We start from the raw sequence: 55,749 nt of genomic DNA, 5'->3' as shown, positions 1-55,749 counted from the left end.
CACGCGAGGCGTCGGCATCTTGCCCAGAACGGGGCCGTAGCATTCGAGCCACGTCAGAAATGCTACGATCTTGTAAAGCTTTGCCAGCCCCAGTCCTGAAAGCCAGCCGAATGCGAAAAGAAAAGCAATCGGAGCTGAATACCTCTGCATCTCCGACAGGAGCGTGGCGATCACGGCGAGCAGGACCGCGGCCGCCAAGGAAACGAAGGCAAGGGTGGCCATGCGAGCGTTCAATTCGATTGTTCGACGCTTGCGCGCACGATAGACGTGCAGAATATCCCGACCGTAGAACGCCATGGCACCCAGGCCCAGGGCACCGGCTGCGAGTAGCACCAGATCGCGACTCCCGCCAAGCCAGACCGCAACGACGGCTCCAGGCACGACAATCAGGAGGGCGCATGTCCCGAGAAAAAACGCCGCGCGGCTGCCGCGCCTGTCGAGCTCGGGCGCCAGCATGAACATGGCCAGCAACTTGTAGCTCACACCCATCGCGCAGAATCCAAGCCAGCCTCCAAGTCCTGCTATGGCGTGGATGGGAATGCCCTCCGAAGCGAGTTCGACAAGATGCTCCTCGTCCGCAATGCCTCCCCGCACGAGGGCGAACGTAACGCCTAAGGCCGCAGTCAGGGCGAGGCTTGCCAGGCCGACAACCACGAAGCGTGCTGGGATGGGCAATGGGCGGCCTTTCAACAGCGTGACAAGCAGGTTCCCTAGCACCAGCGCAAATCCCACCGACAGAAGCGGGCTCGCAGCAGCGAGGAACGACGGCGTCGCTGCGATTCTCCCCTCCAGCGCCAGGAAACCGAGCAGGAGAGCCACCAAGCCTGACACCAAACAAACGAGAGCCGGCAAGGGCGCAGCGTCGCTGTAAAGGGGACGAGCTATCAGCACAGGCACGAACTGAAATAGCGCCCCGCACATCAGAAGGCTCAACCACCCGAGCACCGCCAGATGCACGACCACAAGCGTCTGCGGCGATTCTACTGGAACGTGGGGGAAGCCGTAACCGACAGCCATCAGCGCCTGCGCCAGGAGTAATGCCAACAGGGCGGCGGCGAAATACGACATTGTCCACCGCGACAGGGATGCGCCGATCATTGAGCTCCTCTCAGGCTCGGGCCGCTGCCCGACGCGGCCACGTCATAAGCGTCCTCACGAGCCCCGAAGGGCTTTCCGCGCGACCTCCACAACAGCGGTTAACCTCCCGCGATGTCGCCGCAAGCTCTGATACGCATCTCGGGCACTGGGCGAGCCCGTTCTCAAACACCCTCTCCGTCATGTTTGCATCACCAGTTCCGGACCGCCGATTGGCGCAATGCGCACGTCCATCCTTCCAACTTTCTTAGCAACGGCAGCGATGGAGGCTGAGTCCATCAGGCTGAAAGCCGTTGATAGGGCATCTGCGTCGCCGGCTTCCGCGGCGACCACCGTCAGGCTCCTGTAGCGATGAGCCGGCAGGCCAGTGCGCGGGTCCAGGAGATGGTTGAAGCGGCCACTGCTGTCGAAATGGAACCCAGAGGCACTCGTCGTCGCTACCGCTCGGTCGACGATATCCAAGACCGTGAGTTGGCGGCCCGCGTCATCCGGGTCGGCGATCGCAACCCGCCAGCCGTTGCCGTCCGGGCGCATGCCGACGGCACGGCACTCGCCCATGTCCACGAGGCAGGAACCTATGCCTCCAGCCCGAAGTAGCGCCACTACGCGGTCTGTGATGTAGCCTTGGGCAATGCCATTGAGGGTTAGCGCCATGCCCGCGGGGAGCTCAACGCGGTCGCGGCTAAAAACGACGCGGTCAAATCCGATCTTGCTGCGCGCATCCCCGAGAACGCGGGCCGATGGCCCCGCCGCATCGGCATCGGGCGAAGAGAAGTGTCTTTGGTAGGCTGACCAGAGCGGCTGGATCGTAGGATCGAAAGCGCCGTCGCTCAACGTCCAATGGCTGCGGCATTTGGCAAGCAGGTCGACCATTTCCGCAGGCGGAGCTACCAGCGAGTGATGCCGATTCAGCGAAACCAGGATCGAATCCTCACGATAGAGGCTGAAGATGCGTTCGAGGCGCCGGACTTCTGCCGCGACCTGTTCCACCAACGCCTGCGCATGCGCCAGGTCGTGGTGGTGAATTCTCAATTCAGCTGGCGCACCCAGCGCCTGTCCGCGCCAGTCCACGGCGCTGGCGGGGGGTGTGACAGCGGAACCGAACGGCAGCAGGCTCAAGCCGGAAGCGGCGGCCAGTATCCCGATTGCGCGACGGCGGTTCATGAACGTCGCCATGTCATCCCCCCGCCTGGCTTTTGCCTAGCACGTATTCAGGTGGAATCCTGGCGAAATCCACGACCTCTCCGCCGTGCATCGACACGAAGACCCGGGCTGCAGTTTCAGACGAAAAAGGAATTGTTTCTTCGGCACCCATGCCGCCCTGTTTGGAGCTGCGGATGACGAAGAATGCCTTTCTGGCGTCGATCCAGTTCTCAGGGCCCGGCTCTTCCCATGTCGGAGCTGCAGCCATGTCGGAGACGAAGACGGCAGCGACGTTCTTGGGCTCTTCTGGCAGCATGGTGAATGCCACGGCATCGCGTGCAGACGAGAACCAGATCGGTTCAGGTATACTTCCCAGCAGGATCTGTCCCTTGGGTCCTGGGTGCTCCAACACGTTCATGCCGCAATAGTGGCCGATCGCGCTTTCCGTCAGCGCGAAAGGCTGCGGCGTGCCCGCCTCTTCTTCGGCACGGCAGCCTGTCAGAAACAGGACTGCCGCAAACATGCTGACAATAGCGGCGAGTCTCATAGCTCTCTCCTTGAAAACACGACCGTGGCCATCGCCAACGGGATGATCGTCCACCCGGCCAGGGCCGCGACCAAAAGGGCGGGCGTGAGAGCGCTGCTCTGTGCAATGCCACCCATCCCTGACAGCAATCCTGCGCTGCCGGATCCGAGATTCAGCAGGCGGTAGACATCGGTTGGATTGAGCAGGAGCAGCGTATCCAACAGACCGCCACTCAAGTTGCGGCCTTGATCCACAACCAGCACCCCCAGCAGCCCCATGTCGTAGATGAGGACAAAAAGCAGCCAGGCGCCGATCGCTATTCCCCCGGCTGTCCCGCGCTCCCGCACCAGCGCGCTCACCAGGTAGCCGATCGCGATGAACCCAGCGCCAAGCATTACCGAGGCGCCTATCATGGACAGGAACGCCCACCAGCTTGCTGCGTCGATGGCCGCGCCAGTTGCCGCCAGCGCCGCGGCGGCCGCGCCATAGCCGAGAAGGGTAGCGAACGACAGTATCGCCACATGCCCGAGAAACTTTCCGAAAATCACCTGCCAGCGGCCAACCGGATAGCTCAACAGCAGCAGCATGGTGCCCCGTTCCATCTCGCCGACGATGGCATCATGGGAAATCAAGAGCGCGATTAGCGGTACGAGGAAGATGGTCAGGCTGGACAGGCTGACGATGACCACGTCAAGTGCGCCGACGGCGACAATGCCAGTCGGCGCGCTGCCGAGGAACGTCAATGTCAGCGCGAGCGCGGCCAACAACAGCGTTGTCGCCAGGACCCATCGGTTGCGAAGGGCCTCCTGCACCTCTTTCCGGGCAAGGATCAGGATGTTTTTCATGGCAATGCGTCCTGCGTGCTCAAGAAATGCGCGTAGAGCTCGTCAAGCGTCGGCGGGATCACGTCGAGATCGGCAACGGGCGCGCCTTCTGCGGCAGCTCTGCGCAGGAGCTGAATCTTGTCTTCCGGGGCCGCGTCGATTTCCAGCATGTGGCCGTTGACCCGTTGCCACCTGCCCGTGTCGCTGATCCAGCGCTCGACCGTCGCGGGTTCGCTGTCCGCAAGCTTCAAACGGATACGCGTGGGCAGCCGCGCGATATGGCGCAGTTCTTCTATCGTGCCGTCCGCGATCTTGATGCCGCGGTTGACGATGATTACGCGGTCTGCCTTTCCTTCCAGTTCCGTGAGGGCGTGCGACGACAACAGGACGGTGGTTCCTTTGGATTTCAGCTCATCGATGATTGCGTAGAAACTGCGCCGCAGCGACGGATCGAGCCCCGTCGTCGGCTCGTCGAGCAGCAGGACTTGCGGACTCCCGAGGAGCGCCTGCGCCAACCCCAGCCGCTGGCGCATGCCCTTGGAGTAGGTCCCCACCCTTCGGTCCATCGCCGCACTCAGCCCCACCCGATCCAGCAGTTCCGGGACCTGGCAGAGCGCCGCGCGCTTGAGCCGAGCGTAAAACGCCAGCGTCTCGCGCCCTGTTAGCGCCATGTTGAAGGAAACGTTCTCCGGCAGGTAACCCAAGCTCTTGCGCGCGGCAAATTCGCCAGCCGCCGGGTTTTCCCCCAAGACGCGGACGTTGCCGGCGCTCGGCCGGATCAGGCCCAGCATAAGCTTGATGAGGGTCGTTTTGCCGGCGCCGTTGTGCCCCACCAGCGCTATGGTCTCGCCTGCGTTCAACGAGAGCGACACAGATTTCACGGCCTCGTGGCGGCCATAGGACTTCGCTACGCGTTCAACACTCACGGTTCCGCTGTTCATCGCGCTGCTCCCTGCAGTTCTGGAGGCGCCATCAGCGGTCGGCTATCCACCACGCCGCCCGGAAGCAGCGCCGGAAACTGCGCCTGAGCCCATCGGATGACTTGAACCGCCGGGCTGTTGACGAGAACTTTGGCCTGGGGAGCCGTCCACAGGACCTTGTCGATCAAATCGTTGGGACGATAGAGAGCGTCGCCGACACCGTCGGAGTCGAGGTCGAAGGCCGGATTGTCGCTCCAGTAGTTGCCGCGTCCGTCAACCTGCCAGTCGAGATCCCGGGTTCCGACATATTTCACCTGGTTGCGGTTCCTGACGAAGGCATTGCCGGACATGGTGTTGCCTTCGGACCCGGCCGTGAAATGGATGCCGATCTCGCAGCCCTCGAACCAGTTCTCGCGGAAGACGTTCTTGTTGGCGTTGTAGATGAAGACGCATTTCTCCGGGCCGATGCGCATGGCGGAAGGCAACGACGCTGCGGCGGCAGCGGCCGGCAGGCCATGCTCGCTGGTCTGTTGTCCAGCCGTCCTCCATCGTTCCTCCGATTGGGGACGTCCACGCACGACGTTGCTCGATATCTGCGAGCCGTTGGCGTAGTTGAGCAGCAGGCCTCGGTCTCGATCGCCGTCCGACAGATTGTTGGTGACCTTGAGCCTGCTGGAATACATGATCGCGTAGCCGACGGCGTTATCGAGCGAGACGTTCCCGCTGATCTCGCTGTCGTTGGTGTACATGTAGTGGATCGCGAAACGCACGCTACGGAAACGGTTGCCGCTGAAGACGTTTCGCTTGCTTGTCACCGAGAATATGCCGTCGCGGCCAAAGCTGATGTCATTGTCGATGACCTTGGCCCCGGGCGCGTTCCATACCGACACCCCATTCCCGGCCTCGTTCGTGCGGCCATCGCGCATCCCGACGATACGGTTGCCCTTGGCGACCGCGTCTGGGGAACCGTGGAGATAGATTCCGTAGAGATTGCCTACGATCGTGTTGCGCTCGACGATGGCCGCCCTCGCCGTCTTGGTGACGAACACTCCGGCATCCATCGCTTCCATGTCCGTGCCCGAACCTCTTATCTCGAGATCGCGCACCGCCGAATTCGGCGCCCGCAAGGTCACGACGCTGCCGTGTCCGCTTCCCATCAAGACAGCCCCGGGAGCGCCCTCCAGCGTCACCGCCTTCCGGATCTCGATCGGTCCCTTGTGCTGGCCACTCAAGAGCGTCACGACGTCGCCCGGCGACGCCGCATCGACAATGGCCTGCACCTTTCCGTTCCCCGCCGGGACAACGATTCTGGCCGACCAGGCAGGGCCAGAGAGGACGGCGACAATCGCCGCCGCCCCCATCGCTGTGAATGCTCCCGAACGGGTCATGGCCGTCAAGCGCCCTGCGGCTCGACGAACATGCGGCCCTTCATCTCCATGTGCATGGCATGGCAGAACCACGAACAGTAATACCAGTACACGCCTGGTTGGCTCGCGGTGAAGGTGACCGACGCGGTCGCCTGCGGCGCGACCTCCATATTGATGCCGTAGTTGATGATGCTGAACCCGTGGGTCAGATCCTCCACTTCGTCGATGTTGGTTACGTAGACCGTGACCTCGTCGCCCTGCTTTACCGAGAAGGTCTCGAGGCTGAACGCCGGCGCCGCCGACGTCATGTAGACGCGGACCTTGTTGCCGTCGCGAATGACTTCCGCGGCCGACATCAGGTCGATGCCGTCGGCCTTCGCCTGTTTGACCGCGTCGGCGAAGAATGGATCTTCCCGGTTCCAGACATGGACGGGATTGACCTTGGAGCGGTGCACCAGGGTTGCGTCGTGCGGTTCCGCGAAGGTCGGGTTGTCATGCACCAGGACCATCTGGTCGCCGGAGATGTCGATGAGCTGGTCGTTCTCCGGCTTCAGCGGCCCGACGTTGAGGTAGCGGTCCTTTGAGAACTTGTTCAGCGAAATCAGCCACTTGCCATCAGCTTCTTTGGTCTGCCCCATCGAAGTATGGTTGTGGCCAGGCTGGTAGTGGACGTCGAGCTTCTGGCGGATGGGGTCGACCGCCTCCCCCTTGAAGGCCCGCTTGGCATCGTCGAGGTTCCACTTGCAGATCTGACTGTCGATGAAGAGCGTCGTGTAGGCGTTGCCCTTGCCGTCGTAGGCAGTGTGCAACGGCCCGAGTCCGAGTTCTGGCTCGGCAACGACGGTGTCACGGGGCTGAATCTTGTCGTCGAACAGCTCATCGAACTTGCGCACGTCGAAGACCGTCACGGTCGGCGACAGCTTTCCGTTGGCCACGACATGGATTCCGTCGGGCGCGGTATTGATGCCATGTGGGCTGTTCGGGACAGGAACATAGCGCGTGTAGGGCGAGCCCTTGCGGCCGTCGATCACCGGAACGCCGTTGATCTCTTTATAGTCGCCCTTGGCGACGGCATCCTCGATGCGCTTGAGATTGAAGATGACGACCCAGTCCTGCTCCTTCTCCATCATCTCGGCGAGGTTCACGCCCTCTTCCGAGTTGTAGCAGGTGGCGAAGCAGTACTTGCCCTGATAGTCCGCGTCGACGTTGTCGAGGTTGCCGTCGACCATCACCTGCCAGGCAACCTTCATCGTCTCGCCGTCAACGGCGGTGAAGATCGCGTGATACTGCTTGTGGTCGTCCAGCACCTTGCCGTCATTGGGGATCGGCACCCGGTCCTCGCCGTTGCAGAAGACGTATCCGGTCTTCGGATATTTCTGCACGCGAAGGCCATGCACGGTGTGCTGGTTCGGCAGCTGGATGATCTTGTCGCATTTCATCACGTCGAGACGAATGCGGCAGACGCGGGTGTTGGCCTTGTCGTTGGCGAAAAGATAACGCCCGTCGTAGGTCCCGTCCGTGAAGGAGGGGTGAGGATGGTGTAGGTCGCCATTGAGGTAGATCCCGCCCTTGTCCTTCAGGAACTCCTTCGTGTTGGGAAGCAGTCCTTCAGTCAGCACCTTGCGGCTCTCGTTCGTCTGGCCCCACCCGGTGGCGCTGCAGCGGTTGAAGACCGGAATGCGCATCATTTCGCGCATCGAGGGCGCGCCAACGATACGGACCTCGCCCGACTGGCCACTGGAAAAGAAGACGTAATATTCGTCGAGTTCCCCGGGCTTCACCTCATAACTTCCGCCTTCGCCGCTCGGCGCGGCAGAAGAGGACTGAGCGGCGGCGGGCGATACGGCTCCGCCTGCCAGCGTCAGAGCCCCGCTCACGGCGGTCGCGCCCGCAGCCACGCTAGTGCCCAGCAGCTGTCGCCTATTCAGTCTGTTGATTCGCTCGTCTGACATTTGAGCCTCCTTTTTTCGCTCATGGCTGTTTCGTCGGCTCGGCTTTCCCCGGCGCTGGGGGAATTGGAGCGCCGCGATGGGTGATTACAGGCTTTGCAGGTCCGCGATCGTTGTCGCCGCGCAAGGAAGGCGACGAAAGCGCCTGGAACTTTTCGCGCTTCAGCCGCACCTGGATCATGTGCGGGCAGCGATGGTCGTCGTGGTAGAGTTCCTGGCAATGCATGCAGTAAATGCATTCGTTGACGTTGATCTGGCCTTCCGGATGAATCGCCTGCACCGGGCATTCCTTGGCACAGCGCTGGCACGGCGAGCCGCAATCCGGGTAGCGTTTGAGCCATTCGAACATCCTGATCCGGCCAGGGATGGCGAGCGCTGCGCCCAGCGGGCAGAGGTAACGGCAGTAGAACCGCTCAACAAAAAGACCGAGCGACAGGATCGTGAGCGCAAAGATCACGAACGGCCATTCCCGCGCGAATTTGAGGATGATGGCGGTCTTGAACGGTTCGACCTCCGCGAACATTTCTGCCAGCGCGACGGAGTAGAAAGAGAGCCCGAACAGCCCGAGGAAGATGATGTATTTGATAGGCCAGAGCCGCTCGTGCAGCCCGAAAGGCACCTTCACTTGAGGCACTTTCAGCCATTGGGCAAGATTGTTGGTTAGCTCCTGCAGGGCGCCGAAGGGACAAAGCCAGCCGCAGAACGGCCCCCGCCCCCAAAACAGCAGGCCTGCCGCGACCGACGCCCACAGGACGAAAACGAGGGGGGCGGAAAGAAAGAACTCCCAATTGAAGTCGGTGATCAGCGAGTTCGTGAAAGTCAGCACATTGACCACGGACAGCTGCGCATTGGCGTACCAGCCGAGCCAGACGAGCGTGAATAACAGAAAGCCGCGACGCACCCAGCCAAAAAGCTTCGGCCGCCGGACGAGCCAGTCCTGGAAAAAGAAAATGGCGGTAAGGACTAGAAGCCCGAACACCGTGATGCCGATAGACACCGTGTTCATCTTCCACATCCTGACCCAGAGCGGCTCTTCGTCCTGAAAAGTTCCGGCGCTGGCATCGGGCTCGGCCGCGGGCGCTGCGGCGGTTGAAGGCTGCGGCTGAACCAGCGGCGACGATGCCGGCAGCTCGTTCAGCGTCAGGTATTGGTCCGGCAGCGTGTAGCCGAGGTTGAAGGGCAACGTCGCCTTCTCGCGTGCGCCAAAGCTGCGCTGCACCAGCAACTGCAGTTCCCAAGGCTCGGTCAGGTCCAGCGAAAACTCCGGCGGCACGGCAAACAATGCGATCTCTCGCAGCCGCGGCGCGCCGGCCGCGGCCAGATCGCCGAGGCGGGAGTGATTGCGGTCGCGGAAGCGCACTCCTTGTCCATCCTGGAGGAGCTCGATCCTGTCAAAAATGCCTCCCCGCACGTAGCCGGATCCCTTGAAGGAATAGAGCCCGTCCCCGGCAACGACGATCGCCTGCTGGCCGGGCTTTAGCATCGACTGGATCCGCTCGAACCCGCTCTGGCCGAGCAGGCTGAGGCCTATCGACGGCACGCTGACCGGGGCGACGTAAAGTTCGATGAAACGCTCGCCTGGAGTGTTCGATTCAGGCCTTGCGGCCGCCTGCGCCAAACCAGCCTGCTTGAAGGCGTCGGTAACTTCGCCCACCGACAGCTGGAGTTTTCGGACTGAGCCGTCCCCGACAAGCGTCTGCCAATCGTGGACTTCGCTTTTGGACAGGTCGAGCTTCGTCGTGGCGGCGTGAGCGGGAGCGGAAGCCAGTCCTGTTTCCCCCAATCGGTTGCTCCGGATCAGCTTAACCGCGGACCGCACAATGCTGTCGCCCATCACGAGCACGGTAACCGTTGCGCCGCTGACGATGTCCACTTGAGGTGGGCGTTCAGCGCCCGCCGCTACGCGCCCCATGTCCTTGCCTATGAGCGCGTTCAGCGCGGCGACCACCTTTTTCTCGGGGATGCCGATGAGGACGATGGGTTCCTTGTGGTCAACGAGCTTGAACCCGCGGACAACGCCCTGCTTGTCTATGCCGACCAGGATGTGGATCGGTTTGCCGGAGTAGCCGACCGCGCTGGTGAAATCCGAATTGAGGTAGACGTACCCCAGGATGTCGTTGCCCCGGTAGACGGGGGCGAGCGGCGGCTCTCCCGCAAGTTCGCCAAATCGTTCGGCGCCCTGGAAAAACTCGCCGGGCTGCGCCTTGGGCAGGAATTCGGCGACCCGACTCGCGGCTGAAGCGTCAGCCAAGTGTCCAAAAAGGACGCAGGCGATTGAAACAAATGCCAAGGCGGCCAGTAAGATTCTGGAGGCCGTTTTTTTGGCTTCGAAGAGAAATGCGCTTGTCACGATCGAGTTCCGGTTCGGCCTCGCGATATCGCCAAGGCGCGTCTTTTGCCCGCCGGGTGGTTGCCCACGCGACGAGGCTGCAACCGCATGCAGGTCGCTGGCCCTGGAGCGATAAAGACGGCTTAAGCCCGCGCGTCTTTGATCCAGCGCAAACTGAAGGTCAGCATCCCGTTCTAGGGTGCTCCGACATTCGCACTGGGAGGAAGTCTATGTCGGTCCTGAAATGGGAGCCCTATGTGTCCGTCAATACGATGGACGAGCTGCTCGCCCTCGCCTACGCGATGGAGCAGGAGGCCGCCTCGGGCTATTCGGAACTGTCTTCCAGGATGCGGAAGGAAGGCCGGCCTGATCTTGCCGGCGTATTTGACAGACTGGCCACGGAGGAAAGGCAACACGTCGACAACGTCACGAACTGGTCTCATCAGGTCAGCGGAAAGCAGCCAGACCAATCACAGATCAGCTGGCAGGTATCCGACGTTTTCGACGATGAGGGGGCGGGAACCATCGCACCCGAACTGCTGAACGGCTACCGGGCGTTCTCGATGGCGGTGCGCAACGAAGAACGCGCCTTTGTCTTCTGGACCTACATGGCCGCACGGGCACCGACAAATGAGTTGCGGGAGGCAGCGGAAACGATGGCGAGGGAGGAACTGGGGCACGTGGCCACGTTGCGCCGGGAGCGAAGGCTGGCGTTTCACAAGCAGCGGACCGCTTCCAGAAGGACGGATTTCGCATGGGACGAGATGGAGCTTCGGCTTTCCGAACAGCTTGAAGTCGCGGCTGCCCGCGGAACTGACGTCGAGGGGGCGCGGCTGCGGGAACTGGCGCGCCAAGCGCGGATGCGCGCGGATAGCCTGGCGAGATCGCCGCTTGGCCGTTCCCCCCTGCTGCAAAACACGCCAAGCGGCAGGCCGCTGGGGATGGCGGCACTTTGCGAGCTGCTCCTGGACTGCTATCTCGACTTCGGAGAGCGGCTTCCGACTGAATTGGAGCGCAATCGCGCCCAGAAGTTCGCCGCTGCTGCGGTTCACTGCCTGACCGCAATTCGCTGACAGGACCAAAAATGGACAAATGTGAGAAAGAGACCCTCGATGCGGTCGACCGTTATCTCGACCTCATCTGTCCACCGAATGTGATTTCTGTCGTTGCGGCCGTTGCTGACATAACGGCCCAACTCCCGGCCAGCGGGATAGATGAATCCCAACTGCGACGGCTGATTGTTGCCCGCGCCGGATGTCGGAACTTGGCGACAAATGAATAGCATTTGGTTGGACGCGTCTCCTCAGAGAGGCGCTTGCTATCGTTCGGCGCTCCGTGCAATGGCAGACCGCGCTGACGCTTGGCGTCGGCGCGGTACGGGCACGCTTGGGTAGCACGGCTCTACCGTACGACAAGCACCGGAATCTTGGAGAGGTGGACAACTTCCGCGGTCTGGCTTCCGAGCAAAAGCCTGCTCACACCGCGTCGTCCGTGCGACGCCATGACGATGAGGTTGCATCCTCGATCTTGTGCCGTTTTGACGATCGCTTCCGCAGGCGATGCATGTGACGCCAGCACTACTTCGATGGTCACGCCCATCTTTGCGGCCGCTTCTTTTGCCAAATTCAAGGCGGCATCAGCATGATGTTGCTGTGCTTCAGTCCATGATCCGATCGTAGCGGGGCTGTGTAGTGGGTAGGGCTCTGCCACCGTTATCACTGTCGCTTTGCTGCCAAGGCTCTTCGCTAACGTCAGGCCGTGGTCGACACCTTTCTGTGCAAGGTCCGAGCCATCCGTGGTTATGAGAATGTTCGTGTACAAAACTACCTCCACTGCTCTGGTTTCGTGGCTAACGTGCCTACTGCACTGTGTACCCCAAGAAGAAAAAATAGATTGATCTGTGTCAATCGCTTTGCGGAAGTCTAGCTTGTTACGCTCTGGGAGAAAGACGGATTGTGCCGCGCAAACCACCCTCAGCGAATCCCTTTCGCGAATTCCCCTCCGAGGCAGCCAAACCTCCCACAAACATCGAACTTCAAGCCGTCTTCGGACAGGTTAGCCCTTCCCGAGCTCGCGCCACGTCCGAGTTTTCTTGCCGAATTTGCGCAATCGCAAATTCCCTCGACGGCAATGGGAGTAGTGAGAGGCAACTGCTGACGCAGCCATAAATCGCTAGAAAGGCATATGATGAAATTCCTCCTCCACCTCACCACTGCCGTTTCGCTCCTCGTGTTCGCCGGCGGCGCCAATGCCGCAGAACACGTGGTCCAAATGCTCAACAAGGGCGAAAAGGGCGCAATGGTCTTTCAGCCGAACTTCGTCCAGGCAGCGCCCGGCGACACCGTCAAGTTCGTTCCGACCGACAAGTCGCACAACGCCGAGTCCATCAAGGGCATGATTCCCGAAGGCGCCGCCGATTTCAAAGGCAAGATGAACGAGGAGATCACGGTGACCCTCGACAAGGAAGGCGTCTACGGGGTCAAGTGCACTCCCCACTACGGGATGGGCATGGTCGCCCTCGTGGTTGTCGGCCAGCCAGTCAACGCCGAGGCCGCCAAGGCCGTCAAGCAGACCGGGAAAGCCAAGGCAGCGTTTGCCGAACTCTTCGGCCAGGCGATAGCCGCCAAGTAGTTCACGCTCTCCTCCTGGCCTCGAATGCCCTCGCTGAGGCCGACCGGGCGGACATTTCTTGACCGCCCGGTTCTTTTTTGAAAGTCGCAAGAATGGGAATTCCAAGACTACGGTCCTACAAAGGACCAGCAATACTGTCGTACGGGTTCAGGCCATTCTTTCTGCTCGGGTCGTTGTACGCGGGACTCTCGATTCTGTTCTGGCTCCCGCTTTATGCTGGCCACCTCGAGACCTACAGCCTTCTGGCGCCACTGGATTGGCATGTGCATGAGATGCTGTTCGGCTATCTGGCAGCCATCGTCACTGGCTTTTTGCTCACCGCCATCCCGAATTGGACAGGCCGTCTGCCCGTTCAGGGCTATCCCCTCCTGGGCCTTGTATTGATCTGGATTGCAGGTCGTTTCGCGGTGTTCTTTTCGTCTGTCTTCGGCTGGCAACTGGCGGCGACGGTTGACGCGGCGTTCCTAGGCGCAGTGGCTCTGGCGGCCACCATTGAAATCGTTGCGGGCCGAAACTGGCGCAATCTGAAAGTGCTGCTGCCGCTTGCTATGCTTCTGGCAGCAAACGTGTGCTTCCACCTTGAAGCTCACTATTTCGGACTTTCCGACATGAGCCGAAGGCTTGGCATGAGCGCCGCCGTGCTGCTCGTCATGATCATAGGCGGCAGGATCATACCGAGCTTCACGCGCAACTGGCTTGTCCGGCAGAATCCAGGACGCCTTCCCGTGCCTTTCAATCGTTTCGACGTGGTCTCCCTTGGAGGTGGCGCGCTTGCGCTCGCAGCGTGGTGCTTCTTTCCGATCAGCGTCGGTACGGCAGTCGCGCTAGGCATTGCGGCCGCTTTGCAGTCGGTGCGCCTGACGCGATGGGCTGGTGACCGAACCATCAAAGATCCACTCGTTCTGGTCCTCCACTTCGCCTATGGCTTCATTCCCTTGGGATTCGCTTTGGTGGCGGCTTCCATCGTGTTTCCCCAGAGCCTGCCTATTGCAGCGGGCATGCACGCCCTTGGCGGCGGAGCGATCGGCGCCATGACACTTTCCGTCATGGTACGGGCCACGCTGGGACACACTGGGCGGCCACTGAAGGCCGGGCACGGAGCAGCGTTCCTGTTTTTCGCCATCATCGCGGCTGCAGGTTTGCGTATTGCGGCTGTCTTTCTCCCGGAACTCCATCTGATCGAGATGGCAGGAGCGGCATGGTCGGCTGCGTTCCTGGGATTTGCCGCGCTCTTCGGGAAAGCTTTGTTGCAACCCAAACTGACCTAGCAGGTACGGCTTCGGCTGAAGCTTACCGCCTTCGCTCCGGGTCATTCTGACATCGTAGGCCAAGATTGACTGATGTCGCGACGCGTGGCCCCGGAGGCGAGGCGACGTTCCTGAAAGGCATCGCCTACATTGCCGAGCGCATCCATCGACATGCGAAAGAACGTCGGAGAAGTGAGGATATTGCGCGAACGCCTCGCCGATTTCCCCACCATCGGCACTCGAGGCGATTCACGGAATCCCGCGAATGGTGATAAAGGGCAATTTGATGCCAACCAAAAGACCTAAGCAGCCACAGCCAGTGGAAGACGTTGATGCAATGCACCACACCATGGCCTGCAGTAATGGCCACGACATCCAGAAATCCGGGCGGTGGTTCAGGCAGAACCTGACGTTCCCTTGCCCAACGTGCGGTGTGCTGGTCGTCCATAGCGAGGAGCAACTTCAACGGCGCTTCGCGGACACAGTGGCTCATTTGCGGCGGCTACATGCTGAAGGCCTTATCAGCATCATGAAGCCCGATGGCAGCCGTTAACGTCCATGCTCGCGGACGCGGTAACTCCAAGGAACCACACCGCTCTCTAGGCTTCCACTCGTCGGTTCGTAACCAAGCGCCGTTGACCCTACCCTAGCGATCCAGGCCGTGGATTCATGAAACGTGCGGTGATGGTGCACACCAGACCTCAGGAAACCGCAAGCACGATGCCCGTGTCATACTGGCGGACGAAGTCCACGCGCGCGCCGCTCCAATGGTAGCAGTAGTGCCTTCCCTGCTTCGGGATACTCACGACATCCGGCCAGAAGGCTCCTACACAGCTCCCTCCAGGCATCCGAACGCTGTTCCAGGTTATGCCATCGCTACCAGCCGCCCTGAGTCCTCGCCCTTCAGCCTGGGAAGAAAAATAGTCGTCAGGGTCCAGGACTGCGGGAACGGCGTTCACGTCGTCGAGGTCGCGATCCACACTCCCAATGAGGACCCTGAAGTCCGAGGTCCAGCCGGCATCCTCACTGGTGGCAGCCATGAATCTCTCGTGATGATGGATGGTCTCAGCGAGCGCCACCTCCTCCCTGTTGCCGGCGTAGTAGATGCCGTAGGTCCCGTCCGTGAACCTCCCGGGCCGGAGCGGCGAACAGTGAACGAAAGGAGCCATGACGTAGCTTGCGCCGGCGCCTGCGACACGCCGATCAGCCGGAACCTTGCCGAGGTCGCCGACTTCGAGCCTGACGCGCGGATTGGTCTTTGCCTCGACGGACACCAGCGCCTCCCAGTCCTTGGGATCGGCGATGTCTTCGAAAAGGTCGATCGGAGGGTGGATGGATCGGATAATGCGGTAGGTTTGCGGCCATTGGACCCGGCGGCGCACCGCCAGTCCGCTCACCATGCTCCGCGCTCCGCGTCGAGCCAATCGCGGAGCGCCGCGAGGTCCGAGATCTCGCCTCGCAGCATCAGCTGCAGCGCTGACTGGTCCCCAAACGCCGAATTTGGTTTCCTGATCCAGGCATATCCGCGGGCCGGCTCCTTGAAGAGGTAGCGCAGGCCCTTATGGATGCCCATCAGGTGGGCCATCCTCGTCCGGAGGTCGCGGTCGATCCTCCCGTGCGCGCCATCCTTCCAGCGTGCCCATGTACGAGCGGACATGCCGCCGAGCAGACTGCATGCGTCCGCGTCAGTCAGGCTCCACGCTTTGAATAGGTTCACGGTGGTGCGCGCCAGCGCATCGGCCTCGTCATCGGAGATGGCGGGATTTGCGGTGTTGGCAGGGGTGACGACAATGGGCTGCAATTGCATAGCTGGCCTCCATTTGGCATACATATACATTGTTGTTGCCATTTGGCAAGGAAAGCGACGCAGACTCGAGACTGATACCTCTTTCGCGCTCGTTGCAATCAGGCCACCCTTCCGCACGTGGATGCATAGCGGGTGACGGCAATTTACACCCTCGACCGCTGCCGACGGCTGGCCGCCCTTGTCTCTGTTGCGGCAGCCATAAGCGTCGCCAATACAGGCTTGGCCCTTCTCTTTTGGATCTGGTAGCACGCGTCCAACAGGCGCCGCAGAACTTTGCGGACGGACTATTCCGCGCTTACTCTCCAGCGGCTTTCAAGCTGATGACCCATTGTCCACGAGGTAAGCCCGGCAGCCGATCCGGCGCATTCGAATTCGACCCCGTCACGATAGACGTCGAACTCCTCGTCGGCCAGGACGCCAAAAACAAAACAAGCCTGCCGATGTTCCCCGCGTTCCGAACTCACCAGGTCGACCCTGGCTTCCACCGCAATTGCTTCGAGGCCGCGGCCTTTCCAGTTGGCGATGCCGTAATCGACGATTTCCGTCTTGACCTCCGTCGGCTTCCAGAAGTCGGAGGCCAGTTCTGAATTCCATCCATGGAACTTCGGATAAAGGCCCCTGCTTGCCTCGGCGAATGCGTGTCCTGCATTGCCCTTGATGGTCGGTGCCGTGCCCAGCACCGTAAGGCGAAGGCCTTCCGAGACCGCTGTTTGAAGCGCCCTCGCCTCGGCGCCGTACTTGGCCTGAAGTTCGCGCTCGCGGACCGCGCTGTCGGCCTTGCGCCGCATGTCCTGCTCTTCGGCCAGCCGCCGCTCCTCTTCGGCCGCAAGTCGGCGAGATTCAAGCTCCTCCTGCTGCCGTTTTACTCCCTGCTCATGCTCCTTGCGCGCTACGGAAAGAGCATTTGCTTCAAACCAGAGCGGCAGGAACTCCAGCTTGCGGCCATCCTGAACAAGGGCAGCCGACAGTTTCTTGAGATCGGGCTGGCTGGCGTAGAGGCCGCTGCATTCTTGTCGCTGAAGCGCCCGGTAACTGCCCTCCGCACTCGCCGCTATCACGCTTGGCCGTACCCTGCCTTCGCTGGCAATGAATTCGGTCACCTGGGCGAGAATTGGCTCATGGACCGCGGTATCTCCGTCGACGACAACGCAGATTTTTTGCGTCGCCTGCTCCATCAGAAAGGCCCCGAAGCCATTCCGCGCCGCGCTATCCACCTCTCGTGCGATTGTTACCCGGAGATCCTGTTCGGCCTTCTGCCGCGATCTGAGGCGCGCATCCGACACGCCGTCGAACCGCCGGATTTCGCCGCTTTTCAACCGCTCCATGACTGCGAGCACGAAAGACGGCTCGCCCTTCAGGAAATCCCGCCTCTTCAAGAGCAGAACGTCCTGCTTCAGGACGGCCTCGGCGGCGCAGCCGCTTTCATTGAAACGGACAGTCTTGACCTCGTACGCCGCGAGTTCGCTCTGAATTGAGCGCCTCACCAACGGTTCGGCTATGGGCGGGTAGGCGCAGACAGTTGCCTCGCCAGTTTCAAACACGAAGCTGCCGACGAGGTTCTTGATGATCGAAGGAGCGGTCGGTGACGCGTTGTAGAGGGCGACCATGGCATCGCCGTCGCCGTCGAGCAGGAACTCGTTGGTTGGAGTCCTGCTGACGACGTACTCCGACTTCGCACCTGCCGCCGGCGATTGGCCGCCGTACTGAACGTACCTGTCGATCTCGGGCTTTATCGCCCAGCGCTCGAGCAAGGCGACCAGATTGTCCCGCGATGTTTCGAGCGACCGTGGGTCCCCCGCATGCAGTGCAGCCTCCACGGCGATCAGTTCGTCTGCGAGGTCCGCGCTGGCCTTGTGCATCAGGTTCTGAGCCATCCATTGCTGGATTGCGGTTCTTCTCGCTTCGAGGTCCGAAACGATCTTGGCGGTAGCTGCTTGTTCGCTGGCCTGACGCTCCGCAGCACGGGCAGTCGCGAAGGCCTGGAATCCTTGCAGTTTAGAAAGCGATTGAGTCAGGTCGTGAGACTTGGCCTCGATCGCGGGCAAGTCTCTGCCATTTGACGCTTCCCTGAGGGCCGAAGCCTTGGTAGCCAGTTCGACAATGCCGCTCGACGGTGGGTTGAGGCGGAGGAACGCCTCGGCGTCAGCCAGCAACTCGCTCGCCTGCTTCTTGGAAACCTCCATCAGCTTGGATTGATGCGTGTCGAAAGCAGTTTTGGTCGAGAAACCTGCCCTCGTGGCCGTCTCGAACTGGTCCTTGCTGTAGAAGCCGGATTGCCTGAAGGCTTGATACTCAACTCTGCTCCTGAAACCCGCGCTGTTGGCGCTCGCGTATTCAGGATAGTCCTCAAACCCACCAGATCGTGCAGCGGCAAATGTTGCCGCGTCCGTGAAGCCCTTCTGCCTGGCAACGACACGTTCGGACTCTGACTTGAACCCGTCGGCGGCTGTCTGCTCCATTGAGGCGAGCACGAACTCGTCAAGCGTGCCCGAGAGGGGCCCAAACTTTGCGCTGTAGGCCATGAAGGCCGCACTTGTGGCCGGCCCTACCGCTCCATCGACCTCCCCGGCATACAGCCCGAGTTGGCTGAGCGCCGCCTGCAATCTGGAGACCGTCTGGCGCAGGGTCGGATTGTGGACGATTTGAACTGTCCCGCCGCCATGGCCTGACTCCCACACTACGCCCCGAAACCGCTCTGCTGCCGTCAGGAACGCGTCCTGCGGAATAAGCCTGATGCTCTTCAGCGCTTCAGCGTTTTCCTTGGCTTTGGCTGTATCCAGAAATCCGGCAACGACAGCAAAACTGCCGTTCTGGCTTTGCGCAACCATGGTCGGACCCAGCAACATCGAAAACGACTGTGCGATCCTGACCGCTTCGGATGCTTCGGGTCGGCTGGATATGACGAGCCAGCGGATCTGCTGCTCGTTCACTCTCTGGGCTTTTCTCCTGTCAGTGCGCTGGACTTCCCGGGCGAACGCGTCAATGACATCGCCCAACGTCTGGGTGCTCGCAGGCTGAGAGACCAACGAACACAGGCTCACGGCAAGCACCTTGCCAATCGTGGAAATACGCACAGCACGCCCCCAACGCCAAAAACCCCAAATCCCGCCGGAGTATAGAAAAACTCAGTGGCGGCATTGTCAATGAACCATCCCACGCGCGCTGGATCACTTGTTTGGTATGGGAAGTCAGGAGCCGACTATTTCGCGCCCTAGCCTACGGATCTGCTCCAGGAAAGCGGCAATGGGGATGGCAGCAGGCCGTTCCCGAACAAGCCGGAAGCCCAGATTGTCGGGCGGCAAGCCAACAGCACATCCACCGCTCTTTCCATCTCGGATGAAGTTCGACATGTAGGTTCGATGGAACCCTTCGACGACGTGAACGCCGCAGTTTTCGACTGAGGTTTCGGCAGTCTTGCCGTCATCGGCCATGGTAACGCGCGCATAACATGTCGACGTCCATTCCCAGACGTTGCCCGCGATGTCCGCCACGCCCTTGGAGTTCATGCCAAAAGAACCGCGGCTCCTCGGGGCTGGATCGGCCTTTCGCGCCAAGTCGACCTCTCGCTTGTAGCTAGACAGCCAAGCGCGGGCTGGATTCTGGGGGTCTTCTTCCAGCGGCTCCATGTCGCTCCTGAACCGTTCGCTGGCGGCATGCGCCCATTCCTCGTCGGTTGGCAGCCGCCATGTCTCTCCAGTCGCCTCGGAATACCAGCGGGCGTATGCCTCCGCGTCGAGATAGCTCACGCCAGTGACCGGAACGTTGCCGCTTCCTTCCGCATCGGCGGCCTTGCAGGCTCCGAAGCTAACACAGCGCGCGTAGTCCTCCAGGCTCACCTGATACTTCATGATCTCAAGAGGCTGGCTGATGGCAACCCGTCTTCGCGGTGCTGGAACAGGGCGCTCATTCATCAGAAATTCGCCAGGCTCAGCGTGCGAAAAGGATCCAGGCGCGGCCGCGACGGTGATCGCTGCCGGAGGGCGGGTGTGTCTGTTTTCCGAAGCCTCAGTCCAATTCAGCAGGGCAACGGCTCCGACCGTCATGACGGCAGCAGTGCTGCCGACTAAGCTTAGCGTATTGACTGGCATGGTGGTGGCCTTCAACGAAACGCGACCCGCCGGGGGCAATCCGACGGGTCGCGCTCGCTTCCATTGTTCAGGTCCTGCTGTCAGTTCATCGGGATCGGTCTAGGCGCGTCGACCTGTTTCATCAGGTCGTCGTTCCACTCGCCTTCGACAGTGAAGTGAGCAGTCGCACCCAGTTCGACAGCTTCGATCAGATTGTGGTTCACGTATGCGTAGACGCCAGGCTGAAGGAAAGTATACAGCGCTGCGCCTGCAGATCCGCCACGGATGAACCAGGTCTCAAGGTCCTTCGCCGGCGGGTTGGCAAACTTGCCTTCTTCCCAGACATAGTCCCCATGCCCGCCGATCAAGTGCGGCCGGGTATCGCGATTGGCCTGCGAATGGACGATCATGACGGTTTCGCCGACCTTCGCCGTCATGGCGTTCTTTCCCGTGAGGGATCCAACCTTCCCGTTGAAGACCACGTGGGTCGGGATCAGGCCGCGCATGACCTTGAGCGTGTCGTCATAGCTTTCGCCGAGGGATTCATACTTCTTGTATTTGCCGTTCTCGTCCCGCGGAATGTAGAACTCGTTCTCTCCGACGTAGTAGATCTTGTCGTAGCGAACGGGCTCGTCCTTTTCGTTCTTCAGTCCTTCACGCGGCAGGACCATCACGGTCCCGCTCATGCCCGAAACCACGTGCCACGGGATCATGCCTTCCGGCGCGCAGTGGTAGACGAACGTCCCGGTGCGCGTGGCCTTGAACCGCAGCGTCACCTGCTCGCCGGGATTGACGTGCGTAAGCGCCCCGCCGCCAAGCGCGCCCGTGGCGGCGTGGAAGTCGATGTTGTGGGGCATTTCGTTCGTCTCCGGATTGACCAGAGTGAGTTCCAGGTAGTCGCCCTCGTGCACGACCATCATGGGTCCGGGGATAGAGCCGTTGAACGTCATGCCCCTAAGCGTGGTGCCTTCGTCATCGATCACGATCGGCTTTTCTTCGATCTTCATCGTGAATTCGACCACCTTCGGGCCGCCTTTTGCCACCTGGTCGTGTTCATGGACGAAGGGCGGTGCAACGAGCGATACCTTCTGGCGAGGAAGGGCCGCGATGTCCGCGGTCTGTGCCTGGGCTGCAAAGGCAGGTATCGCGGCCGCCGCGGCAGCCGCTACGACTGCTCCGATGAGGGCTTCGCGTCGCGTGAACATTTCAATCTCCTTGTGAATGTCGTTTCGACAAGGAGAACGATATGACTGGTTCCCGTCCTGCTCTTTGTTCTGGCGCAACAATCGCCGCCGCAACCATAGGGTGCGACAATTTCGACCGCGTTACGCCAGGGTCTGGCCGTCACTTCGCGAAGCTATGCGATGCCGGATGATAGCTCGTCATCAAGCGCTCAAGTTCATCGATCGCCGTGGACTGCGGCAGTTTCTCGCCCTGCAGCTCGGGCGGCACCTTCCAGCCCGGGTCGATGCCTTCCATGTTCGGAAGCTCATGAGCGATGCCTTTGTGGCAGTCGATGCACGTCGCTTCGCCCGATAGGAGATAACGGGTGTGGATTTCGGCGGCGCGCGTGGTCTGCTTGGACAGGTCCATTGCCACGGAAGAATGGCAGTTGCGGCATTCAAGACTGTCGTTGGCCTTCAGCCGCGCCCACTCATGCTGGGCGAGCTCGAGGCGCATGTCCAGGAACTTGCGCCTGGTGTCGATGGTCCCGAATATCTTGCCCCAGACTTCTTTGGAGGCCTGCATCTTGCGCGCGATCTTGTCGGTCCATTTGTGAGGCACATGGCAGTCTGGACAGGACGCGCGCACGCCGGAACGGTTGGAGAAGTGCACCGTCCGCGTCAGCTCTTCGTACACATTGTTCTTCATCTCGTGGCACGACGTGCAGAACTGCTCGGTGTTGGTTACCTCCAGCGCCGTGTTGAAGGCACCCCAAAAAATGACGCCGCCAACGAAGCCCCCGAGGGTCAGAAAGCCCAGCCCCAGCGTCGCCGCGGGAGTGGTGAGAATGCCCCACGCCCAGACAACGAGTTTCTTGATCCATTGCATCGTTCACTCGCTCCCGGCGGGTTCGACGCCCATCTCGCTCATGTCCTTGAACAGGTTTTCCACCAGTGGCTTCACGTCCGCCTGCGGCACGTGGCACGCCGTGCAGAAGTACCGCCTCGGCGACACGTCGGCGATCATCTGGCCTTCGCGCGTCAGGTAATGGGTGACGCTGATCATTGGCGCGCCCGACCCTTGGGTGAACTCGCGCTTGTGGCACGACAGGCAGCGGTTGGTGTTGACCGAGAGCTGGTAGCCTTCGATCGAATGCGGGATGACCGGAGGTTGGTCAGGATAGGCTCGCATCTTCCGGATGTCGTCAACGATCCACTTGGGTAGGGGATCGGCGGGCGGCGACTCCATCGGCGGAGTCGCGCCCGTCAGCTCCGAGGCCATCTGGGCAATCGCCGCAGTTCCTGTGAGGAGAACGATGGCAGCGAGAGCCGCCGCCAGCTTGTGCCGCTTGATCAAGCGGCCGATACGATCTTGACCGCGCATTTCTTGAAATCCGTCTGTTTGGAGATGGGATCGGTAGCGTCGAGCGTAACCTTGTTGATCAGCTGGCTGGCGTCGAACCACGGCACGAAGATCACTCCGCTGGGCATGCGGTTGCGGCCGCGCGTTTCAAGCCGCGACCGGATTTCCCCCCGGCGCGAGATGATGCGAATCTCGGCGCCCTGGTTGAGACCGCGCTTGCGCGCATCGTCGGCGTTCATGAAACACCGCGCCCCTGGGAACGCCTTGTAGAGCTCTGGCACGCGCATGGTCATCGAGCCCGAATGCCAGTGCTCGAGCACGCGGCCCGTCACCAGCCATAGGTCGAATTCATCGTCGGGCGATTCCGCCGGCGGCTCGTACGGCACGGCCAGGATGACCGCCTTGCCGTCCGGTCGGCCGTAGAACCGGACCCCCTCGCCCGGCTTGACATAAGGGTCATAGCCCTCCCGGTACCGCCACTTCGTTTCCTTGCCGTCCACCACGGGCCAGCGCAGGCCTCGCTCTTCGTGGTAGCGGTCGTAAGGCGCCAGGTCATGGCCGTGGCCCCTGCCGAACGCGGCGTATTCCTCAAACAGGCCCTTCTGCAGGTAGAAGCCGAAGTCTTTGGCCTCGGCGTTTTCGTATTCGGGGTTGATTTCCGCTGCCGGGAACTTGTCGACATTGCCGTTGCGGAAGAGGACATCGAACAGCGTTTTGCCGCGATATTCCGGGTTGGCGTCGAGGATGTCCGCAGTCCAGACCTCGTCCGTCGTGAAACGCTTCGAGAACTCCACAAGCTGCCACAGATCGGACCGTGCTTCGCCCTTTGCCTGCACCAATTGGTGCCAGACATGGGTCCGGCGCTCGGCATTGCCGTAAGCGCCTTCCTTTTCAACCCACATGGCAGCGGGCAGGATCAAATCGGCGCTCATCGCAGTCACGGTCGGATAGACATCGGAGACGACAATGAAGTTGTCTGGATTGCGGTAGCCGGGATATGTCTCCTGGCTGTTGTTCGGCCCGGCTTGGACGTTGTTATTGACCTGCACCCAGTAGAAATTGAGCTTGCCGTCCTTGAGCATCCGGTCCTGCTGCACCGCGTGGTATCCGGGTTTGTCGGGCAGCAGGCCGTGCGGCAGCTTCCATATTTCCTCGGCATGCGCCCGATGCTCGGGATTGGTAACCACCATGTCGGCGGGCAGGCGATGCGCGAAGGTCCCGACCTCGCGGGCGGTTCCGCACGCCGACGGCTGGCCAGTCAGCGAAAACGGGCTGTTGCCGGGCTCCGAGATTTTGCCCGTCAACAGGTGGATGTTGTAGACCATCTGGTTGGCCCACACGCCGCGGACGTGCTGATTGAACCCCATCGTCCACAGCGACATGACCTTGCGGGCCGGATCGGCGTACAGCTCGGCAAGCTCCTCCAGGAACTCGGGTTCAACCCCGGTGAGTTCGACAGTCTTTTCCAGCGTGTACTCCGCCACGAAGGCTTTGAACTCGTCGAAGCCGATGGGATCCATCTTGCCCGTGTCGGCCGCGCCCGTTGCCGCGACCTCCAGCGGGTGCTCGGGCCTGAGTCCGTACCCGATGTCCGTGGCACCCTTCATGAAGGTCGTATGGTCGCGTACGAAAGCCTCGTTGACGCGGCCCGTCGTAATGATGTGGTTTGCGATGTAGTTCAGGATCGCCAGGTCGGTTCCCGGCTTGAAGATGACCGGAATGTCGGCCAGATCCATGCTGCGGTGTGTGAAGGTCGACAGAACCGCGACTTTGACATGTGGATGTCCAAGCCTGCGGTCCGCAAGGCGCGTCCACAGGATCGGATGCATCTCCGCCATGTTCGAACCCCACAGTATGAAAGCGTCGGCGGCCTCGAAGTCGTCGTAGCAGCCCATCGGCTCGTCCATGCCGAATGTCCGCATGAACCCGTAGGCAGCGGACGCCATGCAGTGCCGCGCATTGGGGTCGAGGTTGTTGGAGCGGAACCCTGCCCGCATCAGCTTGGTTGCTGCGTATCCTTCGAAAATCGTCCACTGGCCGGATCCGAACATCCCGACCGCGGTAGGTCCCTTCTCCTTCAGCACCTGCTTGCACTTCTCGGCCATCACGTCGAAGGCTTCATCCCAGGAGACTGGCTCGAATTCCCCCTCCTTGTCGAAGACCCCGTTCCGCTTGCGAAGCAGCGGCGTGGTCAGCCTGTCGGCCCCGTACATGATCTTGGAAAGGAAGTATCCTTTCACGCAGTTCAGGCCACGGTTGACCTCCGCCTGCATGTCGCCATGCGTGGCAACGACCTGGCCTTCCTTGACCCCGACCATGACCCCGCACCCGGTGCCGCAGAAACGGCATGGCGCTTTCGACCATTTGATTTCGAGAGCACTTACTCCGCCGGGGACCGGCTGCGCGGCAGCCGGCAAGGAGATTCCGGCTGCGGCAGCCGCGATGCCAGCCGCATGGGCCTTCAGAACCTCGCGCCGTGTCAGTTCGGTCGTCATTGTCCCGTGACCTCCGCTTCTTCAATGTGTTCAAAAACCATGTTCGCCGCGACCACCCCGTCAAGCAACGCCATCCGCGTCAGGGAGTCGCCCATTGCTCCGGTATTGTCGCCTTCGATCACGACGACAATTTTTCCTTGGTGCCTGGCCCTGACCTCGACCCCTTCCATTGACGCGAGCTGGAGAGCAACGCTGTCCGCCTTGTGGGGCAGTGCGGAGACCACGGCGCTCGAGATATGGCGAGTGCGGACGTTGTCAGGCATGTTCTACTTCCTTGCTGCGTTCCGCGACGGTGATCGCGCCCGCCGGGCAGACGCTGATGCATCCCCCACATCCGCTGCAGACAGCTGCATCCAGTTCAGGAAGAAACGGGCCACCAACGCGCGGCCGGAATCGGATGGCTTCTTCTGGGCACGCGTCCCGGCACGACTGGCACGCGATGCCATTTTGGGCGAAACACGACGGGCCGATGGAGACGGCAGAAAGAAGTCGGCGCGGTATTTCGCTGGTGAACACAGGTTCGGGACAGGCGGCGGCACACTTGCCGCAGAAGGTGCATTCGCCGCCGGCGAAATCCAGATACGGCAAGCCTTTCTGGAGCGACACGATCGCGGCAGGACAGGCCTCGACGCAGGCGTTGCACCCCGTGCACGAATGAAGGTCCACTGCCCCTGGCGGACGTGCCAGAAATTCGGGCGGCAAGGACGTGCGTGCGACGAGGAATGAACGTCTGGTTATCTCAGCGGTGCTCATGTGCGCGCCTCAGCCGCCGTGCGGACCGGGTGGACCATAGATAATCTGAAGCATCCAGACGAGAAATCCGTAGCCGCCAACCACTCCGACAGCCACAACGGGCCATATCCCAAAGGCCAGAACAAGGAAGGCGAAAAGCTCGTTGCGTCGCTTGCGCCGCAAATCGGGCACTAACGCTTCATCGGGTGTGTTGTGAGCCATGAAACCTCTCCCTAGATGTCGAGCGTGTCCGACATCCTCGGTACCTCTCCGAAGTTCTTTAGATCGTCTTTGTGTCTGGAACGTAACTGCCGATCACGACTGCGTGCTCCCACACGGCCCATTCTTGTCATCGCACCAGACTAGCCATAAAAGTGGTATTCGCAATACCGTTATGAGAGCTTTAGAAGGCACTGCATTAGGATGCACTCAACCGCCCTCGACCAAGTCCAGCCCGTCGCGGAACAACCGTAGCTGCGGAGGCGCGTCTGCGGCGCGGTGAGGTGCGACCATACTGCTGCCGGAAGGCAGGCCTACGGGACTTCCTGCCAACTCCAGATGGAGCAGCGGACGAAAGAGCGACCACACCATGCGCATGACACTTCATACCGACTACGCGCTGCGGATGCTGATCTACCTAGCCGTTCATGCCGACCGGACCAGCACGGTAAACGACATCGCTGAAAGCTACGGCATATCGCGAAACCACTTGCTTAAAGTGACCCTGAACCTCCGACGATTGGGGCTGGTGTCGACCGCGCGCGGCCGATCCGGCGGCGTTCGTCTGGCGCTCGCGCCCGCCGACATCAATGTAGGCACTGTGGTTCGCGCCATGGGAGACGGATTCCCTGTGGTCGCGTGCATGGCGGACGGCGAAGGCTGCGTGCTGACACCCGAGTGCAGGTTGCGAAACGTCGTTAGCGCGGCGATTGGAGCCTATCTTTCTGTCTTCGACAGCTACTCTCTTGCCGATCTAGTTCACAACAGGGACGTTCTTAGGACAATTCTCGATCTTTCCGCTGTCAGCAATGCTCAAGGCACCGTCGCCGCTTGATCATTGGTGCGCTTTGTGGGGACAGGCAATACTTAGGGGGCAATCATGAACTATCGCGAGGCCCAGGAACACCTTCGCGGCAGGGGGATTCTGATGAGCAAGCGGGATGGACGAATCCGCCTCAACTATTCCGGGGGAGGCGAAGAAACAGCCTACTATGCCCTGGATCTCGACGATGCGATCGAAGCAGGCGTTCGAATGGGACGCTCGCGGCAACCGATGCCGAACTGGTTCACGGTCAAGCCCCCCAAGAGTTCCACGGGAACTTGACGAGGCAGCGTCTAGCGGTCCGGTTGGCATCCGCAGACGAGCAATGGCTGATGAAACGCTGCGATAAACAGCAGAAACGCAACCAGCCAAAGCCCGCCTGACCACCCCAACCACATTGAAGTGTTGCTGGGGAGAAGTTCACCTCCAACGCGAACGACCGCAGCGCACGTCATTGCGGCATAGGCTGCCGTGGCGCGAATTGACCGGGCAAAAGCGAGTCCGCTGTGCTTCCGGATCATGCTCCCCATGATGGCCAGCGACATCGTTCCGAACGCCCCTACGGTCCAGGCATGCACAGGGGCCGCTGTGCTGACATGCGACGGCACCAATATGTGCAGAGCCAGCAGGGCGAAGCCCAGTCCGATCCAACAGTATCCGACATGAAGCGCCGCGACCGCTGCGGGCAGACGAATCTGCCAGCCTCGCCATTGCGTCGCCCGCGCCAGCTGGAGCAAGGCACCTACCGCGCAGGCGACGGCGGTGACTTGCCCGTCGGGCATTGCGATCCAGAAAATGAGCGCCAACGTCGCAGCTGCCGCCGATGCCTTCTCCACAACGGCCACGGGAGCGGAGACTGGCTGAGCACCGGAATTGCAAAGATACGCGGCGGTTAAGGCAGGGATGACCCGACCGCCCACGACCATCAGAAGACCTGTCATCGCCGCGAGCGACAAACGAGACGTAAGACCAACTTGATATGATGCCGCAGTCATAGCGGCACTGGCAGAGAAGCCGAATAGCAGCAGGACTATCTTGTAGTTCCGACGGTCCCTCGAGGAGATAACATACCCGGCCGTCGTCAGGGTGAGCGCGAACAGGAAAACTGCAGCGATAGCTGGCCCGCTGCCGTGCGGGCCCAAGACATACGATCCGCGCGCGGCGACCCACAGCGCCAGAAGGAGTTTCGACACCGCCTTCCGCGGCCCTGCCTGCCCTGTCCAACGCGGAAGGGCAGTCAAGAGGAAGCCCGCGAGCATGGCAGGAAACGTGCCGTACAGCAGAACTTGGCGGTGCCAGTCGCCGGCCGACGGGCCCGTAAGCCAAGGCTGTGCCCATGACAATGCCGGGGTCCAAATCGCGGCTCCAAAAATTGCGTCCAGCGCCGCGACAGCGAAAAAGGAGCGGAACGGCTGCTTGCCGTACGACGGCCGCGTCAACCGGGTTGCGGCTCGGCTGCCCGCTTGCCGATCTCGATGCGCCAGAAAGGCGGCCCCTCCTGTAGACAGATCCAGCTATGCTCTTTGTCAAAGAATGCATCGAACTGACGCGCCAGCCTGGCAGGATCGAAGTCACAAACGACCTCACATGCCTCGCCGGGATTGAGACCGTCGAAAATTGACAGCATCGCGGCCCGCTTCTTTGCAGCTGGCAGATTCCTGACGTCGAAAGTCGAGTTCATAGCCGCACTCCGTTTGGTGGCAGCGACTTCAGCAGGATTCGACATGCGCTTCCTTGCGCAGCGACAAAGAACTTAGGCCCGGCCTCCCCTATGTGCCGAAGACCTGACATGCCCAGGTGCTGCAGGCCCAGTCATCTGACGGACAATACGAGGCGAGATGATGCAAACTTCACTGGCGGATTTTCGGCCCCGAACGACGGGGCGGCGCTGCAACAGGTTGCGTTTCCGGGTGGCGCGTTGGTGGCTGCGAGAGGTGTGGCATTGGACCAGATAGGCGATGGCTCCTTGCCTGCTGCACCACAGACTGGCGGGGATCGGGGATCATGAGTCTTTGTTCCAGCGCAACGAAATGACGTTCGCGACGCGCTAGCAACGGCCAATCGATTTGATCCTAGGAGGAGAAGGCTCCCATGACTGTTCCCGTTCTTAAGGCATATACGATCTGGAGTTCGGCACTCGTCGCTTATCAGGATTGGCGGGAGCGTCAGAGAGCACTCCGCGAAGTCGCGAGACTCGATGCACGCGACCGCAGCCGAGTGCTCGGCGACATCGGCATGACTTCCCCCGATTTCGCCACCGCAATGCGGTTTGCCTTCGCGTCTCGCATCCTGCTGCCGGAAGCGTTCAGGTCAGTGGGTGTGGATTACGACAAGTTCGAGGCCCGGCACCCGGAATGGAACCAGGACATGCGCCGGACTTGCATGCTCTGTCCGGAGCGGCGGCGCTGCAGTGACCGCCTGAAGGACTCGTCGTTCGAGACGACCTATGCTGAGTTTTGTCCCAATGCCCGTAGCTTGGAAGAACTCGGCTCGGTTCAGTAACCAGCGGAGCGGTGCGGGGCCAATTGCGCGTCCGCACCGCAAACTGTCAGTCGTCGCCGCAGCAGCATCCGCAGCCTGACTGAGCGCGTCGTCCGATTTGGACTCGCCAGGTCTCAGGGCCTTGCTCCAGATATTCCCAGTCAAAAAGTCCGGGATATCTCACCTCCAGCTGATAGTGCAGCGGACGTGGGTCATGATCGTTCATGAGCACGAAAGAGCCGCCTTCGGCCAAGGATTCAATCTTTCCAAAAATCCGGGGATGACGCTCGGGGCGCGGGATGGCCCGAACGTCGATGACGGGGATGGAATCGTTGTCTGCAACTGCCATGTAGCTTGTCCTGCGGCCTCCAACTATACCCAGCCGAGAGGGGCCAGCTCCATCCTCGACAGGCGCGGGCAACTTAATGCGGCATGCGCTGCAGCAGATTGTCCAAGCGCAAACAACCGGAAGAAACAGCCCTCCCAGACGACGGTTGTTGCGTTGGAACAACGATGGCAGATCGACGAGGCGGCTAAGATAATCGAAAACAGAGGTGCTCGATGTCCCAGTCTATCCTACAGAAGTACGGTGAGGCCCGCCTCCCCCGCTACACCAGCTATCCGACCGCGCCCCGCTTTTCGCCAACGATCGGCGTAGGCTCCTATGGCGACTGGCTCGAACAGCTTCCCGGCAAGGACCCCGTCTCGCTCTACCTGCACATCCCGTTCTGCCGATCGATGTGCTGGTATTGCGGGTGTCACACGACGATCACCCGCCAGGACCGCCCTATCCTCGACTACCTCGCCGTGCTGCGTGACGAGATCCGAATGGTCTCCGAGCGCATCCCGCATCGACTGCCAGTCGGCGAGGTGCATTTCGGCGGTGGTACCCCCACAATCATCTCGCCTGCGGAATTCCTCGCCCTCATCGGGCTCCTGAAGGAGCGTTATGCCTTCTCCGATACGACCGGGATCGCTGTCGAAATCGATCCGCGTCGGCTGATGCCCGAAATGGCACAGACGCTGGGGCACGCAGGCGTCACCCGCGCCAGTCTCGGCGTACAAAGCTTCGATCCGGTGGTGCAGAAGGCAATCAACCGAATCCAGACCCGGAAGGAAACGGCGGACTCCACTGACAATCTCCGGCGCGCCGGGGTTGAGGGGATCAATTTCGACCTGATCTACGGGCTTCCGCATCAAACGGTGCAGTCCTGCATCGATACGGCCAATGCAGCCATTGAAATGGTGCCGGACCGCTTCGCCGTTTTCGGCTACGCGCATATCCCCTCCTTCAAGAAACATCAGCGCATGATCGACAAAAATGCCCTGCCGGACGGGGCCGCGCGCAACGAACAGGCCGAAGCGATTGCCGCGACGCTGGTCGCCGCAGGCTATCGGCAAATCGGCCTCGACCATTTCGCCCTGCCCGGAGACGGCCTGGTGCGGGCGCAGGAGTCAGGCCAACTGAGGCGCAATTTCCAAGGCTACACCACGGACAATTGCGAGACCCTCATCGGCTTCGGCGCTTCTGCCATTGGCCGCATGAAGCGCGGCTATGTTCAGAACGAGGTGGCGCCAGGACTGTATGCCCAGCGGATTGCTGACGGGGAGTTGGCTACGGCCAAGGGCTATCGGCTGACCGACGAGGACAAAGTGAGAGCCGACATCATAGAGCGGCTGATGTGCGACTTCGAGGTCGACATTTCAGCGGTCGGCCGTACCCACGGTTTCGATACATCGGCGATGCTTGCCGGCAACGAGAGGCTGGCGGATCTGGCTGGCGATGCGGTGGTCCGCTATGCAGGCAGCGTGATTCGTGTCAGCCAGGAACATCGCTTTGTCATCCGTGCAGTCGCCGCGGCCTTCGACGCATACATCGATGAGTCGACGCGGACGCACAGCCAGGCAGCCTGAAGCTGCTACCGATCAGAACGGACAGAGCCGAGAGAGATGCCAGTACCGCAGAACAAGGATGAGCTTCTCAAGGCCATTGAGACCAATTATCGCATCTTGATCCGTGATTTAAGAGAGATTCCGGAAGACTCGGTTGACCAGCGATCACTCGACGGTCACGTGACACGTTCGCAAATGAGCGTGACCAACCTCGTTGCGTATCTAGTCGGCTGGAACGAGCTTGTGCTCAAATGGCTAGCCAAAGACGCGGCAGGACAACCGATCGATTTCCCCGATACGGGCTACAAGTGGAACGAACTTGGGAAGCTCGCGCAAAGATTCTATCGCGACTATAACGACGTTCCATATCGACAGCTCCTTGACCGTCTGGATTCTGCCAAGCGCGAGATAATTGCCATTGTCGAAAAGAGCAGCGACGAACGGCTTTACGGAAGCGCTTGGCACGAAAAATGGCCCATGGGGCGCATGATCCAGTTCAACGCCTCGTCTCCCTATGACAATGCCCGCAAGCGGCTCCGGAAATGGATCAAGGCGCAGGCGATTCTGCGCAATTCCCAGGCTTTCTGACCAAGCGACTGTGCCGGGACAGCTGGCTCCGCGGGGCATGCCATCGCGATCCAGTTGGCTGACGACCGCTGTCATCCAACTGGAGAACCCAACAAAAAGGCCCGGCGTGGGAGCGCCGGGCCTTTCAGTATCGCGGCCTTGTCCCCCCTAGCCTGCAAGGCTGCGATAAATGGCGGGAAGCGCTGCCGGCAGCCGCCCGATGTTAGAGACCAGCGCATAGCCGTTCTGGCCGAACATCGCTGGAACGTAGGATTTTGCCTCGCGGTCTACGGTCACGCCGAACACGCCGAACCCCATGCGTCGCGCCTCCATCACCGCGCGGCGGCTGTCCTCAAGTGCGAACCGCCCCTCATAGTGATCGATGTCGTTGGGCTTGCCATCGGTCAGCACCAGAAGCAGCTTCTTCCGGTTGGGCTGCTTGCCGAGTTCGGCGCTCGCGTGCCTGATTGCCGCGCCGATGCGTGTGTAATAGCCCGGCTTCAAGGCCGCGATGCGGGCCTCGACCGTCGCTCCCATCGGCTCGTCGAAACCCTTCACCGCCTCGATCCGGACCCAGTCTCGGCGGCGCGACGTGAAGGTCAGGATCGAGTGACTGTCGCCACAGGCGGCGAGCCCGTTGGCCAGGATCAACAAGGCTTCCTTCTCGACGTCGAGCACCCGGCGGTTGTCGAACCAGGCATCTGTCGAGAGCGACACATCGACAAGAATGGTAACGGCAAGGTCATGCACTTGCGGCCGGCTCATCAGGTGGATGCGGTCGCTGCCCTGCCCGCCGGCGGCCAGGTCAGTGCGGGCGCGCACTACCGCATCGAGGTCGAGGTCGGCACCGTCGAGCTGGGCGCGCAGCACCTCGCGGCGCGGCCGCAGCACTTCAAACTGGCGACGCACGCGTCGAATGAGGCGTCTCGTTTCGATGTCCGGCTCGGCTGTGCTACCTAGCGCCGAAGCAGGTGCTGCCAGCACCCGGCAATGGTCGGGTAGGTAGGTGCCCGAGCGGAAATCCCATTCCGGATAGGTCCGTTCCGCCGTCAGCGGCGTCCGGTCCAGCGCTTCCGGCGGCAAATCGAGGTCGAAGCGAAAGCGCGATGCCGGACGGCCCTTCCGCTCGCCAAACGTCATGTCGTCAAGGTCTTCGGCCGCCTTGGCGTCGTCGTCGCTGTCGTCGGACGGACGGTCAATATTGACCATCTCGGCCATCGCAAGGATCTTCTCGAAGCGATTGAGGATGAAAGGGCTGCGCTCGTCGGTCCGTGCATCCGCGTTTTCGCGGACGGCGACCTTTCGTTCGGTTTCGGCGCCATCAGCCTCGCGGCCGCCAGCGACGGGTTCGTCTTCGCTACGGCGCGGCGCGGTCTCGGCGCGCAGCAAGGCGTCGGGCCATAATGGTATGGGCAGCATCGGCAAGTAACCCGCCGGGGCACGGTGTGGAAAGATCACGGGCAGCGTATCGTCGAGCAGTCCTGCCTGATGTCTCAGCAGGCCCGTCACGCGCCCTTCGACCTGCGCTTCAACCGCGGGAAGCGGACCGCGCTGGCGGGCAGCAAGCGTTGCCGCCGCAAGTCGGCTATAGCGCCGTCCAAGTCCCGGAAGAGCTGCCACCACTCTGGCCGTCGTCTCTTCCGCACGCCGAAGCACTGCAAGGTCGCGCAGCAAGGGGTCCGTTTCCACGATGGAGTCCAGCGGCATCACCGCCATATAGGCAGCCAGCCAGATATAGACGTCGCGGTTGAGTGCCCTGTCCGGAAACAGGTCGATCGATGCAGGCAGCATAAGGGACGAGCGGTCGCGCGCTGGCTGGGCGAGCTTTTCCTCGCCGAGCCCCATGCGCTGCCACCAACCGAGGCGGTGGCCAGAAGTCTTGCCGCGAACTGCAGCGACCTGGACCGCCCCTTCGCCGCCGAAACCACGAAAGCAGATCGCCAGCACAGGCTGCACTGCAGCCAGCTTCACCGCATGTTCCGGGTGGCGCGGCCAGGTCTGGACGTGGCCGATCAGGCGGTGCCAGGCGCGGCCGACCGTTTCCTCCAGCTCAAGTAAATCCAGCATGACATGCGCCTCAGCGGATCAGGGAATCGGCCAGTTCGGTCAGGGCCGTCTTGACGTCAGGCTCGTCGGTCAGCGGCTCGATCATCGCGGCAAGCACTGCCTCGCGCACTGGCACGCCGGCGTCGATCAGGCTGGCGCAATAGACAAGCAGACGGGTCGACGCGCCCTCCTCGAGGTCATGTCCTTTCAGCGCGCGAATGCGCCGGGCCAATTCGACAAGCGGCGCCACCTGGGTGTCAGCGAGGCCGCTTTCGGCCGACACCACGGCGATTTCTTCAGACTTGGGCAGGAAATCGAACTCGATGGCGACAAAACGCTGACGAGTGCTCGGCTTCAGGCTTTTCAGGAGGTTCTGGTATCCGGGATTGTAGGACACGACGAGCATGAAACTCGCCGGAGCCACCAATTGCTCACCCGTGCGTTCCAGCGGCAGGATGCGGCGATCGTCGGTCAGGGGATGCAGCACCACGGCGACATCCTTGCGTGCCTCGACGATCTCATCGAGATAGCAGATGCCGCCCTCGCGCACTGCGCGGGTGAGCGGCCCGTCTACCCAGACGGTATCGCCGCCCATCAACAGGTAGCGCCCGGTGAGGTCGGCCGCGGCCAGGTCGTCGTGGCAGGATACGGTCGAGAGTGGCAGCCCAAGCTTCGCCGCCATGTGGCTGACGAAACGAGTCTTCCCGCAGCCAGTTGGCCCCTTGAGCAGTAGCGGCAAGCGCCGTGCCCAGGCGCGTTCGAACAAGCCGCATTCATTGGCCGAGGGGCTGTAGTAGGCGGGCGCGTCGGCGGCGGGACGGATTGGTAATGCGATTGTCATGGGAGAACTCCGGTGAAGGCAGGCATGGGGCGCATGGCCCCGGAATGCTCCGGGGCCATGAACGGAAAGTCATTCGGCTGGCTGCAGGATGCGGGCCGGCTTCTCGCTGCGCAGGCGGCCGGGCACGAGCACGGCCCACATGAACATCAGCGCCGAGACGACCACGACTACACCGGAACCGAGGCGTACCCAGTAGAACAGCGCGAGCTGGTCCTGCACGTCCATGAAGCTCTCGCCCAGCACGCGCTGGAGATGCACCTGGACGACACCCGCGAAGGTCAGCGCGAAGGTCATCACCGACATGGCCGTGACCATCATCCAGAAGCTGACGATCGAGAGCCACTGGTTGTAAGGCGCGCGTCCCTTAATCTCGGGGATGGCATAGGCCATCATGGCGAGATTGAGCATCACATAGGCGCCGAAGAAGGCGAGGTGTCCATGCGCGGCAGTCACCTGCGTGCCATGGGTGTAGTAGTTCACCGACGACAGCGTGTGCAGGAAGCCCCAGACGCCGGCGCCGAAGAATGCCATCACCGAACAGCCGATAGACCACAGCAATGCCGCCTTGTTGGGATGGTTGCGGCCCGCCTTCCAGGTCATATGAACGGTGAACGCAACCATTGAAAAGAAGGGCGCGACCTCAAGCGTCGAAAACAGCGAGCCGATCCACTGCCAGTAACCTGGCGCGCCAATCCAGTAGTAGTGGTGGCCAGTGCCAAGGATGCCGGAGAACAGCGCCAGGCCGACGATGATGTAGAGCCATTTCTCCACGACCTCGCGGTCCACGCCGTTGAGCTTGATCATCAGGAACGCCAGCACCGACGCCATGATCAGTTCCCACACGCCCTCGACCCAGAGATGGATGACGTACCACCAATACATCTTGTCGAGCGCGAGGTTGGAGGGGTTGTAGAACGAAAACAGGAAGAAGATCGCCAGCGCCCAAAGGCCGAACAGCAGGATGTTGGTGATCGTGGTCTTGCGGCCTTTCAGCGCTGTCATGGTGATGTTGAACAGGAACATCAGCACCACGACAACGATGCCGACCTTGATTACGAAAGGCTGCTCGAGAAACTCGCGGCCCTCGTGAATGCGGAACAGGTAGCCGACGACCGCGATGCCCGCCGCAACGAAGAACATCCAGAACTGGATGATCGCCAGCTTCGGGCTGAAGAGCTCGGTCTCGGTTTCCTCGGGCAGCAGATAGTAGGTCGCGCCCATGAAGCCCATCAAAAGCCAGACCACGAGTGCGTTGGTGTGAATCATCCTGATGATGTTGAACGGCAGAAGCTCGGAAAGCGTGTTTGGCAGCACATAGATGGTGCCGGCGAGGACGCCGAAGGCGACCTGAGCCAAAAACAGGACTAGCGCTCCGTAGAAATAGGTCATCGCGACCTTTTGCGTTTGGTATTTCATATCTCTCTCCTTGGCGCCTCAGCCTGCCTCGTTCGGGGGCCACTTCTGGGTCTTGATGCGGCTGGTCCATTCGAGAAAGTCGGCAAGATCGTTCAGCTCCTCGTCGCTGAGGTGGAACTGCGGCATCTGGCGGCGGCCCTCGATCCCCGAGGGCTGCGCCGCCATCCAGGCCTTTAGCGTGTCGCGCGCGCCGTCGGGGTCGCTCTCGCCGCCATAGCGCTTCCACACATTGCCCAGCTCCGGCGCGAAATAGGCGCCCTCGCCCAGAATCGTGTGGCAGTTGATGCAGGAGTTCTTTTCCCAGATGTGCTTGCCGCGCGCCACGGAGTCCGTCAGCGTCTTCTCGTCGGTCGAGGTCGTGCGGATGTAGTAATGGCTGTGAGCCGTTAACCCGACGAAGATTGCGAAGAAGAAGATCGAGCCGCCGTAGAAGACGTTTCGAGCCCCCGTTTTTGTGAGGCGTTCTGCCATCACGCGTTCCTTTCCCAGTCAGAATTCCGCGGGCGCGGTATGGTTCGAACGGTTTCATCCCGGCGGGCCAGCCGTCTCCGGATGCCGTCCGGTCCGACCCTTCTATGAGTTTGGGGAAGACGTTCTTTGCGTTTTGGCAAACAAAAGCGGACTGCTTCAGCCTGCTGCGACGGAGACGGCGACCGTCCTCGCCAGAGCACCAATCCCAAGGACCAGGCACCAGCAGAGCAACGCGCGTCGCATCGTCGCGTTGCTGCCGCGCAGGCCCATGAAATCCCTCGCTACAAGGCGCACCTTGAAGAAGGCGAGCCCCAAAACGAACACAAGACCGATGACGGGCCAGGACAGCTGTGCTGCAAATGCACTCGCGCCACTCAGGGCAAGCAACGCAAGCCATGCGAACGTCAGTCGCCTCGGGTTGCTGGGGTCCACGCTGCTCATGCCAGATACACGATCGGAAACATGACGATCCATATCAGGTCGAAAGTGTGCCAGAGCGTTGCGATGAGATGCGTGTTCGCCGGCGCAGCCCGCACACTTACCACCAGCAACACGAAAGCCCCAAATACAACGTGCATCAGGTGGAATCCCGTCAGCAGGAAATAGAGTTCGAAGAACACGCCATAGGCGTCGTCTCCGGCAAAGCCGATCTCGCCGCTGTATTCGGCGAGTTTGATGGCCACGAACAAGAATCCAAGGAGAGCGGCGACTATGAGCGCCCACCTCGCCCGGCCTGGGGATGCATTGGCCGATGTTGCTAGCGCAGCCTGCCAGCCGCTCGTAAGCAGCACGGCGGTGTTAATGGCGGCGAGCGGCGTGTTGAGGTGTAGCCGCGCGGCCGCGAACTGGTCAATTTGCAAGACACTCGCGACAAGGAAAGCGCCGAGCAGGAGGCCGAAGGCGGCAAGTTCGCTCCAGACCAATATCCAAAGGAGAAAATCATCGCTGCCGTCCGCTTCCTCAGCGGCGTGCGTTACAAGTGTGGCTGCTTCCATCCAGCGACCTAATGCTGAACCGCGGGTGGCTTCTTTGTCATGGCGCAAATGTCTTTGTGATCGCGCAAAGACGCGGTCACGCAGGAGGATATGCTCGCAACCTACTCCGGCACCTGAGCTGGCCGGACTCGCGACAATCCGTCGAAAGGAGCCGATATGTCGGACGCACAAATTGGTCTAGCCGTTGCAACTCCAATCATCGTTGGTTTCGCTGGCCTCATGTACCGGATGGGGGTTCTTCAAAAGACTGGCACGATTGCTGCTATAATGTTCACGCTTGCAGTCTTCGCCATATTGTTGATGGGTCAGTAGATGTCCAAGTTGAAGTCGGGCTGCCCCCGATGGCTGGCTGAACTCAATCGCCGGCACTCCCGGCTGCTGATGCTCTGCGACATGCTGGAGGACATCGCCGACTCCCTTCCGCGCCATGTCACGCCCGCCCTGTGCAGGACAGTTGCGACATCTCTTAAGCCAGAACTCGACCGTGTATGCGAGATCGAAGAACGGTTCTGCTTTCCGTATCTCACAGGACTGACGGAGGCGCACGCATCGAGCGAAACCTTGTGCAGGATGAGTCGAGAGCATGAGGGCGACCGGGCCGCGGCCGAAGAAGTAGTCAGGACGCTGGCCAAGCTTGCGCGCGGGCGCAAGGACGTGAACTGGGACGCCACAGGTTACATGCTACGGTCGTTCTTTGTCGGGGTCCGGCGTCACGTCGCGAACGAGCAATGCATGCTCGGTTTCATTGGAACACAGGACTCGCGGCATTGAGCAACGTTGGCGGACCTTGTCCGCAGCGGCCTATCTGTACAGCCCGCGTGGACGGAATATTCCGCTGGAAAAACACCGCGCCATCGGCCTAGTCGCGACGGCATCCGCGCGTCACCTACCTGCAGCAGCGCAAATATTTCTTCCCACCGTATCCCAATTTTCAACCCTTTGGGTCATCGCGTCGCCTTAGCTGGGAGGCAGAGGCGCAATGGTCGACGTGAAGGGAATGTCCAAGCACGGATGGCGGCAATTGGCTGCCTGGACCGGTTTCGGAACACTAGGCCGTGAACCCATAAATCTGCCGGGCTGACGGCGCTAGAGTCCGCTATGCCCGTGAGCGACCGGAATCGTGTCGCGGTGCAACATGTCGCGAAGTGCCAACAGCCGGCATAATGTTGCACCGCGCGCCAGGGGCGGCCATTCCCGCGAAAATGCTGAGTATCAAGCCGGTTTGGACGCTCACGCCATTGATTCAAATCAAGGCAGCTCATCGAGGAATTTAGTTTTTGTGGTCACGGTGCAAACACTATTTCTGGAGTACGCAGTCGCTGAGAGGATTCGTGCCAAGATCAAAGCAATGTCTTTTCGCCCAGACGGAAACGAACACGTGTTGACTGTGAGCGCGGGCGGCGCAGCCTTTTCGCCTCTTCCCGGTTTCGCGGAAATGTTCAAAATTGCTGACCGAAACCTGTACGAAGCTAAGCATGGCGGGCGTGATCGAGTGGCTTTTATGTCCTTCGACGAAATCTAGAACGGCAACACTTCGTAACTGAACAAACGCGTGCACCTTTACTGAGGTCGGAGCTGATTCGGCTGCTTGGGCCGCGCGGGGCGGCAGCAAGAGCCTTCATTGAGACATTCGAGCTAGGGCTCGAATGTCTTAGGTTCCTGCGGTGAAGTGCTTGGCGCGCGAGGCTACCGAGAAGCCGCTAGGTAGTCATCCGCAACGAAGCCGGAATAGTCGTCGAGAACCTTGTCGATCCTGCCTTGAGACTTTAGAAATTCGGCAGTCAGCCTCAGCGTCTTGGCTGCGCCGCCTTCGGCGCCACAGCCCAGCCAAGCACAGGAAGCCTGCTCCTTCAGCGACGGATATTTGTATTGTGATAGGTCTTCTGTAACGGTGCTGGCATCGGCGCCAAAGAGATCTGAAATAAGCTTGATGTTGGCAGAGTCGATCGCCCACGCGGCAGGATTGTTTCTGTAATCGCGGTTGGCGTGGTCGATTACGCTCGTAAACTGCTGCATGAATTCAGCGTTATCCCGGGCAAATTCAGTACTGACGGCCATCCCTTCGAATGTGCAGCGCCCCATCTCACAGATTTGGCCGGCCGTAACGAGGGGGGTGCCATTCCGTTTAAGACGCGCCATCGCCGCGCCCCAAATGAAGGCACCGTCAATGTCTTTGCGTTCCCATGCAGCTGCCGCCTTGTTCGGATCCAGGTTCAGCACGGTGACCTGCTCATCGACGCCCCATTTCTTCAGCGCGTACATGAGTTGGTAGTGGCTCGTGCTCGCAAAAGGGACTGCCAGCCGCTTGCCGACCAGATCCTGTGGCGAACTGATGCCGCTGTCGTTTCGGACATAAAGCGCTTCGGCGCTGGCTATATCCTCCAGCACCCAGAACAGTTTGATGTCCAGCCCTGCGGTAGACGCAACCGCCAACGGGCTCGAGCCAAGCACACTTAGGTCGATGGAACCCGACGCCATGGCGCTTATGATTTCGGCGCCCGTGTTGAACTGGTGCCAGTTGATCGTGTACCCGGTCTCTGTCTCGAAGGCCCCGTCCGCCAGACGGGCGATCCAGGGGCTAGTGGTCAATTGATATGCCACATCAACGATTTTCTGCTCGGCTGACGCTGGACCCGCAAACGACAACGTGGACAAGGCCATTGCACCGACTGCCGCTAGATTTCTGGCGAAATTCATCAGTTCCTCCTCAAATGTTTATCTTTTTCGGTGTGATCGGGTCGGTTTAGCTGTTGGCTTTTGAGACAGTGCTAGCGGCCACGCAGAGGATCTCAAACATCAGCGTGGCCGCCGCGAGAGCTGTGTTGCCGATGGTATCGAATGGCGGTGAAACCTCGACAACGTCGGCGCCGACGCAGGTAATGCCTTCAAGGCCACGGACGAGGCACTGGGCCTCGTAAGTCGTCATACCGCCGATTTCCGGCGTTCCAGTCCCGGGTGCGTAGGCTGGGTCAAGCACGTCAATGTCGAAACTGACATAGGTCGCTTGCGAGCCCACGCGAGCGCGGGTTTCGCGCAGTACCTGTTCGACTCCTAATCTCTTGTATTCGTCGAAGTCGATCACGCGGATGCCCTGATCGCGTCCCCAGCAATCGTCCCCGTCAGCATAAAGAGCGCCACGGATTCCGATTTGCACAGTGCGGTTCGGGTCGAGAATCCCCTCCTCGATTGCCCGGCGAAACGGGGTCCCGTGCGTGTATTTCTGGCCGTCGAAATACGAATCCCATGTGTCCGTATGGGCGTCGATGTGGACCATTCCCAAGGGACCTACGTGCTTACTGATCGCGCGCATGACCGGAAGCGTGCTCAGATGATCACCCCCGACAAAAAGGGGAACGATGCCCGAGAAGCAGACGTCGTCGACGAAACGCTCAATTCGCAGCATCGAATCTGCGAGATCAGCAGGATTAACAGGCGTATCGCCCATATCGGCGCAACGGCAGAGAGCGAAAGGATTCACACCAGTCGCGCGATTGACGTTGCGAACCATAGTTGACGCGTCTCGCACCTGCCGCGGTCCCTGCCTCGCTCCTGGTCGATTGGTCGTCCCGCCGTCCCACGGGATTCCAAACAACCCAATCTGGATGTCGTCCCAATCGGATGAACCGGGAAGAATTAGCGGGAGCCGCATCAATGTCGCTGCCCCCGCATATCGGGGCATTTGTGTTCCGGTCACAGGCGTAAATCGGCGGTCCGCCATTGCATTACCTTTCTGGAATATTCGGTCGACCCGGAATTGATGTCAGGCTGACCCAAGCGGACAAATGCCTATCTCCTCAAGTTGACTTCTGGCCAAACCGAAGTGAGCATCCCGGGCCGCTTTAAGTTTCGATGCCGCCGGCCGGCCGAAAACAGCGTTTCGGGGGGTAATGCACATGAGGGCCGTGTCCGACTTCGATCTTCGCCTTTTGACGGTCTTCAAGACGGTGGTGGAGTGTGGGGGGCTCTCCGCCTCCCAGTCGGCTCTCGACATGAGCCTCTCCAACATCAGTACGCACATGGCGAACCTCGAGAAGAGGGTGGGATTCAAGATCTGCAATCGCGGAAGATCAGGCTTTAAGCTCACGCCTGGCGGAACAGAGCTCTACGCTTCAGTGGAGGAACTTTTCCAATCAATAGATCAATTCCAAAACAAGGCCTGGTGCACCAAAACCCATGTCGGCAAGGAATTGTGTTTGGGTATCATCGACGGGCTAATTTCAGAACGTCAATTCACAATACAGAAAGCGATTCAATCTCTGTCGTTGAAAGAACGTAACGTTTTAATCCGGATGGATATTATGCCTCCGAACAAATTGAAAAGCAGCCTAGCTGAGGGAGACATAGATCTAGCGATTGGCCCAACGTCTATCGTATCAAAGGCTGTCGTTTGCCAAGAGATTTTTCGCGAAAAGATTACGCTTTATTGTGCAAAACACCATGAATTATCTGAGCCGGAAACTCAACAAGAGAGGCTTGTTCGCGCGGGGGCAACCTTTGATTTTGTATCTAGGGGCTATCTGAGAGAGTCCCAGCAGCCAAGTTACATTGACAACTTGAGGACAGCTGCAATTGTGCATTCAATGGAGGCCGCAGCGATGTTAATTCTCAGTGGAAAGTACATTGGCTACCTCCCTGACCATTTTGCGAGAAGATGGGAAGACACAAAGGAAATGACTCGCGTTCTACCAAGCATGACAAGCCATACCGTGCCGTTTGGCGTCATGTATCGTCGTGACCACAAGCTCTCTCGGGGGGCAAAGGTACTTATAGAGCAATTGCGGCCAATGGTGCCCGGGGGCGGCGCATCGGATTGAAGGCAACCGGTCGCTATAAGCCGTCGTCAAGAGGATGCCTCCCACGGAAATAGTGTTGGCTACCGGAGCCAGGGCCGCGACAGTCAGAGCACGCTTTAAGGCGGCAAATCCGTCGTGGCCGCGACGCATTATCTCGACATGGCAGTGCGGATGAACTGTCGTATCAAATTTGTCGGTGACCTGCCACTGAACTTTCATCCAGTGGCGATTAGAGCCTCGGCTGTTTCTGTTACGCCGTCGGGCGCGGGTTGAGCAACCGGCACAGACGTGAACCGGGCTATCGAGGAACACGGTTCGCAAATATTTGCGTGCGGAGCAGATTGAGCCTCGGTTCGCCATTCTCGATTGACCCAGCAAGCTTGATCCTTACGCGAACAAACTATCGGCGATGCTGCGGGTGAAAGCCGGCAAGAGCAGCAAGCACAAGCGACGATTGAACAGTTGCATGCCGATCTGACAGTGCTTGGTTACGGGGGCTCCTACAATCGGGTGGTGGCCTTCGCGCGCGAATGGAAGGCAGCCCGCCAGGATGAGCAGCGCACCAGCGGTCATGGCATCTTCGTGCCGCTGGCGTTCGTGTCGGGCGAGGCACTCCAGCGCGCGATTGGTCGGAAGACTGGGCCATCATTGGCCGTAAGCGGACCAAGCCACAGGTTGACGGGCAGGTCGTGCTGACTGCCGTGAGCGCTCTCTAGCTGACCGCCAGCCGCGTCTCGTTTCTCGGCATGATCCGGGCAATTCCCGGCTCACAAATCCGGTGAGCTATAGATCCAATTGCTATAACTCAGATTTTCGGCAAAAATGAGTTATAGAAAGGAATCCTATAACTCATGAACTGGAACTGGACCCAGCAGGGTTGGCCCGAATTCAAGTATGATGCCGCTCAACTTGCGCCGCTGGAACGACAATTCCTCCTCGCGTCCGGTGAAGTCATAGGTGCAATCCGACACGTCAGTGACGATGATCGGAGCCAACTACGCATAGAACTCCTCATCGACGAAGCCATAAAGACCTCTGAGATCGAGGGGGAGATGCTAGATCGCCTAAGCGTTCAGTCCTCTTTACGCAAGCAGTTTGGTCTCGATGCAGAAACTCGACCGGTTAAGCCCCAGGAGCGCGGCATCGCAGAGATGATGGTCGATGTATACGCAAGCTGGGCCGCGAGGTTAGACGATGAAACACTGTTTCGCTGGCATGCGATGTTGATGACCGGAAACCGTCATCTCGCGACGATTGGCGGATATCGAACGCACGAGGATGCTATGCAGATTGTGTCCGGCAGTCACGACAAGCCCGCCATCCACTTCGAAGCGCCACCGTCGGCGCGAGTTCCCCTGGAAATGGCGGCTCATATCGAGTGGTTTAACAGCTCAGCACCCCACGGCAAAGCTCCCCTTCCGGCACTCACTCGCGCTGGCATATGCCACCTCTATTTCGAGAGTATTCATCCCTTCGAGGATGGCAATGGCAGGCTCGGGCGAGCACTCGCAGAAAAGTCCCTTTCGCAAAGTATCGGGCAACCAAGTCTGATCGCTCTCGCCTTCACGATCGAGCATGGCCGGAAGGCGTACCACAGTCAGCTTGAGAAACATCAGCGCACACTAGATGTCACCGAGTGGCTGGTTTACTTCGCCGAAACAATCCTGGAGGCCCAGCAGACGACGCTAAGGCGCATCGCTTTCTACCTCAGCAAGGCGCAGTTTTACGATCGCTTACGTGGACAGTTCAATGATCGGCAGGAAAAGGCGATTGTTCGGATGTTTCGCGAGGGACCGGCTGGATTTCGGGGTGGATTGAGCGCCGAGAATTACACCTCGATCACTGGGGCCTCACGAGCCACAGCCACGCGCGACCTGCACGACCTGGTGGAAAAAGGAGCGCTTACACGAACCGGCGAGCGGCGGCATACCAGGTATTCTCTAAACTTGCCCCAACCGGCCGAAACCCCTTAGAATTGGCAGCCGTCCTCGGGCATCGACGTGCCATCTGCAATCTAACAAGCGACCGGCTACTCAGGGGCCCGTTAACTGTCAGTCCACTTCGGCGTTTCTCGGTAAGGTCACGGGCGTCAGTTTTGTGATCGGGAAGGTCCACAAGCATCAGGACGCGCAGCGTCACGCCGCTTTCCTCGGGGAGAAGGCGGCGCAATCAAACGACACGATTGACTTGTTTTGGCACGACATCATATACTCGTAATCGCACGGCATAAAAAACTTGATGTGATCCCATGGCTACGCCGAACGAAAAGCTCGCCGACTCCCTAAGCGCCTTGCAAGAGCTGCAAAGCGGGGGGCGGCGTATATTCAAATCCAGCGACCTGAGCCGCGTTCATCGCGAGCGGCTCCTGCAACATGGGTTCCTGCGTGATGTCATCAAGGGCTGGCTCATGTCGACCGGGCCGCAGGCGCAGCCGGGAGACACCACCCCGTGGTACGCCTCGTTCTGGGAGTTCTGTGCCCGCTATTGTCGCGACCGGTTCGGGAATGACTGGTTCCTGTCTCCGGAGCAGTCGCTGTTGCTTCAGACCGAAGCGACCGCGATTCCCCGGCAGGTCATCGTCAACAGCGCCAAAGGGACAAACAACAATCTGGAGCTTCTGTTCGGCACCTCGATCTATGACCTCAAGGTCAAAGAGATGCCGTCAGGAGAAGATTTGGTCGAGCGAAGCGGCCTGCGTCTCTACGCGCCTGACGCCGCCCTTGTGAAGGTCACCGAGTCCTTTTTTCAGCGCGCGCCCATCGAGGCGCAGGTGGTGCTGAGTGCCGTACGCAATGTGTCGGGCATCCTGGGACGGTTGCTCGATGGCGGCCATTCCGCTGTGGCGGGACGCCTTGCCGGGGCTTTCCGTCGCGTGGGCCGCGATGGTTTCGCCGATGAAATCGTCAAGACCATGAAAAGCGCCGGCTACGATGTGCGGGAGAGCGATCCCTTTGCCGCGCAAACCCATGTTCCGGCGGTCGTTGCAGGCGTGGCTCCCATCGTCGCCCGGCTCAATGCCATCTGGGAAAGCCAGCGCGGGCCGGTCATGGAGATATTCCCCAAAGCACCGGGCATGCCTGCGGATAAGAGCCGCTACATGAAGTTTGTCGACGACATCTATGAGAGCGATGCTTACCACTCGCTGTCCATCGAAGGCTACAGCGTGACGCCCGAACTGATCGACCGCGTACGGCAGGGCGGATGGAATCCTCAAATCGATGAAAAGGACAGGCAGAGCCGCGACGCCCTTGCCGCGCGCGGTTATTGGCAGGCCTTTCAGAAAGTGAAGGATTCGGTCGCCGCCATTCTGGACGGCGCAAATCCCGGTGCGCTCGTGCTTGACCAGCACCGGGACTGGTATCGTGAATTGTTCGGCCCATCTGTCGTCGCGGGCATCTTGAAGCCCAGCGCCCTTGCTGGGTATCGCAATCACCCCGTCTATCTGCGCGGCTCGTCTCACGTGCCGCCGCGTTCCGAGGCCGTGCCCGAAGGCATGCAGGCGCTCTTCGATCTGCTGGAAAAGGAGACTGAACCCGCCGTGCGCGCCGTACTGGGGCACTGGCTGATGGGCTACGTCCATCCTTATCCTGACGGGAACGGGCGCATGGCGCGCTTTCTGATGAACGCCATGCTGGCGGCGGGCGGTTATCCATGGACGGTCGTGAGAGTGGAGGATCGCAACGCCTATCTCGCAGGGCTTGAGACGGCGAGTGTGGACATGGATGTCAAGCCGTTTGCCGCGTTCCTGGCGGAGCGGGTGCAATGGTCGATGGAGAAGGCGGCGTGAAAGCGTTGGTGTCATATGTTTAATTTGCTCGTCTCCGGCCACGGCGAATGGTGGGAAACACAGCCATTCACCTCAACCATTGACCGGTTCAAGGAATATAGCGGCGTGGCGGCCGAGGCTATCGACCTCGCGCCGTGAGACACTGCGTCAGCTGGAGCAAATACCTACGTTATTGATGTACGAAGTCGGTGCCGGCGGCCCGCATGTCCGCGTAGTCAGACACGGACGCATCCGCAATATCGTCCGGCGGGGGCACGAACTGGCTTTCACCTTCGAGCCTGACCCGGAACATGCCTATCTCGACAGGGCGGAAGTATTGAGAATTTCGGATCAGCTGGGGGCATTGCTCAGTTTGAGCAGCACCGGACGCACTGGGCGATGAAGGACGGCGACATTCCCGCAGAGCTGATTGCCACGGGTACCGCTGAACGTGCGCAGCCCGTAGCGAGTGGCGAGTTCGATGATGTCTGCGGTCAGTGCCGCCTCGTCGGCACGCCCACCGGCACCTTGCGTTGGGTCGATCGATGGATTGCTATGCCGATTTGACGCGTGTCGTCGTTGCCTATCTGGCTGCCTACGACAACTTTCTCACGACCAAGCCGAAACGATTGGAGGAGGCGTGTCGATTGCAACAAGCTTTGCGCTTGGCTAGACCAAGCGATCCGAGGTTATGCCGCTCCTTGGGTGCTGGCTCCGAGCTGCGGCGGGAGCCGATGCCGAAAGCGCAATCGTCCAATACGCGCTCAATTGGCAGATGTTGGACGCGCGTCTCATGGCTGTGACGCCACTAATTGCCCACGGGTTAGTGTCGCCCTTCCAGCTCAAGCCTGCCCGCAACAGCAACAAGCCATTTGCGAAGCTCAGCTTCATTGATACTCGCCGCCTCTTCTCGCAATACCATTTCGACACGTTCCGAACGCTCACGGGCCTCGGTTAGCAAGCTTCTACCGTCATCCGTGAGTTGGAGTCGGTGGATACGCTTGTTCTCTCGAGACAGAGTTTTCGAGACCAACCCGCGGGTATCAAGCCGTTGGACGACTTCATGTGCACTCTGAGGTGTTAACATCGAAAGACGAGCGAGGTCGGCGCTCGAAAGATCCGTATAGGAATTTATCATGGTGAGTGCTGAATACTGAGCAAGACTGAGGCCGAGATCAGCAAGAGTGCGATCAACGGCCTGCTGCGCAGCCGTGCTGGCTTGGCGCAAAAGATAAAGCAAGTAGCCCTCGAGGCCTCGCCTGCCCTCGCCAATATTCGGGATGTTTGTTCCATCTCTTCGCATCTTCGCCATGTTGACTCCAATATCAGGGACCTGATAATATCAAGCTTCTAATCACGCATTCCAGGGGTCGAATATGAGCCCAAGCCCAGCAGCTCCAATCTCTCAACGTACGCGTGTGAGGCGATTCCACCAACGTGGCTTCTATGACCGCGATACAATAATCGCGATCTTGGAAGCTGGTTTTCTATGCCATGTTAGCTTCGTCCATGAAGGGCAACCATTTGTCATGCCAACGCTTTATTGGCATGATTCTGAGAATTTGTATTTTCACGGCTCGACTGCGAGCCGCTTGATCAAGGTTGCTGCTGGCCAAAGTATCTGCGTTACCGTCACCCATTTGGATGGGCTCGTGCTTACGCGCTCTGCTTTCCACCATTCAGCCAACTACCGCTCCGTGACTATCGTTGGAAAGGGCACCTTGATCTCCGATCCCGAAATATGCTCCTTGCAATTGCGGTTGATGATGGAACGTCTCTTTCCTGGGCGCTGGGACGCATTGCGACCAGTTACAATCCGCGAACTCAAGGCAACTCGCATAATCGCCGTTCCACTCGCAGAGGCTTCGGCCAAAGTGCGTGTCGGGCCACCAGATGAGGACAACGAGGATCTCACGTGGCCGGTATGGGGAGGCGTTATTCCCATACACTCGGTTGTCGGCGCCCCGGTGCCTGACACGATCACCGAGAATCAGCAGATCGGTGAGCACCCGCATTGTGCCGTTAGTCCGTAATTCGAGCGATGCCCGAACACAGTCGTACTCATCAAGCAGAGCTTCAAATACTGGGCTCCGGTGGACCAATGCACGGCGGCGGGCGCGGTAGCGCGGCTTATCTACTCAGGCTTGAGGGCATGCCCCCCCTTGTCGTTGACATGGGAGGTGATACGCCACACGCATTGGCCCGAGTTGGGGTACGCCCAGGAGAAGTGGGCACCCTGTTAATTTCGCATCTCCATCCCGATCATGTTTCGGGCTTTCCCGATTACTTTTGGGGTGAACTGACAGCTGGACGTTCAAGGGCACTTCAGTTGATAGCTCCCCCCGCAGGCAACGGCTTTCCCGACATTAAGACATTTTGGCAAAGGCTATTTGGGCCGGATGGTGCCTATTCATGCATGTCGACGCTTGTGTCCAACCCTAGCTTTCCAATCAACTTCTTGACCGCTTTCGCACGTGACGAACCGGTCGCATTGGATGAAGCCCTAACGGTTTCAACGCATAGCGTTGAGCACGGTCAGGCACCGACACAGGCGTTTCGGATTGACGGCATTGGATTTTCGATCGTTTTTGCGGGCGACCAAGTTATGCGCGATCCCGCCTTTGTTAGGTTTGCGGATGGCGCAGACATGATGGTCGCGCACCTGATTGCGAACAGGAGGATTGCCGGAAAACCTCTCGCCGATGTTGTGGCGCTACCTGAAGACATTGGTCGCACAGCAAATCTGGCCAACATCCAACATCTCGTGCTGTCCCATCTTATGGAAGCACCGAGTGATGAGAGCGGTGGGGATCTGTGGTCCCTAGCGGCATTGGAGGACGCGGTGTCGGATATACGCCAGCATTATTCAAACAAGATCAGCGTGGCGGAGGACCTAGCCACGTTCTCAATCGGCCGATGAGCCGTATTCAATGGCTAGGGGTAGCTAACTTTAGAATTCGATCTCCGGCGCATATCCCTCCGACCCAGCTAACCGACTGCGAAGGTGAGAGCATTGTCCAGCAAATAGCTGCGGTCATGGCTTCTTGGGACGGTTATTGACACCACATTGGTGCCGGGTACCCTCAATCTTGCAATCGCTGAGCCCAGATATAAGCGCGCTGCGTCTCGACTTCCGCACCAGCGTATGGCTCTCGAAGTATAGATTCTGTCACTCTGAATCCCGTTTTCTCAAGTGTCGAGTTTACCTGTGCAGGCAAAAAGAACTGGAAGTCGAGATTCACGGTTTGGCCCAGAAACTCACTGAAATGGCGTCGCTCGTCGCCAACGTGGAAGGCAAGGAGAAGCCACCCTTCTGGGGTTAACACACGATGCATCTCTGTGAATGCGTCGCTCAATTGGTCGCACCGCAGATGGACGATCGAATAGTACGACACTATGCCTGTAAATAAGGACTCCGAGGTTTCGTTCAATCCCAACATATTGGCTTGATAAAACGCAATTTTTTCGTGTCGAGCGCGCGCTTGGCGGATCATCTCGGAGCTTATGTCAATGCCCACTACGGAGTTTGCGCGGCGGGCAAGATAGGCTGCAACGTGACCGGGGCCGCAGCCAAGGTCGCATACCGTCCCTCCTCGTGTTCGATCGATCAACCAGTCCAACATTACTCGGTCGAATGCCTTGCGTTCCAGCTCGTCGCAGAAATGGGCAGCATATCGACGGGCAATCTGGTCATAGCTTCTTGCAATATGGTCCACGTGGGTCATCCTAGTGCTCGGCGGTCATGCATCCACATCTTGCCAGAACTGAGCGAGCCCAACCGGCAACGGCTCCCAAGGCGCTCGCGATTCTAGGTGTATTGCAATAGTTGGCTTGAACTGAGCCGGATCATCCAGAGTGCCAGCGTAAAGGATCGTTGTACCGGCAGCAGATTGCGGGTTCGCGAACAGGCGCGCTCCGCATCTTGGGCAGAAGGAACGGACAATCGGCTGACCCGTGCCGCCGCGCTTTATATGTTGTTCGGTGTGTCCTGTAACTTCAAGCTGATGAGACGGGACGCCTACGAATGGAACCCGGCCGCTTCCTGAAACACGACGACAGTCGCAACAATAGCAGAAGCCACCGAAATCCGGTTTGCCTCGGGCGCGGTAACGTACCTGGCCACAAAGGCAGCCGCCCGCGAGGGTGGTCTCGCCGTCGGTGTCATCGAGGCCAACTTCAACGTCGCTAGATTGCACCATGCGAGATATCGCCTCCTTCCCGTTTGTCTTCAGCCACAGAGGCCAGCGTCCACAAGGTGCTTTTCCAGCCAGTCGCGAAACAATCGCGGTCCTCGTCGGAAACCGGACCGGCGACTTGGTGCTGGAGAACTACACGTGTTCCCTCGTCCTGTTGGATGAGGTCCATTCGCCAGTATCCCGAGACAGGGCCACGCAATCCCATGGCGCCACGGACAGCCAACGTGCGGGTCGGATAGAACTCCTCGATTACGCCCCAGAGGCTTCCTCCGCCTTGATCATTGAAGGATGCAAGCGCTGCTTCAAGCAGCCCAAGCCGACCTCCAACATGCGCCTCGAATACAAGGTTTTCAGTTTTACCCCAGCACCTAGGCCACCAGCCAGCGAGGCCCATTAGCGCGCTCCAGGTTGCAGTCGCATCCCGAGCAACAAGATGTTCTGCGCGAATGTCTATTCCCGAACCCATTATTTCCGCTCCTTCGCTCTCAGCAACCACGCTAAGCGTTGTCAGCACCGCCGCTGCAGATGCCGAAAACGGCTTCAGCCAGCGATCATATGCATATTGCAGCGGCACCGGATTAAGGTGATTGAGTCTCTCCCGCCCCCTACGCTCCACCAATATCAATCCCACTTCTGCGAGCACGCTGAGGTGCCCCATGATTGCGTAGCGTGATGTTGGAAAATGAGCACAGAGCTGCTGTGTCGTCTTCGGGCCGTCGCGCATCAAATCCAGCAACGAACGCCGCGATGGATCAGCAAGCGCGCGCCAGATCGGTTCCGTTTCGGGGATGACTTGACGACCCATATGTGACTAATTACAAACATATCAATAATTGTCAAGGTTGGGGGAGATACAGTTTCAAGTCGACCGCTCGCCGTCGTGGACGCGCTCCATTACGACGCGGTATCAGAATTCTGGAAATTGGGTACGGGACTGGAGCGATGGTGCAGATGACTATTCGAGAGTTCGACGTCGTTTCGCATGAAACGGGGTGAGATGCTCGTTCGACAAACTTGCTAACCGAATTGTGGAGGGAATGCTGAATGATGAACAAACCGTCATTACCAACGCGACAGCTGTCATCGGGCGTATCGAATGTGCGGATCGGCGCTCTGATCCCACTGACCCGGCCTGGCTGGGCGGAGGCAGGCAGACACCTTCTCAACGGACTTGAACTGGGCGTATGCGAAGTCAACGATGCTGGTGGGATCAACGGACGCCCCCTTGAGCTGTTGGTCCGCGATACTGCGGCTGATCCAAATCGTACCGTGGCAGCGGTGGATGAACTGGACTCTCTGGGCGTGGCTGCCCTGGCTGGCGAGTATCACAGCGTCGCTGCTCGAGCCGCCGCCTTAAGGGCTGACGCAATCGGCTTGCCGTTCCTTTGCTCGTCGGCGGTCCTCAACGCCCTCACCGAACAGCCAACGAAATGGGTTGCGCGGCTGGCGCCGATGCAATCCCATGGCTGGCAGAGCTACGCAGACTTCCTCTTCAAAGCGGGTCATACTCGAATTGCCGTGGCCATTGAGCCGAGCATCTATTGGGCATTCGGTGCGAGCATTCTGCGAGAGTACTTCGCTTCACGTGGAGGCTCCATCATCGAACTCGACATGCGCGTGTGCGCGCCGATGGCCTTGTGCGACGAACTGATTGCCAATGATGCGACCGCCCTCCTGCTTCTGGTGGGTCATCCAGAGCCGGCACTATCGATCGTCAAGTCGGTACGCCGCGATCAACGCCTGGGCGGGATCTTGATTGGCGCACCAGCGGGGCAACCGGAGTTCGCCGAATGGGCGTTGCAACTGGGGGACGACGGCACAGAAATTCCATTCTTGCGCTACTTGCCCGATCGCTTGGGCTCGCTTGGCGCACGCATCCAGGCCGCGCTCATTGCGCGGCTGGGCGAAGCACCCTCCTTTGTCGCCTTCGAGGGTTACGACACCATTACTGTTCTCGCCCATGTGATGCGCTCCAACGGCACCGACCGAGTGCGCATTGCTGAATCTTGGTCAAGCATTGCAGTTGAGGGTACGCGTGGCAGGATCTCGTTCTCGCGTGCGACCGGAAATGGTGTCTGGCAATGGGCTTGCCCGCCGGTCCAGATCGTCGACCGGGACCCGGCAAACCCAGATTCCTTTAGGGTCTTACACGCCAGTTGATTAAGCGGCTGATACGAACGCTCGCTGTGTGGGGTCAAGTTGTCTGTCGTATGCTGGGACTGAACATCTAGGGTCAGGACCTATTAATTTGGTTTGATCTGTGATTCAGGTTTTCCATTTGACGGCCTGATGGTTGATTTGTTTCTGCATGAGCCATGCGCAAGATGGCGCGACTTTCGCCGCATTTTCCGTTGGCCCATGGGGTGCTGCGTGTCGATGACCGACGTGCGACGCCTCCGCCAAATCAAGTCCTCCCAATACTGGAAACGAGTCATGATCACGCATGTCATTCGTCGCGCCCTGAAGTCTGCCCTGCCTTATGTGGCGGGCGGCGAAGGCATCACGCTTACGGATGCAGAGGGGCGCAGCTATATCGACGCCTGCGGGGGGCTGTGTCCTGCCTGGGCCACGGCAATCCGGCCGTTCTGGAGGCCATGGCCGCGCAGGCGAGGCAGGCCGCCTATGTCCACACCAGCTTCTTCACCTGCGAGCCAGCCGAGAAACTGGCGGCACTCATTGCCGAAAATTGTGGCGGCGACCTAAACCATGTCTATTTCGTCGACAGCGGCTCGGAAGCCACCGAGACCGCGCTCAAGATGGCCCGCCAGTATTGGCTGGAGGCCGGCCAGCCACAGCGAACGAGAGTCATCTCGCGCCGTCGTGGACGCGACCAGTCCTACGGCCCGTGTGCCGGGCAAGCAGCATGCTGTTCTGGCGCATGATGCGGGAAACACGCTTGTGATTGAAGACCGGCTCGCCTGTCCTGGTGCGGTTTCTGTTCACCACGGTCGTGTTGCGGCGATAACCATAGGTCGGGCGCTTGTCGACCAGGCGGCGGACCAGTTGCACCAAGGCGTCGTCCTCGGGTTTGCGATATGGCCGGGGCTTCAGTGTGAGATGCACCTTGTCATGGAGATGGGAACGAGCCACCCCGAGGGGCTCGGCGACCGCCTTCATCGGGAACCGTCCCTCGGCTGCGAAAAGAGCCGCAGGCTCGGTTTTTTTGACACTGACTTTGCCAACGCCTCTTTGAGGATCTCCACCTCCATCGTTTTGCGGCCGAGAAGCCGTTCAAGGTCGCGAACGCGCTCCTCCAACCGCCGCACTTCAGAACTCCCAACCACAGGTTCGTCCGATCCCACCGCTGCCGCTCCGCCTCTCGTCAACAGACGACGCCAACGATAGAGCAGATTTGGCGCGACGCCACGTCGTCTGGCGACGGACGACACCGTCTTGCCTTGGAGGAAACTCTCCTCGAGGCGATGTCACGTTGTCGAGAACTTGTGCGACAATGGGTGGTTTTACCTTGCGGGTAGTACGATCATGGGCCAGAGGGCGCCATAAATCTTACGTTGCCCCACCACCGAAAGGTGGCGGGGCATTTTTCGCGCTCATAAGTTCCCTTGATATCTGGCGGCCTCACGCCACGAGGTCGAGCCGGCGTGCGAGATCCGCGAATTCCGCCGCCGACAGGTTCGGCCGAGCGGCGAATTCCATCACCGCGTCGAAGGCTTCGCGGGGAAGGCTTCGTAGACCATTCGGTCCTCGCGCCTGAAGGTGATGGCCGAGCGAACCAGATCTATAAGCTTGGCAATGCGCGCATCGTCGTTCGCAAGTTCGAGGCCGCGCGCCTTGGCGATCGCCGTTTCGCGTGCGCCGATCAGGGCATTGATCAGGCGGGGGTGTTTGTGGATGAAGAAGATCAGGCCTAGGGCCGAACCGTTGCCGACTCCGAGATAACGGCGGATCGACGTATCCAGAGGTACAGCATTGTCTGACTTTAGGCGCGCCAGGTGCTCGACGAGGTCGCAGGAATATTCACGCATCATGTAGGCGGTGAGAAGCTGCGCTTGAAGCACACCCCCCAGCGGGTGATCGCGGCCGAGCGAGGGGAATGACCTGGTGCCGAAGGTGCCGTTGCCGTCGAGGCCCGTATTGCGCATGAGGTAGCAGACCTTCGACAGGTCTTCGATCGCGGGCTGCCGGCCGTCGGCGAGCGCGTCCAGCGTCTGATCGAAGACGCGCATGGAGCGGTTTGAGCGGCACCAGATCAGAGCGTTGGGAGTGGCGCGGCCGGTATAGAGCTTGGGAAGTTCCCGGCGCGCGGCCTCGATGTCTTCTTCAGTCGCCGCCCCCTCATTGAGCGTGCCCATCATGTCCCAGGCCTGTCCGATGATGCGACCGGTGCGTGCGGCGCGGCTTGGCGGCCGCGAAAAGGCGACGAAACTGAATTCGCGGTCGGGGGGCTTTGATGGAATAGACGACCGTACCCTCGGCATTGGCGTTGACGTCGAAGCGGGCGATCGAAATATCCCATTGTTCGCGCAGCATTCTGTTCATGAAGGCACGCGCGCCGCTGAAGCGTGATGGCTGGATTGCCGCCAGGTTTTCGGGCCTCATCACCTGCGACGCCGCGCGCATGCGTGCCGGCTCACCGGACCTGTTGGTCTGCGTCATGACGGTCATTTCACCGATGTCTTCCCTGCTGGATGTTGGTCATTTCGCCAGCCGCTTCGAGCAGCGGCCGCTTGAGGGTTTCGAGATCGAAACGCGTCTCCGGCAAGACCAGCGACAATGTAGCAAAGCATTTGCCGTTGAGGTCGAAAACCGGCGCCGCGAGCGCGATGACGCCGCTATGAGTGTAGCCACTCGAGATGGCGTAGCCATTGGCGCGGGCTTCGGCCAGGATCTCTTCGGAGGCAAAAGGCTCGCCGCTCTGGCGCAAACGCGCAAGCGTCGGCTCGTCTGCGAAGGCTGTCAGAATGCGACCCGAAGCCGAGCCCTCTAGCGACATCGTCGTGCCGATCTTTTGTTCTGCACGCAGCAGGCTGTCGGACTCGACGCGTGAGACGATGAATGGCAGCCCACGATCGATGATGGCGACTGATGCGGTTTCCTTGACCTTGGCCACCAGTGCCTCGAGCACCGGCTGGACTCGCGTGCCGAGATCGGCCTGCTCCAGCGCTGCGCCGGCAAAGCGGCACGCATGCATGGAGAGCCGGTAGCGCATCTCCTGGTCCTGTTCGACCCATCCCGCCTCGATCAGCGTCAACAGTCTCTGATAGGCGGTCGGCCGCGACAGCTCCATGGCTGCGGCAATCTCCGGCAGCCTCATGCCCCGCGGGCTCGCGGCGAGAACGTCGAGCACGGCCAGCGTCTTGATGACCGTGGAAAGCGACCTGACGCCGTTTTGCTCTTGTATTCTATTTGAATATGACGTATCCATGTAGAATACACTGGCCGAAGCTGCGCCGTTGTCAACAGTGCACGCGCGCTCCAGGCGGTTCGACGGCCTTATCTCATTGGTTTCGGCTGACAAAAATTTCAGGACGGAACGTTGCCCGCTCCGAGCGGCATCAGTTGCAAATGCCGTTTGGGGAGCCAGACCAAGCTGTTTGGGGAGCCAGACCAAGCTTGCGGCCAC

56 protein-coding genes and 2 pseudogenes (1 of these 58 only partly in view) are annotated in these 55,749 nt (G+C 60.1%); 19 read left to right on the top strand and 39 right to left on the bottom strand.

The genetic code is table 11. The annotated features are described in order from the left end of the window. The 8 genes from IG197_RS33590 to IG197_RS33555 form a co-directional block, all read right to left on the bottom strand. Positions 1-1,098: the 5' portion of a hypothetical protein gene (locus IG197_RS33590; RefSeq protein ID WP_192321676.1), read on the bottom strand. It extends 249 nt beyond the left edge of the window; only the first 1,098 of its 1,347 coding nucleotides appear in the window; its start codon is at positions 1,096-1,098; its stop codon lies off the left edge, out of view. Positions 1,099-1,275: 177 nt separating this feature from the next. After that, positions 1,276-2,271, bottom strand: coding sequence for an FAD:protein FMN transferase (locus IG197_RS33585; RefSeq protein WP_192321674.1), 996 nt, complete (start codon positions 2,269-2,271; stop codon positions 1,276-1,278). Between the two features lies 1 nt (position 2,272). Further along, the gene (locus tag IG197_RS33580) at positions 2,273-2,785 is read right to left on the bottom strand and encodes a nitrous oxide reductase accessory protein NosL (RefSeq protein WP_192321672.1); all 513 of its coding nucleotides are present in this window, start codon (positions 2,783-2,785) and stop codon (positions 2,273-2,275) included. After that, positions 2,782-3,609: an ABC transporter permease gene (locus IG197_RS33575; protein WP_192321670.1), complete on the bottom strand. Its 828-nt coding sequence runs from the start codon at positions 3,607-3,609 to the stop codon at positions 2,782-2,784. Before IG197_RS33575 ends, IG197_RS33580 begins: the two co-directional genes overlap by 4 nt. Further along, entirely contained in the window at positions 3,606-4,529 is a 924-nt protein-coding gene (locus IG197_RS33570; protein WP_192321668.1) for an ABC transporter ATP-binding protein, read from the bottom strand. The genes IG197_RS33575 and IG197_RS33570 overlap by 4 nt, the downstream gene beginning before the upstream one ends. Next, the gene (locus IG197_RS33565) at positions 4,526-5,869 is read right to left on the bottom strand and encodes a nitrous oxide reductase family maturation protein NosD (protein WP_371746629.1); all 1,344 of its coding nucleotides are present in this window, start codon (positions 5,867-5,869) and stop codon (positions 4,526-4,528) included. Before IG197_RS33565 ends, IG197_RS33570 begins: the two co-directional genes overlap by 4 nt. Before the next feature lie 32 nt (positions 5,870-5,901). After that, a complete protein-coding gene (gene nosZ, locus IG197_RS33560) occupies positions 5,902-7,827 on the bottom strand; it encodes a TAT-dependent nitrous-oxide reductase (RefSeq protein WP_192321664.1) in 1,926 nt (641 codons plus the stop codon). Positions 7,828-7,846: 19 nt separating this feature from the next. After that, positions 7,847-10,174, bottom strand: coding sequence for a 4Fe-4S binding protein (locus tag IG197_RS33555; RefSeq protein ID WP_371746623.1), 2,328 nt, complete (start codon positions 10,172-10,174; stop codon positions 7,847-7,849). Positions 10,175-10,383: 209 nt separating this feature from the next. Here IG197_RS33555 and IG197_RS33550 point away from each other — a divergent pair, with 209 nt between their 5' ends. Continuing rightward, positions 10,384-11,226 (top strand): ferritin family protein, encoded by an 843-nt coding sequence (locus tag IG197_RS33550; protein WP_192321662.1) that lies wholly within the window; start codon positions 10,384-10,386, stop codon positions 11,224-11,226. Positions 11,227-11,554: 328 nt separating this feature from the next. Here the strand turns inward: IG197_RS33550 and IG197_RS33545 are convergent, their stop codons facing one another. Further along, positions 11,555-11,974, bottom strand: coding sequence for a universal stress protein (locus IG197_RS33545; RefSeq protein ID WP_192321660.1), 420 nt, complete (start codon positions 11,972-11,974; stop codon positions 11,555-11,557). Positions 11,975-12,340: 366 nt separating this feature from the next. Between IG197_RS33545 and IG197_RS33540 the strand changes: the two genes are divergently transcribed. Continuing rightward, positions 12,341-12,784: a pseudoazurin gene (locus IG197_RS33540; protein WP_192321853.1), complete on the top strand. Its 444-nt coding sequence runs from the start codon at positions 12,341-12,343 to the stop codon at positions 12,782-12,784. A gap of 92 nt (positions 12,785-12,876) precedes the next feature. Further along, on the top strand, positions 12,877-14,052 hold the full coding sequence (locus IG197_RS33535) for an NnrS family protein (RefSeq protein WP_192321658.1): 1,176 nt from the start codon (positions 12,877-12,879) through the stop codon (positions 14,050-14,052). 680 nt (positions 14,053-14,732) lie between these two features. Here IG197_RS33535 and IG197_RS33530 read toward each other — a convergent pair. The 11 genes from IG197_RS33530 to napE all read right to left on the bottom strand — a co-directional run bounded on the left by IG197_RS33530 (position 14,733) and on the right by napE (position 25,880). Next, positions 14,733-15,431: an RES family NAD+ phosphorylase gene (locus IG197_RS33530; RefSeq protein WP_192321657.1), complete on the bottom strand. Its 699-nt coding sequence runs from the start codon at positions 15,429-15,431 to the stop codon at positions 14,733-14,735. Further along, the gene (locus IG197_RS33525) at positions 15,425-15,838 is read right to left on the bottom strand and encodes an antitoxin Xre/MbcA/ParS toxin-binding domain-containing protein (RefSeq protein WP_192321655.1); all 414 of its coding nucleotides are present in this window, start codon (positions 15,836-15,838) and stop codon (positions 15,425-15,427) included. Before IG197_RS33525 ends, IG197_RS33530 begins: the two co-directional genes overlap by 7 nt. Positions 15,839-16,122: 284 nt before the next feature. Further along, entirely contained in the window at positions 16,123-18,912 is a 2,790-nt protein-coding gene (locus tag IG197_RS33520; protein WP_192321653.1) for a peptidoglycan-binding protein, read from the bottom strand. Between the two features lie 114 nt (positions 18,913-19,026). Further along, positions 19,027-19,941, bottom strand: coding sequence for an SUMF1/EgtB/PvdO family nonheme iron enzyme (locus IG197_RS33515; protein ID WP_371746622.1), 915 nt, complete (start codon positions 19,939-19,941; stop codon positions 19,027-19,029). Between the two features lie 65 nt (positions 19,942-20,006). Further along, positions 20,007-21,110 carry a copper-containing nitrite reductase gene (gene nirK / locus IG197_RS33510; protein ID WP_192321842.1) on the bottom strand — a complete coding sequence of 368 codons (1,104 nt, stop codon included), beginning with the start codon at positions 21,108-21,110 and terminating at the stop codon, positions 20,007-20,009. A 139-nt stretch (positions 21,111-21,249) separates the two neighbouring features. Beyond that, a complete protein-coding gene (locus IG197_RS33505) occupies positions 21,250-21,957 on the bottom strand; it encodes a NapC/NirT family cytochrome c (RefSeq protein ID WP_192321651.1) in 708 nt (235 codons plus the stop codon). Positions 21,958-21,960: 3 nt separating this feature from the next. Next, positions 21,961-22,452 (bottom strand): nitrate reductase cytochrome c-type subunit, encoded by a 492-nt coding sequence (locus IG197_RS33500; protein WP_192321649.1) that lies wholly within the window; start codon positions 22,450-22,452, stop codon positions 21,961-21,963. After that, positions 22,422-24,926 (bottom strand): periplasmic nitrate reductase subunit alpha, encoded by a 2,505-nt coding sequence (napA, locus tag IG197_RS33495; protein WP_192321647.1) that lies wholly within the window; start codon positions 24,924-24,926, stop codon positions 22,422-22,424. Before napA ends, IG197_RS33500 begins: the two co-directional genes overlap by 31 nt. Then, positions 24,923-25,189, bottom strand: coding sequence for a chaperone NapD (locus IG197_RS33490; RefSeq protein ID WP_192321645.1), 267 nt, complete (start codon positions 25,187-25,189; stop codon positions 24,923-24,925). The genes napA and IG197_RS33490 overlap by 4 nt, the downstream gene beginning before the upstream one ends. Further along, a complete protein-coding gene (locus IG197_RS33485; protein WP_192321643.1) occupies positions 25,182-25,679 on the bottom strand; it encodes a ferredoxin-type protein NapF in 498 nt (165 codons plus the stop codon). The genes IG197_RS33490 and IG197_RS33485 overlap by 8 nt, the downstream gene beginning before the upstream one ends. A 9-nt stretch (positions 25,680-25,688) precedes the next feature. Further along, positions 25,689-25,880, bottom strand: a complete 192-nt coding sequence (gene napE / locus IG197_RS33480) for a periplasmic nitrate reductase, NapE protein (RefSeq protein ID WP_192321641.1) — start codon at positions 25,878-25,880, stop codon at positions 25,689-25,691. A 367-nt stretch (positions 25,881-26,247) separates the two neighbouring features. Between napE and IG197_RS33475 the strand changes: the two genes are divergently transcribed. After that, positions 26,248-26,712 (top strand): Rrf2 family transcriptional regulator, encoded by a 465-nt coding sequence (locus IG197_RS33475; protein ID WP_192321639.1) that lies wholly within the window; start codon positions 26,248-26,250, stop codon positions 26,710-26,712. A 45-nt stretch (positions 26,713-26,757) separates the two neighbouring features. Beyond that, positions 26,758-26,982, top strand: coding sequence for a hypothetical protein (locus IG197_RS33470; RefSeq protein WP_192321637.1), 225 nt, complete (start codon positions 26,758-26,760; stop codon positions 26,980-26,982). An 11-nt stretch (positions 26,983-26,993) separates the two neighbouring features. On the opposite strand, the gene IG197_RS33465 is transcribed toward IG197_RS33470, so the two are convergent. Further along, a complete protein-coding gene (locus IG197_RS33465) occupies positions 26,994-28,139 on the bottom strand; it encodes an NnrS family protein (protein WP_192321635.1) in 1,146 nt (381 codons plus the stop codon). Next, positions 28,136-28,381, bottom strand: a complete 246-nt coding sequence (locus tag IG197_RS33460) for a DUF2249 domain-containing protein (protein ID WP_246765542.1) — start codon at positions 28,379-28,381, stop codon at positions 28,136-28,138. The genes IG197_RS33465 and IG197_RS33460 overlap by 4 nt, the downstream gene beginning before the upstream one ends. A 410-nt stretch (positions 28,382-28,791) precedes the next feature. On the opposite strand from IG197_RS33460, the gene IG197_RS33455 reads away from it, so the two are divergent. Beyond that, a complete protein-coding gene (locus IG197_RS33455) occupies positions 28,792-29,202 on the top strand; it encodes a hypothetical protein (RefSeq protein ID WP_192321632.1) in 411 nt (136 codons plus the stop codon). A 46-nt stretch (positions 29,203-29,248) separates the two neighbouring features. On the opposite strand, the gene IG197_RS33450 is transcribed toward IG197_RS33455, so the two are convergent. Next, positions 29,249-29,530: a DUF2249 domain-containing protein gene (locus tag IG197_RS33450; protein ID WP_192321630.1), complete on the bottom strand. Its 282-nt coding sequence runs from the start codon at positions 29,528-29,530 to the stop codon at positions 29,249-29,251. Positions 29,531-29,742: 212 nt separating this feature from the next. Here IG197_RS33450 and hemN point away from each other — a divergent pair, with 212 nt between their 5' ends. Both hemN and IG197_RS33440 read left to right on the top strand, forming a co-directional pair. Next, positions 29,743-31,095 carry an oxygen-independent coproporphyrinogen III oxidase gene (hemN, locus tag IG197_RS33445; RefSeq protein WP_192321628.1) on the top strand — a complete coding sequence of 451 codons (1,353 nt, stop codon included), beginning with the start codon at positions 29,743-29,745 and terminating at the stop codon, positions 31,093-31,095. 36 nt (positions 31,096-31,131) lie between these two features. Next, positions 31,132-31,662, top strand: coding sequence for a ClbS/DfsB family four-helix bundle protein (locus IG197_RS33440; protein ID WP_192321626.1), 531 nt, complete (start codon positions 31,132-31,134; stop codon positions 31,660-31,662). A 147-nt stretch (positions 31,663-31,809) separates the two neighbouring features. Here the strand turns inward: IG197_RS33440 and IG197_RS33435 are convergent, their stop codons facing one another. From IG197_RS33435 to IG197_RS33410, 6 genes are all read right to left on the bottom strand, one after another. Further along, complete coding sequence (locus IG197_RS33435) at positions 31,810-33,708, bottom strand: nitric oxide reductase activation protein NorD (protein ID WP_192321624.1); 1,899 nt, start codon at positions 33,706-33,708, stop codon at positions 31,810-31,812. Positions 33,709-33,718: 10 nt separating this feature from the next. Beyond that, positions 33,719-34,528: a CbbQ/NirQ/NorQ/GpvN family protein gene (locus tag IG197_RS33430; protein WP_192321623.1), complete on the bottom strand. Its 810-nt coding sequence runs from the start codon at positions 34,526-34,528 to the stop codon at positions 33,719-33,721. Between the two features lie 69 nt (positions 34,529-34,597). Beyond that, entirely contained in the window at positions 34,598-35,944 is a 1,347-nt protein-coding gene (locus IG197_RS33425; RefSeq protein ID WP_184767454.1) for a cbb3-type cytochrome c oxidase subunit I, read from the bottom strand. Between the two features lie 18 nt (positions 35,945-35,962). Next, positions 35,963-36,415, bottom strand: a complete 453-nt coding sequence (locus tag IG197_RS33420) for a cytochrome c (RefSeq protein WP_192321621.1) — start codon at positions 36,413-36,415, stop codon at positions 35,963-35,965. Positions 36,416-36,571: 156 nt separating this feature from the next. After that, positions 36,572-36,856 carry a cytochrome C oxidase subunit IV family protein gene (locus IG197_RS33415; protein WP_192321619.1) on the bottom strand — a complete coding sequence of 95 codons (285 nt, stop codon included), beginning with the start codon at positions 36,854-36,856 and terminating at the stop codon, positions 36,572-36,574. Next, a complete protein-coding gene (locus IG197_RS33410; RefSeq protein ID WP_192321617.1) occupies positions 36,853-37,410 on the bottom strand; it encodes a cytochrome c oxidase subunit 3 in 558 nt (185 codons plus the stop codon). Before IG197_RS33410 ends, IG197_RS33415 begins: the two co-directional genes overlap by 4 nt. Before the next feature lie 312 nt (positions 37,411-37,722). Here IG197_RS33410 and IG197_RS33405 point away from each other — a divergent pair, with 312 nt between their 5' ends. Beyond that, positions 37,723-38,181 (top strand): hemerythrin domain-containing protein, encoded by a 459-nt coding sequence (locus IG197_RS33405; protein WP_192321615.1) that lies wholly within the window; start codon positions 37,723-37,725, stop codon positions 38,179-38,181. Between the two features lie 364 nt (positions 38,182-38,545). Further along, on the top strand, positions 38,546-38,932 hold the full coding sequence (locus IG197_RS33400; protein ID WP_192321613.1) for a diguanylate cyclase domain-containing protein: 387 nt from the start codon (positions 38,546-38,548) through the stop codon (positions 38,930-38,932). A gap of 164 nt (positions 38,933-39,096) precedes the next feature. On the opposite strand, the gene tauA is transcribed toward IG197_RS33400, so the two are convergent. Both tauA and speB read right to left on the bottom strand, forming a co-directional pair. Next, positions 39,097-40,107, bottom strand: coding sequence for a taurine ABC transporter substrate-binding protein (gene tauA, locus IG197_RS33395; RefSeq protein ID WP_192321605.1), 1,011 nt, complete (start codon positions 40,105-40,107; stop codon positions 39,097-39,099). Positions 40,108-40,153: 46 nt separating this feature from the next. Further along, positions 40,154-41,059: an agmatinase gene (speB, locus tag IG197_RS33390; RefSeq protein ID WP_371746628.1), complete on the bottom strand. Its 906-nt coding sequence runs from the start codon at positions 41,057-41,059 to the stop codon at positions 40,154-40,156. 253 nt (positions 41,060-41,312) lie between these two features. Between speB and IG197_RS33385 the strand changes: the two genes are divergently transcribed. The 5 genes and pseudogenes from IG197_RS33385 (at position 41,313) to IG197_RS33365 (ending at position 46,536) form a co-directional block, all read left to right on the top strand. Continuing rightward, positions 41,313-42,224, top strand: a complete 912-nt coding sequence (locus tag IG197_RS33385) for a LysR family transcriptional regulator (protein ID WP_192321601.1) — start codon at positions 41,313-41,315, stop codon at positions 42,222-42,224. Positions 42,225-42,495: 271 nt separating this feature from the next. Beyond that, positions 42,496-42,880 (top strand): annotated as a pseudogene (locus IG197_RS36485) (IS21 family transposase); the annotation flags it as partial. 174 nt (positions 42,881-43,054) lie between these two features. Then, positions 43,055-44,176, top strand: a complete 1,122-nt coding sequence (locus IG197_RS33375) for a Fic family protein (protein ID WP_192321597.1) — start codon at positions 43,055-43,057, stop codon at positions 44,174-44,176. 275 nt (positions 44,177-44,451) lie between these two features. Further along, a complete protein-coding gene (locus tag IG197_RS33370; RefSeq protein ID WP_192321595.1) occupies positions 44,452-45,990 on the top strand; it encodes a Fic family protein in 1,539 nt (512 codons plus the stop codon). A gap of 378 nt (positions 45,991-46,368) precedes the next feature. Further along, positions 46,369-46,536 carry a hypothetical protein gene (locus IG197_RS33365; RefSeq protein ID WP_192321593.1) on the top strand — a complete coding sequence of 56 codons (168 nt, stop codon included), beginning with the start codon at positions 46,369-46,371 and terminating at the stop codon, positions 46,534-46,536. Positions 46,537-46,792: 256 nt separating this feature from the next. On the opposite strand, the gene IG197_RS33360 is transcribed toward IG197_RS33365, so the two are convergent. Then, positions 46,793-47,281 carry a MarR family winged helix-turn-helix transcriptional regulator gene (locus tag IG197_RS33360; protein ID WP_192321592.1) on the bottom strand — a complete coding sequence of 163 codons (489 nt, stop codon included), beginning with the start codon at positions 47,279-47,281 and terminating at the stop codon, positions 46,793-46,795. Between the two features lie 64 nt (positions 47,282-47,345). Here IG197_RS33360 and IG197_RS33355 point away from each other — a divergent pair, with 64 nt between their 5' ends. Together IG197_RS33355 and IG197_RS33350 are read left to right on the top strand one after the other, a co-directional pair. Continuing rightward, positions 47,346-48,002 (top strand): pyridoxamine 5'-phosphate oxidase family protein, encoded by a 657-nt coding sequence (locus tag IG197_RS33355; protein ID WP_246765541.1) that lies wholly within the window; start codon positions 47,346-47,348, stop codon positions 48,000-48,002. A gap of 8 nt (positions 48,003-48,010) precedes the next feature. Continuing rightward, entirely contained in the window at positions 48,011-48,889 is an 879-nt protein-coding gene (locus tag IG197_RS33350; protein WP_192321588.1) for an MBL fold metallo-hydrolase, read from the top strand. A 163-nt stretch (positions 48,890-49,052) separates the two neighbouring features. Here IG197_RS33350 and IG197_RS33345 read toward each other — a convergent pair whose 3' ends face one another. From IG197_RS33345 to IG197_RS33335, 3 genes are read right to left on the bottom strand one after another with little or no spacing between them, the layout of a single operon-like run. Beyond that, positions 49,053-49,685: a class I SAM-dependent methyltransferase gene (locus IG197_RS33345; protein ID WP_192321586.1), complete on the bottom strand. Its 633-nt coding sequence runs from the start codon at positions 49,683-49,685 to the stop codon at positions 49,053-49,055. Positions 49,686-49,709: 24 nt separating this feature from the next. Then, positions 49,710-50,168: a GFA family protein gene (locus tag IG197_RS37015; RefSeq protein ID WP_192321584.1), complete on the bottom strand. Its 459-nt coding sequence runs from the start codon at positions 50,166-50,168 to the stop codon at positions 49,710-49,712. Beyond that, positions 50,155-50,970 carry a helix-turn-helix domain-containing protein gene (locus tag IG197_RS33335; protein WP_192321582.1) on the bottom strand — a complete coding sequence of 272 codons (816 nt, stop codon included), beginning with the start codon at positions 50,968-50,970 and terminating at the stop codon, positions 50,155-50,157. Before IG197_RS33335 ends, IG197_RS37015 begins: the two co-directional genes overlap by 14 nt. Positions 50,971-51,212: 242 nt before the next feature. On the opposite strand from IG197_RS33335, the gene IG197_RS33330 reads away from it, so the two are divergent. Both IG197_RS33330 and IG197_RS33325 read left to right on the top strand, forming a co-directional pair. Further along, entirely contained in the window at positions 51,213-52,325 is a 1,113-nt protein-coding gene (locus IG197_RS33330) for an ABC transporter substrate-binding protein (RefSeq protein WP_192321840.1), read from the top strand. A gap of 155 nt (positions 52,326-52,480) precedes the next feature. Then, on the top strand, positions 52,481-53,047 hold the full coding sequence (locus IG197_RS33325) for an aminotransferase class III-fold pyridoxal phosphate-dependent enzyme (protein ID WP_371746621.1): 567 nt from the start codon (positions 52,481-52,483) through the stop codon (positions 53,045-53,047). Here the strand turns inward: IG197_RS33325 and IG197_RS36480 are convergent. The 4 genes and pseudogenes from IG197_RS36480 to IG197_RS33305 form a co-directional block, all read right to left on the bottom strand. Next, positions 52,980-53,584, bottom strand: a pseudogene (locus tag IG197_RS36480) (transposase); the annotation flags it as partial. The gene IG197_RS33325 and the pseudogene IG197_RS36480 overlap by 68 nt on opposite strands. Positions 53,585-53,821: 237 nt before the next feature. Further along, a complete protein-coding gene (locus IG197_RS33310) occupies positions 53,822-54,481 on the bottom strand; it encodes a hypothetical protein (protein ID WP_246765539.1) in 660 nt (219 codons plus the stop codon). After that, complete coding sequence (locus tag IG197_RS36475) at positions 54,462-54,782, bottom strand: hypothetical protein (protein WP_246765538.1); 321 nt, start codon at positions 54,780-54,782, stop codon at positions 54,462-54,464. The genes IG197_RS33310 and IG197_RS36475 overlap by 20 nt, the downstream gene beginning before the upstream one ends. A 10-nt stretch (positions 54,783-54,792) precedes the next feature. Beyond that, positions 54,793-55,551 (bottom strand): IclR family transcriptional regulator, encoded by a 759-nt coding sequence (locus IG197_RS33305; protein WP_192321577.1) that lies wholly within the window; start codon positions 55,549-55,551, stop codon positions 54,793-54,795. Between the last annotated feature and the right edge of the window lie 198 nt (positions 55,552-55,749).

Source organism: Aminobacter sp. SR38 (assembly GCF_014843375.1).
GTDB classification, from domain to species: domain Bacteria; phylum Pseudomonadota; class Alphaproteobacteria; order Rhizobiales; family Rhizobiaceae; genus Aminobacter; species Aminobacter ciceronei.
This window is presented reverse-complemented; position numbering and strand designations above follow the sequence as displayed.

Bases quoted from the DNA above. Each gene is read 5' to 3' on its own strand.
- IG197_RS37015 (WP_192321584.1), bottom strand. From the start codon at position 50,168: ATGGTGCAATCTAGCGACGTTGAAGTTGGCCTCGATGACACCGACGGC.
- IG197_RS33355 (WP_246765541.1), top strand. From the start codon at position 47,346: ATGAGCCCAAGCCCAGCAGCTCCAATCTCTCAACGTACGCGTGTGAGG.
- IG197_RS33500 (WP_192321649.1), bottom strand. From the start codon at position 22,452: ATGCGCGGTCAAGATCGTATCGGCCGCTTGATCAAGCGGCACAAGCTG.
- IG197_RS33440 (WP_192321626.1), top strand. From the start codon at position 31,132: ATGCCAGTACCGCAGAACAAGGATGAGCTTCTCAAGGCCATTGAGACC.
- IG197_RS33530 (WP_192321657.1), bottom strand. From the start codon at position 15,431: ATGGTGAGCGGACTGGCGGTGCGCCGCCGGGTCCAATGGCCGCAAACC.
- IG197_RS33525 (WP_192321655.1), bottom strand. From the start codon at position 15,838: ATGCAATTGCAGCCCATTGTCGTCACCCCTGCCAACACCGCAAATCCC.
- IG197_RS33490 (WP_192321645.1), bottom strand. From the start codon at position 25,189: ATGCCTGACAACGTCCGCACTCGCCATATCTCGAGCGCCGTGGTCTCC.
- IG197_RS33570 (WP_192321668.1), bottom strand. From the start codon at position 4,529: ATGAACAGCGGAACCGTGAGTGTTGAACGCGTAGCGAAGTCCTATGGC.
- IG197_RS33410 (WP_192321617.1), bottom strand. From the start codon at position 37,410: ATGGAAGCAGCCACACTTGTAACGCACGCCGCTGAGGAAGCGGACGGC.
- IG197_RS33350 (WP_192321588.1), top strand. From the start codon at position 48,011: ATGCCCGAACACAGTCGTACTCATCAAGCAGAGCTTCAAATACTGGGC.
- IG197_RS33365 (WP_192321593.1), top strand. From the start codon at position 46,369: ATGAAGGACGGCGACATTCCCGCAGAGCTGATTGCCACGGGTACCGCT.
- IG197_RS33435 (WP_192321624.1), bottom strand. From the start codon at position 33,708: ATGCTGGATTTACTTGAGCTGGAGGAAACGGTCGGCCGCGCCTGGCAC.
- IG197_RS33535 (WP_192321658.1), top strand. From the start codon at position 12,877: ATGGGAATTCCAAGACTACGGTCCTACAAAGGACCAGCAATACTGTCG.
- IG197_RS33370 (WP_192321595.1), top strand. From the start codon at position 44,452: ATGGCTACGCCGAACGAAAAGCTCGCCGACTCCCTAAGCGCCTTGCAA.
- speB (WP_371746628.1), bottom strand. From the start codon at position 41,059: ATGCGGCTCCCGCTAATTCTTCCCGGTTCATCCGATTGGGACGACATC.
- IG197_RS33430 (WP_192321623.1), bottom strand. From the start codon at position 34,528: ATGACAATCGCATTACCAATCCGTCCCGCCGCCGACGCGCCCGCCTAC.
- napA (WP_192321647.1), bottom strand. From the start codon at position 24,926: ATGACGACCGAACTGACACGGCGCGAGGTTCTGAAGGCCCATGCGGCT.
- IG197_RS33425 (WP_184767454.1), bottom strand. From the start codon at position 35,944: ATGAAATACCAAACGCAAAAGGTCGCGATGACCTATTTCTACGGAGCG.
- IG197_RS33310 (WP_246765539.1), bottom strand. From the start codon at position 54,481: ATGATGGGCACGCTCAATGAGGGGGCGGCGACTGAAGAAGACATCGAG.
- IG197_RS33305 (WP_192321577.1), bottom strand. From the start codon at position 55,551: ATGGATACGTCATATTCAAATAGAATACAAGAGCAAAACGGCGTCAGG.
- IG197_RS33360 (WP_192321592.1), bottom strand. From the start codon at position 47,281: ATGGCGAAGATGCGAAGAGATGGAACAAACATCCCGAATATTGGCGAG.
- IG197_RS33375 (WP_192321597.1), top strand. From the start codon at position 43,055: ATGAACTGGAACTGGACCCAGCAGGGTTGGCCCGAATTCAAGTATGAT.
- napE (WP_192321641.1), bottom strand. From the start codon at position 25,880: ATGGCTCACAACACACCCGATGAAGCGTTAGTGCCCGATTTGCGGCGC.
- IG197_RS33540 (WP_192321853.1), top strand. From the start codon at position 12,341: ATGAAATTCCTCCTCCACCTCACCACTGCCGTTTCGCTCCTCGTGTTC.
- IG197_RS33450 (WP_192321630.1), bottom strand. From the start codon at position 29,530: ATGGCAGTTGCAGACAACGATTCCATCCCCGTCATCGACGTTCGGGCC.
- IG197_RS33420 (WP_192321621.1), bottom strand. From the start codon at position 36,415: ATGGCAGAACGCCTCACAAAAACGGGGGCTCGAAACGTCTTCTACGGC.
- IG197_RS33325 (WP_371746621.1), top strand. From the start codon at position 52,481: ATGCGCAAGATGGCGCGACTTTCGCCGCATTTTCCGTTGGCCCATGGG.
- IG197_RS36475 (WP_246765538.1), bottom strand. From the start codon at position 54,782: ATGACGCAGACCAACAGGTCCGGTGAGCCGGCACGCATGCGCGCGGCG.
- nosZ (WP_192321664.1), bottom strand. From the start codon at position 7,827: ATGTCAGACGAGCGAATCAACAGACTGAATAGGCGACAGCTGCTGGGC.
- IG197_RS33460 (WP_246765542.1), bottom strand. From the start codon at position 28,381: ATGAACTCGACTTTCGACGTCAGGAATCTGCCAGCTGCAAAGAAGCGG.
- IG197_RS33455 (WP_192321632.1), top strand. From the start codon at position 28,792: ATGACTGTTCCCGTTCTTAAGGCATATACGATCTGGAGTTCGGCACTC.
- IG197_RS33550 (WP_192321662.1), top strand. From the start codon at position 10,384: ATGTCGGTCCTGAAATGGGAGCCCTATGTGTCCGTCAATACGATGGAC.
- IG197_RS33400 (WP_192321613.1), top strand. From the start codon at position 38,546: ATGTCGCGAAGTGCCAACAGCCGGCATAATGTTGCACCGCGCGCCAGG.
- IG197_RS33575 (WP_192321670.1), bottom strand. From the start codon at position 3,609: ATGAAAAACATCCTGATCCTTGCCCGGAAAGAGGTGCAGGAGGCCCTT.
- IG197_RS33415 (WP_192321619.1), bottom strand. From the start codon at position 36,856: ATGAGCAGCGTGGACCCCAGCAACCCGAGGCGACTGACGTTCGCATGG.
- IG197_RS33475 (WP_192321639.1), top strand. From the start codon at position 26,248: ATGCGCATGACACTTCATACCGACTACGCGCTGCGGATGCTGATCTAC.
- IG197_RS33505 (WP_192321651.1), bottom strand. From the start codon at position 21,957: ATGCAATGGATCAAGAAACTCGTTGTCTGGGCGTGGGGCATTCTCACC.
- IG197_RS33580 (WP_192321672.1), bottom strand. From the start codon at position 2,785: ATGAGACTCGCCGCTATTGTCAGCATGTTTGCGGCAGTCCTGTTTCTG.
- tauA (WP_192321605.1), bottom strand. From the start codon at position 40,107: ATGAATTTCGCCAGAAATCTAGCGGCAGTCGGTGCAATGGCCTTGTCC.
- IG197_RS33405 (WP_192321615.1), top strand. From the start codon at position 37,723: ATGTCCAAGTTGAAGTCGGGCTGCCCCCGATGGCTGGCTGAACTCAAT.
- IG197_RS33585 (WP_192321674.1), bottom strand. From the start codon at position 2,271: ATGGCGACGTTCATGAACCGCCGTCGCGCAATCGGGATACTGGCCGCC.
- nirK (WP_192321842.1), bottom strand. From the start codon at position 21,110: ATGTTCACGCGACGCGAAGCCCTCATCGGAGCAGTCGTAGCGGCTGCC.
- hemN (WP_192321628.1), top strand. From the start codon at position 29,743: ATGTCCCAGTCTATCCTACAGAAGTACGGTGAGGCCCGCCTCCCCCGC.
- IG197_RS33470 (WP_192321637.1), top strand. From the start codon at position 26,758: ATGAACTATCGCGAGGCCCAGGAACACCTTCGCGGCAGGGGGATTCTG.
- IG197_RS33335 (WP_192321582.1), bottom strand. From the start codon at position 50,970: ATGGGTCGTCAAGTCATCCCCGAAACGGAACCGATCTGGCGCGCGCTT.
- IG197_RS33565 (WP_371746629.1), bottom strand. From the start codon at position 5,869: ATGGGGGCGGCGGCGATTGTCGCCGTCCTCTCTGGCCCTGCCTGGTCG.
- IG197_RS33485 (WP_192321643.1), bottom strand. From the start codon at position 25,679: ATGAGCACCGCTGAGATAACCAGACGTTCATTCCTCGTCGCACGCACG.
- IG197_RS33330 (WP_192321840.1), top strand. From the start codon at position 51,213: ATGAACAAACCGTCATTACCAACGCGACAGCTGTCATCGGGCGTATCG.